The sequence below is a fragment of the Sinorhizobium mexicanum genome (genome assembly GCF_013488225.1).
GTDB classification, from domain to species: domain Bacteria; phylum Pseudomonadota; class Alphaproteobacteria; order Rhizobiales; family Rhizobiaceae; genus Sinorhizobium; species Sinorhizobium mexicanum.
On the sequence record NZ_CP041238.1, the window covers coordinates 2,014,807 to 2,071,618 of the forward strand.

The following is a 56,812-nucleotide window of genomic DNA, read 5'->3' on the forward strand; positions in this document are numbered from 1 at the left end:
TCCTTCATGCCGCGCTTGTAGGCGATGTAATCGCCCATCGGGTTTCCTTGAAGGAAGTCGCCGTTATCGACGAGGACGGAGTTCGTTGCCTCTGCACGGATCGCATCGATGATGGAGGCGGTGCGGGCAAGGCCCACCGTGTCGTTCGGCTTGTCGCCGTAATAGTCATAGGGAAAGACGTGCACGTGCAGATCCGTCGTCTCCATGATGCGCAGGTGTGCCTGGTTCGCCGCGGCGCGTGCGGAAAAAGGATGAAGCATCGCGAGGGCGGAGGAGGCGGCGAGCCCACCAAGCAGCGAACGGCGCGAAATGGGATGAGGGGCGGTGATCGACTGCATCACTGTCTCCATGTTGAAAAACTCTGCGCGGACGTGGCACAAGCCGGCAGTAAAGCATTGGAATGTAGGGGACTATGGCGGAAGGCGCCCGCAAGGCAAAGCGGCAGAATCTTGCCTATTCGACGCCTCAGTGCGGAATGGCATTGGACGCCGAAGACGCTCAAATGCCGACATTCGGCCGGTCGATGACCTCGCGAAGAGAGAAGCTAGAATTGATCTTCACCACATGCGGCAGGGCCGACAGCCAGTCGCGGTGAATTCGCTCGTAGTCCTCGAGGTCCTTGGCCGCGACGCGCAGGATGTAGTCGTATTCGCCAGACATCAGGTAACAGACCAGCACATTGGGACAGAGTTTTACGGCAGCCTCGAATTCCGTAAGCGTCTTGGCGAACTGGCCCGACAGCGAGATGTGCACGATGACCATGATCTTGTAGTCGAGCGCCTTGTGCGCGATGCGGGCGTGGTAGCCGCTGATCGTGCCCGATTTTTCGAGGATGTCGACGCGCCGGGAGCACGCAGACGGGGAAAGGCCGACTTTCGCGGCGAGATCCGCATTGGATATCCTGCCGTTCAGCTGAAGGATCCGCAGAATCGCATGATCAATGGTGTCGAGCTCGCTCATGCGTGATTTCCTTCATCATTTCGCTTAAGCACGCAATAATATTCGAAACCAATGCGCTGTCCGACATCTCTTTGCAAGGACATTCGCTAGACCATCTGTTTTGCTGGAAGCATCATCAATGCGGCGCAAAGCCCACAAAAGGAGAGGAACGCTCAGATGCGTGTCGGTTGCCCGAAGGAAATCAAAAACCATGAATACCGTGTTGGTCTGACCCCCGGTTCGGTACGGGAATACGTCGCCCATGGTCACGAGGTGATCGTCGAAACCAAGGCCGGGGCAGGGATCGGGGCAGACGACGATGCTTATCGCGCCGCAGGGGCGCGGATCGTTTCGGCGGCCAGGGAAGTGTTCGAAAAGTCGGACATGATCGTCAAGGTCAAGGAACCGCAGCCTTCCGAATGGACCCAACTGCGGGAAGGCCAAATTCTCTATACATATTTGCATCTTGCGCCGGATCCCGAGCAGACAAGGGGACTACTCAACTCGGGCGTCACGGCAGTCGCCTACGAAACGGTAACGGATGAGCGCGGTGGATTGCCGTTGCTTGCGCCGATGTCGGAAGTCGCCGGACGGCTTGCCATCCAGGCGGGCGCGACGTCGCTTCAGAAGGCGAACGGCGGCCGTGGTATCCTCCTTGGCGGTGTGCCGGGAGTGTTGCCCGCCAAGGTCGCCATCATCGGCGGTGGCGTTGTCGGGCTGCATGCCGCCAAGATGGCTGCCGGTCTCGGTGCGGACGTTTCGATCCTCGACCGCTCGATCCCGCGCCTGCGTCAGCTCGACGATATCTTCAACGGCCGAGTTCACACCCGCTTCTCGACGATCGATGCGCTTGAGGATGAAGTCTTTTCCGCCGATCTGGTGATCGGCGCCGTGCTCATCCCAGGGGCTGCCGCCCCCAAGCTCGTCACACGCGAAATGCTTTCCGGCATGAAAAAGGGCGCGGTTATCGTCGATGTTGCCATCGACCAGGGCGGTTGCTTCGAGACTTCGCACGCGACGACGCATTCCGATCCGACTTACGAGGTGGACGGCGTCGTGCACTATTGCGTCGCGAATATGCCGGGCGCGGTGCCGGTGACGTCGGCGCATGCGTTGAACAACGCCACGCTTTACTACGGCCTGCAACTCGCCGATCGCGGCCTCAAGGCGATCGCCGAGGACCGGCACCTGCGTGCCGGTCTGAACGTGCACAAAGGCCGGGTAACGAACGGGCCTGTGGCAGAGGCTCTCGGCTATGATGCCCACGCGCCCGAGGCTGTTCTCAACGTCGCCTGACACGCTTCCTTTGCGGGCCCGGCGTTCATGCCGGGCCTTTGTGCGTCTCATAGGACGCGCTTTAGTCTCAGCTAATCTCGATACGGCACTGATAGCAATTGTATTTGGCGGAACGCACGTGCACGTAGGCGACGTCCGCCCGAGCGAGCAGTTCTTCGGCGCGCTCCGTCAGGCTTTCCACGCCAACGACGCCACCGGTTCCGTAGACGATGCGATCGTCGCTACCATATCCCCGCAACAGATACTCCTTGCTGGATGCGAGGATGGGCGGCAGCGACTGCCCGTCGTGTGCCGGGCATTCGTCGGCATGCAGGAAGATCGGTCCGGTCTCCGCGTAAGCTTGCACTGACGTAAAGGGCCGATAAGCCAGGACAAGATAGGGTTTGCCGCGATCGACGTTGCTGAGACAATGCCGGCAGGGAACGCCGGCGCCATCCGAAATACGCTGCTCAGGGTGGTTCCCATAAGCATCAAGACCGCTACCACGCAGTCGTTCTGCGTCGTCGTCGGGCATCGGGATGTAGCGCAGGGCCATGGCGGTTCTCCTCGTCAAAAGCAATCTTGAGGAGATGGATGCGCCGTTTCTGGTCGTACCGACACCCGAAACTTGCCTATCGCATGTTTTCGATCGGAAGCCCGATTTATGGGGAACCGTGCTGGAATTTAGAGCGCTGCTGCGCTGCGCGCTGTGCCGTATCCGTCAGAGCTTTCTTGCCAAGGCCAGCAACTCGTCGTCACTCAACGGTTCGACAATTGCCTCCCGCGTCGCAACGGGCGAAAAACCGAACTGCTGGTAAAGCTGAAGGGCGCGCGGGTGGTCGAGATTGTTCGTCATCACCTTGACCTTGCTGGGGTTCATCGCCCAGGCCGCCAGCAACGTCTGCAGCAGGAACCATTTGCCCAGGCCGAGACCGAGCGCGTGTTCCATCAGGCCGAAATGGGTGAGTTCGATAACAGCGTCTTCGCGTTCGTGCAGTTCGAAGAAGCCAGCCGGCGCACCGTCGACATAGAGTACGGTGACCGTCGCTGCCTTGTTGTGGAGCACCTCCGCCAGGTCCTCGTCGCTCATCCGCAGGCGCTCCGTCCAATGCCAGCGCTTGCCGACGCGAAGGTAAAGGAAGCGGTAGTAGGCGAGCGGGATGTCCGGTACACGCAATACCGCCGTGTGGATATTGACGGGTATCGGCAGGCTTTGTTTGGGCGGTGACGTCATTTCGAGTTCGGTCACGTGCGCCGTGATCGCTGCAGGTTTCGATCCTGGCATGGCATTCACTCTCTGCCGGTCACGACCGGCGTGTCGGGTCGTCCGCCCCATTCCGACCAGGAGCCATCGTAGAGCGTATTGTCCGTGTGCCCCAACGATTGAAGGGCAAGAGTTATGATCGCCGCGGTGATGCCGGACCCGCAAGTGGTGACGACCGGCTGCGTCAGGTCGACGCCGGCATCACTAAAGGTTTGGCGCAAGGCGCCGAGGCTCTTGAGCTTGCCTCCTTGGGAAAAAACGCCGGATGGCAGGCTCCTGGCTCCAGGCATATGCCCCGAGCGCATGCCGGCTCGCGGCTCCGGTTCCTCGCCGGTGAAGCGGCCTGCGCCGCGCGCATCGGCAATCTGCGCGAGCCGGTTCTCGACAACTTCCTTCATGCGCTCGAAAGAGGTGACGACGGCCGCATCGAACGTAGCATTGAAGACACGCGGCGTCGGGTTCGGGACTTCCTTTGTCGTCGGTCGTCCCTCCGCCTTCCAGCCATCCATCCCGCCATCGAGAACGAAAACGTTCGTTGCACCCATGATCCGGAACATCCACCACACACGCGGCGCGGTGAAGATTCCCGGCCCGTCGTAAACGACGATCGTATCGTTCTCGCCGATGCCCATGGCGCCGACGGCCTGGGCGAAGGCTTGCGGCGAGGGGAGGGTATGCGGCAAACCGCTCGATTGATCGGCGATCTTATCCTGGTCGAAGAATATGGCACCTGGGATGTGCGCGGCCGCGTATTCCGATTTCGGATCCCGGTTCTGCGCCGGCAGGTACCAGGCAGCATCCAGGATCTTCACCGACGGTTCGCCAAGACGCTGCTGGAGCCAGTCCGCAGAGACGACAAAAGCACTCTTGTTCTCGTTCTTGTTATCCATTGTCGTCACTCCACCGACTCAGACGGCCGCACGTTCGTCCGGCGTTCCGAAGCGTATCCGAAAACGCCGATTCTCCTTACCCTTCTTTTCGATCTTGGCGATGTGAATCGCGCCCACCTCCTGGGTCTCGGAAACGTGCGTGCCACCGCAGGGCTGGCTGTCGACGGCGGAGTCTTTTCCGATGCAGACGAGGCTCACCCTGCCAAGCCCCATCGGCGGGCGGACATTCTTCGACTTGACGATGCCGGGGTTGGCGGCGAGCTCCTCATCCGTGATCCATTGCACGTAGACGGGGTGGTTCTCGTCAACGAGCTTCATGAGCGCGGCCGTCACCTGGTCCTTGTCGATCGTCTCGCTCATGTCGAAGTCGACACGGCTTTCGTCCTCCCCGACGGCGGCGCCGGTGATCGGGAAAGGGCAAACGACGGAAAGCAAGTGGCAGGCGGTATGCATGCGCATCAATCGGTACCGGCGCGGCCAGTCGATGTGGAGCACCAGCTTTTCGCCGATCGCCGGCGAAGCCTGACCTTCTGCCGGGGCGTGGATGATGACGTCTTTGGTGGCGCCGTGCCGGGTGCCTGTGATCGCGATTCGGCTTCCATCGCGACGCTCGAGAAAGCCGGTATCGCCCGGCTGCCCGCCGGAGGTGGCGTAGAAGCACGTCTGATCAAGCTCGATCCCCCCGTCCTCGAGAATTCCGGTCACGTTTGCCTCGCAGGTCGAGAGGTAGAAATCTTCACGGAAGAGGGCGGTAACGGTGTTGGTCATCGCAAATTTTATCCGACGGGTTCGTATGGCACGGTGACATTCGAAGTGGACTTCAGCCAGTTCGGTACTGGCAGGCCCTTGGAGGTCAGAAAGTCGGGGTTGAAGAGCTTCGACTGATAGCGGTTACCATAGTCGCAGAGAATCGTCACGATCGTGTGGCCGGGGCCGAGATCCTTGGCGAGCCGTACCGCACCGGCAATGTTGATGCCCGTCGAGCCCCCGACGCAGATCCCTTCCTTTTCGATCAGGTCGAAGACGTAGGGCACAGCTTCCGAATCGGGAATCTGGTAGGCGAAGTCTGGCGTGAAACCTTCGAGGTTGGCGGTGATGCGGCCCTGACCGATACCCTCCGTGATAGAGCTTCCGCTCGCCTTGAGCTCGCCATGTGCATAGTAGTTGTAAAGTGCGGCCCCTTCCGGATCGGCAATACCGATCTTGACGGCCGGATTCTTGGCCCGCAATCCTTGCGCCACGCCGGCGAGCGTGCCTCCAGAGCCCACCGCGCAGATGAAGCCGTCGACCTTGCCGTCGGTGTCACGCCAGATTTCCGGCGCTGTCGTTTCGACATGCGCGTCGCGGTTCGCGACATTGTCGAACTGGTTTGCCCAGATCGCGCCGTTCGGTTCTGTCTTGGCAAGTTCGGCGGCCAGTCGCCCCGAAATCTTCACGTAGTTGTTGGGATTTTTGTACGGCACTGCGGGAACTTCGACGAGTTCGGCACCCAGCAGGCGCAGCGCGTCCTTCTTTTCCTGACTCTGCGTTTCGGGAATGACGATGACCGTGCGATATCCGAGCGCGCTCGCGACGACCGCGAGACCGATTCCAGTGTTGCCGGCGGTGCCTTCCACGATGACGCCGCCGGGCTTCAACTGCCCGGATTTTTCCGCCTGGCGGATGATCCAGAGGGCGGCGCGGTCCTTGACCGATTGCCCCGGATTGAGAAATTCCGCTTTGCCGAGGATGGTGCAGCCGGTGGTTTCGGAAACGGCCTGGAGCCGGATCAACGGCGTGTTGCCGATCGCTTCGAGCACGGACGGAAGAACGGTCATTTTGCAAACCTCACGCTGGACGGAACGGACACCGGGTTTCAACCCAGCATAATCCCTGATGAACGACGATCCGATAAACATTTGGTTTACAGGCAAGATCGCCGAAATATTGGCGTGTTTTCGGCTCAGCCTGTGCACGAGGCAAGAAATAGCGTTTCGCAGCTAACCTGTCCCGGGCAAAATTCGTCTCGGTCGTGAAAAGATCGGTCGTACGAGGAAAATTTGGGAAGGCGCTGCCGTCGGAGAGGTATTGAGCCCGGGCCGGGGGAGACAGCCACGGGCTTTGGAAGGGAAAGCCCTTCCCGATGGACGCGAGGACGAAATGACGACAGCATTCACAGCCCGACCCGAGCATGGACTGGTCTGGATAACAGGGGCGAGTTCGGGCATCGGCCGCGCCGTGGCCCTCAGGCTGGTTGAGGAGGGCTACTCGGTGGTCGTCACGGCACGCAGCCACGAGAAGCTCGTGGCACTTCAGCATGAGGCTTCAGGACCGGGCAGGATCGTCGTTCTCGATGGCGACGTCACCGACCCGCGTGACATGGAGCGCTTGCTGGCCGCCATCGAATACGACCACGGGCGGGTGGCTTTGGCCGTGCTCAATGCGGGGGTCGCGATTCCGGTGCGCGGCGATGATCTTGGTCGGGAAGCCTTCGACAAGAGCTTCGCCGTCAATCTATATGGCGTCGTCAATTGCCTCGTGCCCGTTGTCGAGCACATGAAGACGAACGGTCATGGCCAGATCGCCGTCGTGTCATCGGTGGCGGGATACTGCGGCCTGCCGATGAGCGCCGCTTACGGAGCCACCAAGGCGGCACTCATCAATATGGCTGAGAGCTTGAAATTCGACCTCGATCGTCTCGGTATCCGCATGCAGTTGATCTGTCCGGGCTTTGTCGACACGGCCGCTTCGGCCAGAGGCAAGTTCCCGCGACCGGCTCTGGTGAGCGTCGATGAGGCGGCGGAGCGCATATGCCTCGGCTTGAAATCCGGGCGCTTCGAGATCACCTTCCCGAAACGCTTTACCTATGCCGTTAAGCTGGTGCGGTTCCTGCCTTATGGCGTCTACTTTGCGCTTCTCAACTGGCTAATCCCCCAGCGTGCACCCGCAGCCGCCATGAAAAAGGAGCAATCCCGTTCAAAGGGGCGGCCTCGTCAGGCAGTGTGAAGCACGAGTACCGCGCCGAAGACGAGCGACAAGCCGACCCAGCCGACAGGTTTCAGTTTCTGACCGAAGAAGAGGCGCCCGCAGATCGCTGTGCCGAAGATGCCGGTCGCGCCGAGCACTGCATAGGCGATGGCAAGTTCCATACCTTTGATCGCTTCGGCGAGCAGCGCGAATGCGGCAAGTACCAGGAGAATCGAAAGCACCCCCCAACCGCGCCGCGCGAAGCCGTTCGACTTCGTGGACGCCAGATTCGCTGCGACGTCGAGGATGCCCGCCATAACCGCGAAAGCGAAATAGAAGCCGTCTGCGCTCATCGGGCTGCTTCTCCCTCCGCTTCCTCTTCCGGCACCTCACCGGCGTTGACAAGCAGTATTCCGACGATAGCCATTGACAGGCCCAGCATCTCGCGACCGCTCAGCACATGGCCAAAGACGAACACGGAGACAAGCGTGATGAGGGCGACACCGGACCCTTCCCAGATGGCATAGGCGACGCCGACGGAGATCGTCTTCACGGCCTTGGCAAGGAACACGTATGAGAGCGCGATCGAGGCGTACATGATCGCATGCCCGACATAGGAGCCGGAGGCGGAAGCAGCCTTCATCGCGGTGAGACCGGCGACCTCTGTCGTGATTGCGAGAATCAGGAAAAGCCATGCAACACGCATGAGGAACCTTCAGAGACTATACCGACAAACGAAAAGAGCCATTCGGGCCTTCGCCGCGAATGGCTCTTTGAAACTGGCTCCCCGGGCCGGATTCGAACCGGCGACCTATCGATTAACAGTCGAGTGCTCTACCGCTGAGCTACCAGGGATCATCTGCGCCGCAGAAGTGAGGCTGCTAATACAAATGCTTTTTCGATTTGCCAAGCGGTTTTTCAAAAAAAATGACAACGTCGGTTGCGAGGCTGTGGAGAAGGCCCCAATTCTGGGGAGGAGTATGAAAGAGCAATAATGACGAACGACAGGAAAGAACGGCATTTCGGCATTGATCCGCAGACGCACGAACTCGTCCTCGGCAAATGGCGTATGAACTTGCCCGACTCGCCGGTGCTGCGGATTCTCTTTGGCACGCTCCTTGTCTTGGGCGGACTGCTGGGTTTTCTGCCGGTACTAGGCTTCTGGATGATTCCTCTGGGACTGCTCGTGCTTTCTCACGACATACCCGCAATCCGCCGCCGTCGCCGCAAGCTGGCGGTCTGGTGGGCGCGCTGGCGCGGCCAGCAAAATTCTTCCGACAAATCCTGAAAGGGCACATGCGGCAGCGGAGCGCCAGGGGCCGCATTGTCGGAACGCTGCGGAGAACGGGGATGACCTCGCGTCGTCCCACCCTTTTTCGGACCACTCCCCCTTGCACTCCTCATAGATTCGTTCTAAACGCCGGCCATCGCTTGATCGATCGGGCGTGTGAGGCCTCGTGGCGGAGTGGTGACGCAGAGGACTGCAAATCCTTGTACCCCGGTTCAATTCCGGGCGAGGCCTCCAAAGCTTTATTTCAAGAAAATCAATGACAAGTGCGTAGGCAGACGCTTTGTTGTTTGGCTGACGGCACAGTCGTTCGGCGCGCAAACGCGCTTCGCGGCGATCGGTGCTGTCATGAACGCGATCGGCGCCTAAGGCTGTAAAGGCCGTTCGCTTGGCCGCCCAAAGTTGCAGCGTGATTTTCTACTGCATGTCTTTGTCCTTGAGTCGACCTCGACTTAAGGACAAAGACATGCAGCAATTCAGTGCTACAGCGACCGTTGCGGTGCGATAAGACGCAGGGCTCTGTAGGCGCCCGCTGGCCTGCGCAAGTCGGATCGCGGTGCCCGACTTTTGCCGGGCAATAGCCCGGCTCAATTAGTGATAGCGGCGAATAAGGCCGACGAGCTTGCCTTGGATCTTGACGCGGTCCGGCCCGAATATACGCGTTTCATAGGCCGGGTTGGCCGCTTCGAGCGCAATGGACGCGCCTTTTCTGCGGAACCGCTTGAGGGTTGCCTCTTCGTCATCCACAAGTGCAACGATGATGTCGCCGGGATTGGCCGTGCTCGTATTCCGAATGATCACGGTATCGCCGTCGAAGATGCCCGCCTCGATCATCGAGTCGCCCTTGATCTCGAGCGCGTAGTGTTCGCCACTGCCGATCATCTCCATCGGGACGGAAATATCGTGTGTGTTGTTCTGGATCGCGGAAATCGGGACACCGGCTGCGATTCGCCCCATGACCGGCACTGAAACCGATGCAGTATCGCTCGGCGACGCCGATTTGGCTGTGGCGGCAGGCGCGGCAGGTGGCTTGCCCAGGCTGCCTTCGATCACACTTGGCGAGAAGCCACGCCGAGGCTGCGGGTTCGCCGTGTAGGCCTCGGGCAGCTTGATGACTTCTAGTGCGCGCGCCCGATTGGGAAGACGGCGAATGAACCCGCGCTCTTCAAGCGCGGTGATCAACCGATGGATGCCCGACTTGGAGGCGAGGTCCAGTGCGTCTTTCATCTCGTCGAAGGACGGCGGCACCCCGGATTCCTTCATTCGTTCGTGAATGAACAGAAGCAATTCCTGCTGCTTGCGGGTTAGCATGGCGCGTCACTCCAGAATCGCGAAACAAATCAAGAACAGACACTATCTGTTCCATATGTGTTCCGCAAGTGCCTAAAATTCCGTGAATATCTGGCTATCGCGAATTCCTGTGGAGACGCGTCGACCGTTCCGCCGACTGCCTCGCCGTCCGCAAAAGGGCAGGGTCGCGCTTCCGGTCTTATATTTTCGTCAGCTTGGTAAGGGCGTCGGGGTTTGTGCGCGCCGCCGCCGTGATCTCCTGGATCAGGGCCTGGCTCGCGACCGGAATCGAGACGTCCGATCGGAAGATCAGCCCCACCTTTTGCGGTGGCACGAGCTCGTGGATGTCGAGCTGAGCGGATATGTCGATCTCGACCAACGAACCGGTCTCGAGCTCGATGCGCACGGCGTCCTGGCGCACAAGGCCGATGAACTCGCTCTTCTGAAGAATGTTCTTGACGAACATCGGAGAGCCGCTGCGCAATACCGATTTATTGAATTCGGTACCGACAAGCTTGCGGAGCGCGCCTTCGAGATCGCGGTTGCCGGTCAGTACCACCCAAGGATACTGCGTCAGTTCGCTGAGCTCGATCTGGTGGCCCTCGAGCATGGGGTGACCGGCGCGTACGACGAGGATCATGGAATCGAGATAGAGTTCGCTCTGTTCGACATCGGGCGGAAGATCCTCTGGCTCGAAGAGGGTGGCGATCAGGAAATCGAGATCCCCGAGAAGCAAGGGACGGATCAGGTCGCTGCGGGTACCATTGGCGATGTTGATGGTGAGGCGCCGCTCGTCAGTCACAAGTCTGAGGATCGCGAATGCCAGCGTGCGGCTGTCGGGGCCAAGCGGAGCGCCGACGTTGATCTCGCCCGAGCCGAGCGTGCGGAGCGCTTTGATATCGCTCTCCATCTTGCGCATCTCGGCCGCAATGCGCCGGGCGTGATCGAACACCGCTTCGCCGAAAGAGGTGAGCGTGATGCCGCGAGGCCCGCGGTCGAGCAGAGGGACGCCGAAAGCATATTCAAGCATCTGGATGCTTTTCGAAAGCGCCGGCTGGGAAAGATTGAGGCGTTGCGCGGCCTTGTTCAGGCTGCCCAATTCAGCGACTGCAAGGAATCGGTTGACCGAACGCAGATCCATATTTCACCTCCCCGAGAAACTGGATTTGACGATAGTCAGTTCTAACTTTTGGTTTGAACGATATCAAATCATTCTTCTTGATTTTAGAACTTCCCAACCGCAGACTTCGATCATTCCCGGCGGCCACAATCGATTTCCGCAAGGGAAGACCGAAGCGAGAAATCCTTCAGGACGGGGTTGTACGAAGCCGTGAGGAGACGGTGTCGCACAATCGAAGCGACGGTCGAGGAGGAGTATTTCCGGACAGTCCGGATTCAATCATCGCCTGATCATGGTCGGCCTTCAGGGAACGCGCCGCGCGTCCCAAGGGTCTCGGCTGGCTTTTCTACAGCACCGCGTCAGACGCGCAAACGGCTGTAGTACTTTGAATTAGTGCATGTTTTTATCCTTAAATCGGATCCGATTTAAGGAAACATGCAGTAGGCACGGGGAGGATTGCATGTCAGTAAGAGTTGGATTCGTGGGTGTCGGCGCAATGGGATTGGCCATGGCATCGCACGTGCTGAAGGCGGGCTTCGCCGTGGCTGCCTACGACCTTGATGCGGACTGTCTCGCCAAGGCTTCGGCGGCGGATATCATGGCCGCGAAAGACCTCGCCGATCTCGCGACGATGGCCGACGTCTTCATCGTCGTCGTCGCGACCGATGACCAGTCGCGTGCCGTAACCAGGGAGTTGGCGCCCCTCGCCAAAAAGGGCTCGGTCATTGCGATCGCCGCGACCAACAATCCGGGCACGATGCGCGAACTCAGCGATTACTGTGACGGCTATGGTGTCCGGTTCATCGACGCGCCGGTTGTCTACGGTCTGGAGGGAGCGCGCGAGGGTACGCTTCTTTCGCTCTGCGGTGGACGCGAGGCCGATGTCGAAATGGCGCGTCCGGTGTTGATGAGCTACAGCCGCGACGTCCTGCATGTCGGCGATGTCGGCTCCGGACAACTCGCCAAAGCCTGCAACAATCTGCTGCACTGGATCCATTGTGTCGGCAATTACGAAGCGCTGCTCCTTGCCAAGCGCTACGGCGTCGATGCGCAGCGCATGCGCGAGATTCTGCTGAAGAGCCCCGGCTACAACAATACGCTGGAGCGTTGGGACGGAACTCGGTTCACCTGGCACGAGAAGGATATGGACGTCGTTCTCGACCTTGCGCAGGCGGGCGGGCTGGTGCTGCCGCTGAGCGGCCAGACCGACCAGCTCATCAAACTGTTGACGCCTACCGACGTGCGCGACCTGCTCTACGGTCCCGAGGCCCACTATCTCGGCCGCCGCGTCGTTGCGATCAATGGCGAGGCCGCGACCACCTGAGGATTCTGCTCTGCCGACGTTTCGCGCAACGGGAGCTGAATCATGGAAATTGTCGCATTCGATGTCGAGCCGGTGGTCCTGAAGAAGGACGATCCGGAATGGAAGTTCGCGCTTGGTGCCAATCCGAACACGGAAGGTGTGATCCTGCGCATCGCAACCGCAGAGGCGGAGGGGTTCGGCTATGCCTCGGCCACCGCCCATATGGGCTCGATTAAGTCCACGCTCGTTGCCGAACTCGGTCATTTTCGTCCGTTGGTGGTCGGCAGCCGCGCCGACGAGATCGGCGCCATCATGCAGAGGCTCGACCGCAGGCTCCGCGGGGCTCCACAGGCCAAGGCCGCTGTCGACTGCGCGCTCCACGACCTTCTCGCACGGACGTTGAATGTCCCGCTCGCGACGCTGCTTGGCGGCAAACTGCGCAGCGAGGTGTCGATCCTGCGCATTCTCGCCATCAAGTCACCGGATGAGATGGCTGCGCAGGCAAGGCGCCTGGTCGACCAAGGATATCGTTACCTCAAAATCAAGGTGCACGGCGAAGTCGATGAGGACGTCGCGCGGGTCGCGGCCATCCGTGCCGAGGTCGGCCCAGACGTGCATCTGACGATCGATGCCAACCAGTCCTATTCGCCGAAGGATGCAATAACCGCGATCCTTAAAATGGCGGACCATGGCATCGAGCTCGTCGAGCAGCCGGTGCCAGCCGAGGATCTCGAAGGCTTGTCACTTGTGACGAGGATGGTCCCGATCGCCGTCGAGGCCGACGAGGCGGCGGGCTCTCTCGCAGAGGTCTATGACCTGGCAAAGCATCGACGTGTCGATGCGATCAGCCTGAAGATCCCGAAGCTCGGTGGTATCCGAAACACGCTCACGGCGGCCGCGCTCTGCGAGCAGGCGGGCATAAGGTACCGGATGGGTGCCGCCGTCGGCAGCCGGCTGCTCTCCTCCTTCGCCATTCATCTCGCCTGCGCACTTCCGGGGGCGGAATACGCCTGCGAGCTCGGCGAGTTCGAGCGACTACTCGGCGACCCCTTTGGTGGCTTGTCGGTCGAAGATGGGGTGCTCCGCCTACCGTCCGGCCCCGGAACGGGAGTGCAAAAGATCGATGCCAGCACGCAGGGCCTAGCGACCGAGAATTACGAAGCGTTCACGATGACGAAAGGATGATCGAGGTGGGAAAGCATGCATCTTCTGGAAAATACGCGATCGTTGGTCTCGGCGTCGTCGCCGGGCCGCAGCCGGACCGATCGGAACGAATGATCGCGGCAGAGGCGGCGAGGCTTGCGATCGCCGATGCCGGCCTGACAAGGGCCGATATCGGTGGTGCGATCGATCTTCGACGTACGGGCGGCGGCGGCGACCGCGCCAGTTATTCGGACGCCTTCACGCGTGTTCTCGGCATCAAGAACAATTTCTACTTCACCTGTGGGCGAGGCGGGGCACTGGCCGGTCTCGGCATGGCCGCCGCCATGTCATACCTCGACCGGGGCATCGCGGACTATGTCGTGCTGATGGGAGCGGTCACAGACTGGTCGCAATCGCAGGAGACCCGCAAGAAGGGGTTTCGCGGCATGGCGCATGCTGAAAAGCGAGGCTACTGGGGAAAGCCGCTCGGGGACTCCCGCGCTGTCAGCCACCACAGCTGGATGGCGGCCCGCCACATGGCCGTCTACGGCACGACCAGCGCCCAGCTCGGCGCCATTTCCGTCGCCCAACGGGAGTGGGCCTGCATGAACCCGGAAGCCAAGATGTATGGCCGTCCGATCACCATCGAGGATCACCAGAGCTCTCCGCTGGTCGCTGAACCCTATCATCTGCTCGACATGAGCCAGGTATCCGATGGCGGGATCGCCTTCATCCTCACCACGGCGGACCGCGCCAAAGATTGCGCCAAGCAGCCAGTCTACGTGCTCGGCCAGGGATTTGGCGAAGTCTCCGCCGACTTGTGGTGGGAGAAGAAGAATTTCACCCACATGGCCGTCGAGCCAGCCAAGAAGCAGGCTTTCGGCCAGGCCGATATCACGCTCGACGATGTTGACTGCGCCCAGCTCTACGACTGCTTCACGGCAGAGGTTCTGTTCCAACTCGAGGACTACGGCTGGTGCAAGAAAGGGGAGGGCGGCGCCTTCGTCGCTGACGGCAACATGGCGCCCGGTGGCTCGATCCCGGTCAACACCGGCGGCGGCCTGCTCTCCTGCTACCACCTCGGCGATTTGACCGGGCTTGCCGAGTCCGTCCGGCAGCTTCGCGGCGAAGCCGGCGAACGCCAGATCGAGGATTGCGACATCGTTCTGACCACCGGCCATGGCGGCGAGCTTGTCTCTCCCGGCATGTGCTCGATCCACACCTGCACGCTGCTCGGGAGGCACGCATGAACGTCAATCCGCAATCCTACACGGTCGATCTCGACTGGAAGAAGCCCTATCCCAGCATCGACCATGACAATGAAGCCTTCTGGGACGGGCTGAAAGAGCACAAGCTGCTCGTCTGGAAATGCAATCAATGCGGCGCGGTCTACTGGCCGAAGGCCTATTGCCAGAACCACGAGAACGAACCCTTCGCCGCCAACTGCGAATGGACGGAGGCGTCCGGGCGCGGCAAGATCTTCGCCTTCAACATCCATCACTGGGCTTTCCATCCCGGCTTCAAGGAAGAGGTGCCGTACGTCTACGCGCTGATCGAGCTCGACGAAGGGCCGTTGATCAGCTCGCAGCTCGTCGGCGGCGACCTGCCGACCGACATCCACAAGATCGGGCAGATTGTGGAGATCGTCTACGAGGACCATCCCGCCCAGGGCTTCACGCTCCCCAAGTTCCGTGTCGTGAGGGAATGAGGAACACATGACTGGCCAGATACATTCCCTTCTTGCCAGGAGCCTGCTTGCGCCTCGTTCCGTTGCCTTTGTCGGGGTATCCGCCAAGGGCGGCGCCGGCAACAAGATGCTGAATTCGGCGCTGCGCTCCGGGTTCGAAGGCAAGATCTGGCCGGTCAATGCCAACGCCTCGGAGATCGCCGGCGTGCCCTGCGTCCCCAGCCTCAACGCCTTGCCTGCCGTGCCGGATTGCATCGTGATATCGGTTCCGGCCGAAGGCGTGCTCGCCCTTGTCAAGGAGGCCGCATCGATTGGCGTTCGCGCCGCTCTCGTCGTGTCCGAGGGTTTTGCCGATGCCGGAACGCCCGAGGGCAGGGAGCGACAGGAGCGTCTTCAAGCCATCGCGAGGGCTTCGGGCATGGCGATCGCCGGACCCAATTGCATGGGTATCGCGACGCTCGCCCACCGGTTTGCCGCGACCATGGCCGACATTCCCGCAAAACTCGATGCCGGCGGCATTTCGCTCGTCTCGCAGAGCGGCGGCCTGCTCAATGCGGTTGCCGAACTCAGTGCCAATCGCGGCATCGGCATGAACTATCTGATCTCCATCGGTAACCAGGCAGTTCTCGATCTTGCGGACTATATCGATTTCCTTGCGGATGACCCGAAGACGAGCGTCATCGCCTGCATCATGGAGGGTGCAAAGGACGGGCGGCGGTTCCGCGCCGCGGTCGAGCGGGCATCGAGAGTCAAACCGTTGGTCATCCTGAAGCTCGGCCAGAGCACCGCCGGTCAGGCCGCCACCTTCGCCCACACCGGCACGCTTGCCGGCAGGCACGAGGCCTATGAGGCACTGTTTCGTGCCAATGGCGTCGCTGCCGCTTCAAGCCTCGATGAACTGGTGGAAACGGCAGCGCTGCTGGCAACGGCGCCCCTGCCTGCGGGTGATCGCGTCTGCCTGCTGACTGTCTCGGGCGGCGCCACATCGCTGATCGGCGATCTCGGCGAGCGGGCCGGCGTCACCTTCGGACGGATCGACGAGGAGACCAGCCGCCGGGTCGGCGAGGCGCTCGGCGTTTTGCGCGATTTCGGCAATCCGCTCGATACGGTCGGCATGCCACGCCTACGTCAGGAGGGCGCGATCGAAGGCGTCGTCGGCGCGCTTCTCGATACTGCCGAGATCGATGTCATCGGGCTCGTCCTTGGCATGCGCCTCGAAGGCGCCGAGAATCACGAAAGGCTCGTCGGGCGCATGGCGGAGATCGCCAGGACGGCAAGCAAGCCGCTGCTGGCACTCTCCTTCATCTCGAACAGTCTGACGGCGCATTGGCGCGGCTATGCGAGAGAGAAGGGGCTGCCGCTTGTGGAGGATATCGAACTCGGGTTGCGCGCGATCCGCCACTTGACCGATTACGCGGCCTTTCGGCACAACATGTCCACGCGCCGCGAGCCACCGCAGACGCGCCCCGCGCCCGGGAATGTCAGCGCCGCTGTTGCCCTCAGCGAGGCGGAAAGCAAGCGCATCGTCGGCCGCGCCGGCCTTCCGATAACGCGGGAATATCTTGCTGCGACGCCAAAGGAAGCAAAAGTCCTGGCCGAGAAGATCGGCGGCCGCGTCGCCCTGAAAATCCAATCCCGCGATATCCCGCACAAGTCGGATGTCGGCGGCGTCCATCTTGGCGCCACCGTCGACGATACCGAAATGATGTCGCAGAAGATTTTGACAAATGCCAAAACGGCCTGTCCGAAGGCTGCCATCGACGGTATCCTCGTCCAGGAAATGGTTGGTGAAGGCGCGGAATTCATTATTGGCATGACGTATGACGAACAATTCGGCCCGCTGGTTGTCGTGGGCGGCGGCGGCGTAATGGTCGAGGTGTTCAAGGATGCAAGTGTCGGTTTGGCTCCGCTGACCCGTCAGCAGGCCACCGAGATGGTCGCCCGGCTGAAGATTTCCGTTCAGCTCGACGGTTTCCGCGGCGCCCCCCCACTCGATAGAGAAGCCCTGATTGATTGTCTCGTCGCGTTCTCGAACTTCGTGGCGTCGACCGACGGCCAGTTTGCGGCCATCGATCTCAATCCGGTCTTCGTTCGCACCCAGGGGAGGGGTGTGAAGATAGCCGACGCCCTCATCATCACCAGCAGTCTTTGGGAGGAAGACAATGAACAGACGGAGCCGCATTACGCAGTCAGTTAGCATAGTCATGGCTTTCCCGCTTTTGGCGGGTCTCGGGACACCGGTGTTTGCGCAGAGTCAGGAGGAGATCCTGCATTACGCCGGTGCCGATAGAGAGAAGGTTCTCGCGGAAGGCGCCGCCAAGGAAGGTGAACTCGTTGTCTATTCGGCAATGATTGCCGATCAGGCCCTGCAGCCGCTCACCGACGCCTTCATGAAGAAATATCCATCGGTGACCGTGACCTTCTGGCGCGGCGACTCCGAGGATATCGCGCAGCGTGTGCTTGCCGAAGAGCGCGCCAACAATGTCGTCGTCGACGTCGTCGAAGGCACCAGCGTCAGCGAAAACCTGATCAAGGCCGAGGCGGTTCAGACTTTCACCTCGCCGATGCTCGATCAGTATCCGGATTCCTACCGCGATCCCAACCATCTGTGGGCGGCGACCCGGGTCAGCTATTACTGCATGGCCTATAACACCGACATGGTGAATGCGGCCGACGTCCCGAAGAGCTACGAGGACCTTCTCGACCCGAAATGGCAAGGCCAGATCGCTTGGCGCATCGGCAGCGAGAGCGGCACGCCACTGTTCATCACGAACCTTCGTTCTGCCTGGGGCGAGGAAAAGGCGGAAGAGTATCTCAAGAAGCTTTCGGCTCAGAAGATCGTGAATTTCGGCGCCGGCAGCGCGCGCACGCTCGTCGACCGGGTGATCGCCGGCGAATATGCGATGGCCCTCAATGTCTTCTGTCATCATCCGCTGATCAGTGCGGAAGACGGTGCGCCCGTCGCCTCACAGCTCATGAGCCCCGTCGCCTCGACGACGGCTACGCTGCTGATCCCGAAGAACATCCGGCATCCTTACGGCGCGGCGCTCTTTACCGATTTCCTCCTGTCGGAAGACGGTCAGAAGATCCTGCTCGGCGCCGACTATTTCCCGGCCCATCCGAAGGTGTTGCCATCGGAAATGCTTCAGAAGATCGTGCCGCATGAAGTCGGCTACGAGGAAAACCTCGTCCGTCCGGAGGCGCTCGTCAACAATGGCAAGAAGTCGGACGAACTGTACCAGACGTACTTTCGATAATTGAAGCGAGGCCGCCGATCCGGCGGCCTCTCTGACCGGCAATAGACGAGAGAGTTCTAAGCGACATGAAAACGCTTCAATTATCCGCCGCAACGGTGCCGACAGTCAGGAAGATCAATTTTTCGCCCGTCGTGCTCATTCTGGCCGCCATCCTGCTGGTGCTCATCATTCCGCCGGCCGCCTATCTGGTCGCCTCGAGCCTTTACACGACGAATTTCGACGGTTCTTTCGACCAGTTCACCTTTCAGTTTTTTGCCGATCTCCTTCGCAATCCCTATTTCCTGCGAAGTCTCATGCACACGGCCGTCTATTCGCTCGGTTCCGCCTGCGTCGGGATCGTCCTTGGCACCGTGCTCGCCATCATCGTCGAACGAACCAACACGCCAGGCCGCAAATATGCCTTCCTCGGTGCCGTCATCTCGCTTGCGATCCCGCACGTGCTCTACACCGTTGCCTGGCTAATGATTCTTGGCAAATCGGGCCCGTTCAACCAGATGCTGAAGGCGATCTTCGGGGCTTCCGCGCCGACGTTCGACGTCTATTCGCTGCCGGGCATGATTCTGATCGAAGGCGTCGGATTCGTGCCGCTGACCTTCCTGATGATGTCCGCGGTCCTGCGTTCGACGGATGCCGCTTTCGAGGAAGCATCGATGATGAGCGGGGCAGGGCCGATCGCGACCTTCTGGAAGATAACGCTCAGGATGGGCATGCCCGGCGTGCTGGCGCTGCTGCTGTTGAGCTTCATTCGCGCTTTCGAATCCTTCGAGGTTCCGGCAATCGTCGGCCTTGCAGGCAACATCGAAGTCCTGAGCACGAGCATCTACCAGAGTTCGCGTGCGACGACGCCGCCGAATTTCGGCCAGGCCGGCGCTTATTCCGTCTGTCTGCTCGCCTTCCTTGCCTGCCTGCTCTACTTCTACGGACGCCTTTCCCGGCACGCTCACCGCTACCAGACGATAACCGGCAAGGGATACCGTCCGCGTGTGATCGATCTCGGACGTGGCCGCTATGCCAGTATGCTGGTTCTCATCGCCATCCTGCTCTTCGTCATCGGACTGCCGCTGGCGATCATAGTCTTTGTATCCTTCAAACCCTTCTTCGGGAGTTTCAACGTCGCCAGCCTCTCGCGCTGGACGCTGAAGAATTATGCGACCGTGATCGGCCCAGGCTTTTTCCGCTCGACGCTCGTCAATACACTGGTGCTCGGGACAGTCACGGCAAGCATTGTCGTGCCCTTCACGGCCCTTTGCGCATGGCTTGCCGTTCGCCGCAAACCTGCAGCATGGGTGCTCGACCAGCTTGCTACCGCACCGTTGACCTTCCCGTCGATCGTCATGGGTGTCGCTTTCCTGCAGGTCTTCGTCAATCTGCCGTTCCCGTTCTATGGAACGCTGACCTCTGTGATCGTCGCCTCGGCCGTCGCCTATCTGCCCTACGGCATGCGCTACGCCTATGCCGGAGTGCTGCAGATCCACTCCGATCTCGAAGAAGCTTCGACAGCCTCGGGCGCGCCACAGATGCAGACCTTCATCAGGATCGTCCTGCCGTTGTTGTCGGCCTCGATGATCAGTTGCTGGCTGTTCGTCTTCCTGCTTGCGGTGCGGGCCATGTCGCTGCCGCTTCTTCTCGTCGGGCCCGGAAGCTCGCTGGTCGCCGTGAGCCTGTTCGATCTCTGGCAGAACGGGCAGGTCACCGAACTCGCCGCCATGGGCACGGTCTGGGTTGCCCTCATGACATGCGTTAGCGGATGCTTCTATCTGGTGGCGCGCCGTTACAGGATTCTCACCGCATAGTCGCGTTCCAGGGAGGTGGAATTTATGCTGAGAGTTGCCAATCTCGTAAAACAATACATCAACGAAGCAGGGGAACGAAAAGGCGGGGTGTCCGGCGTCAGCTTCGACGTCAAGGAGGGCGAGCTCTTCACGCTTCTTGGGCCTTCCGGTTGCGGCAAGACCACCACCTTGCGGTCGATTGCAGGCCTCGAACATCCCGATAGCGGTCTGATCCAGCTTGCCGGCCGCGACCTCTTCGACAGCCGTGCCGACGTACAGTTGCCGATGTACGAGCGCGACATCGGCATGGTCTTTCAATCCTATGCGATCTGGCCGCATATGAGCGTCTTCGAGAATGCGGCCTATCCCTTGCGCACCCGCCGCAACGGCCATCTTTCGCGCGAAGAGATCGAATCCCGCGTTATGCGCTCCCTCGAAATGGTCGGGCTTTCCGAATACCGCAACCGGTCCGCCACCAAACTTTCAGGCGGGCAGCAGCAGCGCCTGGCGCTGGCCCGAGCCCTGGTGCGCGAGCCGAAACTGCTTCTGCTCGACGAACCGCTCAGCAATCTCGACGCACTGCTTCGCGAGCAGATGCGCTCTGAAATCAAGCGCCTGCAGAGCGAATGGGGGGTCACGACGATCTACGTGACGCATGACCAGAGCGAGGCGATGGCGCTGTCCGACCGGGTGGCCGTGCTGAACAACGGCGTGATCGCGCAGATGGGAACGCCGATCGACATCTACGACAGGCCGAGATGCGAGTTCGTCGCCAACTTCATCGGCCGGACAAATCTTCTGCGCGGCAAGCTGGCAAGCCAGGTGAGGGCAGGTGATATCGCCGCCGTTCACACGTCGATCGGCACGATCAGATGCATGTTTTCCTCGAGCATGACTGCCGGCCACCAGATTTCATTTGTCATCCGGCCGGAGAACATCGAACTCCAGCCGCTCAACGGCATTCTGAGCGATGCGGCGCCGAACAGTGTCAACGGCCACATTCAGGGCAAGGTCTTCCTGGGAGAGGTCGCCGAATATACGATCGGCGTGGATGGCGATCAGAACCTGATTGCACGAACGCATCCCTCGATCGGCCTCAATCGTGGCGACCGCGTCCGCGCATCCTTCCCCGAGCATAAGGTGATCGCGATCTGCGACTGAGTTCATGCCTCTTATCGCTCCCCACTGCATGTCTCCTTAAATCGACCTCGATTTAAGGACAAAGACATGCAGCAATTCAAAGTGCTACAGCGACCTTTGCGCGTCTGATCAGACGCGCGGCGCTGTAGAGCAATTCCAGGAAAAGTGCGTAACGGTTTTCGGTCCGGAATCGCGCAGTTTCACAGAGTTAGATCATCCCACTGTGAAAACAATGGAATGATCTACACTGTGCGGATCATCTGCCAGATCTGGTCGGGGTCCCTGACGCCGCTCTGGTAAAGCTTGATGATCCTTTGGGCGACTTCTTCAGCCTCGTCACTGCCCATCGTCAGGTTGCGTTCTTCCAGCGCCTTGTGCAGGACGCCTTCCAGGATCGCGACTTCACCGGGAAGAATGGGATAATCTCGGAAGTTATTGAAAGGGTTCATGGCCGATCTCCTCTCTGGGCAAATCTGCCGGTCACGACAGTCTACGCGCTTTTTGAGAGGGTGCGAACGGGAAACAGTCGCGTATTATGAGAGGAGGTAGGGCTTGCCGGCGTTGCCTCGATCGCGTTTGGCGCGACTACAGCGCCGTCTGTAGGTGTGGTTTCAACGCGCAAGCGTCCACGCTGCGAAGCGAAAGGCCTCTCGCGTTCGCGAACGCTATCACTCCCACGCCACCTCCGCACTCGCTTTCGAGATAGCGCGGAGGCGTTTGGCGGGGGAATCTCAAAGCCCGCCTATGTCCAACGACCCTTATTTGCTCGACGCCGGATGAGGCAACATCTTCGGCATCTCTTCCAGCAAGGTATAGGGTCCTTCAGGACACTTGACGTCCGGATTTACCGGATGAAACAGGCCGAGCGGGTTCGGCTTGAAGATCCACGCATGCAGGTCGTAATGGTGGAGTTGCGCCGGCAGAAGCGGTTCATGCCCCTCCATGGGTCCGTCGAAGGGATGCCCGAAGAGCTCGGGATTCGGCTTGACGCCAGTGGCAAGCGGAATCAGCCATTCGACAGCGACGAGTTCCAGCTTGTCGCCACTTGGCTCATACACCAGCAAAGTCGGCTTCATTGGATCGGGCTCGGGACCGATCAGCGCGGGGTTCAGAAAGTGTACCCCCATCGTGCCCGACGAGTACGTGACGCATCCCAATGTCGAGAAATAGCCGTCGTGTACAGCAGCAACGGGGTCCTTGTACTTCTCAAGGGCTGATTTCAGCTTCTCCAACTCGGGCGGAAGTGGGTCGTTTGCACTCACCAGCGGTGCAGACATGAAAGAAGCGCCCGCTGCGAGACAAACTGTCTGCAGCAAACGCAGTACCGAAGACATACGCATGGCTTGTCCTCCCTCGCTCAACTCGCCTCCCGCGAGGAGCATGGCCGGCATGATACAGCGGACGAGATCGCTGTGCTATTCGCGAAAGGGGATTAGGGATGCGCGCATCGGAACAGGGGCGGGCGGGATGATCCGCGACCGCAATATACGTCCCCGGAACATGCGGCAATCCGCTTAAGACCTTTGGCGATATTGCGCCGGACTAAGGTCCCATAGATCGACGATCACGACACCCTAGGTTTTTGTGGGTTGTCGGCAATGCGCAGGTACAAGAACCTAATTATTTCAGAAGCGATTTAGGGCGGGGCCTGTCCGTAGAAGCATAGGCCCCCGCCTGTGTTCACTGCCGGCAAATATGCGTCAAGCAACAAAAAAGCCGGGTGGCCCCGACCTTTCGTCGTCACCCCATGTCGTTGCCAGTACATCCGTGGTCAACGGCACGGGGGACGTTCTGAAACTGAATGTAGGCGCCGATCATGACGGTGGCAAGTCGGGGTTTCTACACCCTGACAGATGCGCGCGGTCCGCGATCTCCGAAAGGCGACCGGTCTTGCGGATCTGATGTCACTGGACGCCTGACACTGCGCCGGCCGGTTGCCGTCTGCCGTTTCTCCGTCCGACGCTAAAGCGCGCAGCCGTTCATCGGAGGTTCAGGCTGGAAGGCTCAAGCTGATAGCCAGAGAGGAGGAGTTGACTATGAAAAAGCTCTCATCCGCCCTCACAGCCGCAATTCTGGCTGCGTCTTTCGCGTTACCGCTAAACGCCGCGCCGATGTTCGTGCCGCAACCCGACAAAGTACAGACCGGCGCCGTCGAACAGGTCAGACATTGGCGCTATCGTCATTGGCGCGCGGACCGCCACTGGAACCGGCGGTACGCTTGGCGTTCCTGCCGCTATTACGGCAGGTGCTACCCTCGCCAATACGGGTACTACGGTGATTATTACCGCTACCACAGGCGCCCTGGAGTCAGCCTCTATTTTAACTTCTAGCCGGTAGCACCCGCGAGGGTAGGGAAGGTCGCAATAATCACGGCTCAAGCGGTGAAACGCGTCACCCTCAACACGGCCGCCGCGCTCGAGCGCCCGGCGGCTCCGCCCCCTGATTCCGGCCATCTCCTATGAAGAGATCGCAAAAATGACAATGATTTCAACATGACTGGCGGAGGAGGTGGGATTCGAACCCACGGTACGCTTTCACGCACGCCGGTTTTCAAGACCGGTGCCTTAAACCGCTCGGCCACTCCTCCAGTCGATTGAAAAGGTTGAGAAGCCCAACGGTTGTTGATTCCATGAAAACGGCAACCGCTTGCTACTCGATCATTCGACGGCTGGCTTTTTAGCAGCTTTGATCGCCGCGTCAACGTGCTCCAGCACGATGCCGAGCCTCGACTGCCCCTCTGCCTGGGCAAGCTCGCCTCACTTGCTCCCCCCGTGTGAACGCGCGACGCGCGCCTGTCGCCGCCAGGCGCCAAGCGGCGCGGTTTGATCCGTCGGCTGGCCGTAAATTCTCTAGGTATGTTGGCGGGGATCGCTCTGGTATTCTGGCGCATCTGGGGGAGGGGAGGGTGTGCCATGCCAAATCCCAATGCGATCGTTTCGACCCGCATTGTTTTCGATCCCCCGCTCGACCGGCCCGTTGCCGAGCTGCTGCGCGCCGGGCTTTGGGTGGAGCTCGAAGGGGAGCGCCGCGTCCGGCTTGACCCGAGCGATGCCCGATCGAGCGGCTTCGTTCAGGTGCTTGACGGCCTCGCCAGGCTGAAGGCGCCGGTCTATCTGGAGATCGACCCCAGCAGCTCGGCAATCACTCGGCTGCTGATCCCGCATGTGACGCGCCCGATGAGCATGCGTCCTAGTGACCAGGGCTACGAGGTCACGCTCGAAAGGTCGCATGCGCGCCATGCATTGAGGCGTGACAATCCCGATTTTGCAACGATCGAGCCGGTGCTGCGCGCCGCCCTCGATTCGGGGCAGCGGCTCACCATCACCGAGGATGATGCGCACAACATCGTTGACGTACGTGGCTACACGCCGGGCCCCGATGACGCGCCGCTGCCGCCATGGCCCAAACCGGATCTGCCGCCGCTCATATGGCCGTGGTGGCGGCGTCTGCTCGACTGGATCTGGCGTTGGCCGATCTGGCCCTGGTGGTGGTTTCGCTGCGTTTCGAAAGCGACGGCCCAGCAGATCTTCGATGCGATGAGCGCCACAAGTTGCCCGCCGCTCACTGTGCCGGCCCCGTGCATCCCTTTTCTCTATCCCGATGACGGCTGCTGGGGCCGCGCGCACGAGATGTGTCGACTGATGATCAACATGGGCCGCAAGCCGCGCAAGGTGTGGATACAGGGGAACCTGCACGTCGCCACCAAGAATAATCCGAACTGCTTCGTGAACTGGGGCTGGCATGTCGCGCCGACGCTGTGCGTGCGCCGGGGCTGGTTCTGGACGCAGCAGATGGTGATCGATCCGTCGCTCTTCCCCACGCCCGTCTCGCAGGCGACATGGAAGGGCGTTCAGGGCGATCCCAACGCCATACTGACGCCGAGCGATGCCTCGATCTTTTATCTCTGGGGCAACGTGACCGACCCTACCTATGTCGAGACCAACCAGGTGCTCGCCTATTATCGTCTCCAGCTCCAGACCCGCGCGATCCAGCAAGGCCCGCCGCCTTATGCGAATTGCCCGTAACGGTGCACGAGCAGGAGAAGAGGCTGCAGGACCATGCGGTTGGGAAAATATCTCGTACCCCCGAAGAGGCAAAGGACCGCCACGAAAGGCTTCGCGGACCGATTTATACGATTTGTAAACCATAACGGAACATTTTTGGCGCGCTTCGGGCTTCCCGTTCGCAATTTTGCCGTCTTGCTGACATGATTAATCGACTGTCTCGTTTCGAGACGCCGAGCTTTCCGCGGGGGCTAGAGCGGAATGTTTTCGAAATACGGCTTTGCGAACGATATTGGGGACAGATGATATTCAGTAGAGATGCAGCACTTCTTTCGAGGGGTCTACGTGTTGCTGCGGTTCCGTTGCTTTGCGCGACGCTTGCCGCCTGTGGCTCAGCGTCGAGTGTCCAGACGAGCAAAGCGCGGAGCAAGGAATACTTTGCCGAGTCTGTCTATGGCGTCAAAGCGAGCCCGCGGGTCGCGACCGGGCGGAACATCCCGAAGGGCGGCGGGCGCTACCAGGTTGGCAATGCCTATCAGGTCAAGGGCAAGTGGTATCAGCCGAAGGAGGATTTCGGCTACAACAAGGTTGGCGTCGCTTCCTGGTACGGCTCGGCCTTTCACGGGCGACTGACGGCGAACGGCGAAGTCTACGACAAGTACCACTTGTCTGCCGCGCACCCGACCTTCCCGCTGCCGAGCTATGCCCGCGTCACCAATATGGAGAATGGCACATCGGTCATCGTCCGCGTGAACGACCGCGGCCCGTACGAATACGGCCGCATCATCGACGTCTCCTCGAAGACAGCGGATATGCTGGACATCAAGGGCAAGGGCAGCGCCAAGGTGCGTGTGCAATATGTCGGTCGCGCGCCGCTCGAAGGCAACGATATGCCCTACCTGATGGCCTCCTACGTCAAGAAGGGTGACCGCAGCCCCGGCGTGATGCCGGAAGGACAGATCGCGACCGGTGTCATGGTTGCGTCGAACGAGCCGTTCCGCAACCAGGTGCCGGATCTCGCCAATGTGCCGGTCCCTCAGAGATCGATGCTGGATACGGGCGTGCCGGTGACGGCGCTGGCCGAGCCGGCGCCGCAGGTCGCCATGCCGCAGTCTTTCGGCGAATTTGTCTCGCTCCCGGAGATCGGGCCGATCCCCACCGAGCGGCCGGAGCTGATCCCGATGCCTGACGGCAGCATGGCTTATGCCGCCGCCTATGTCGAAGTCCGCGTCAGCGACAAGGCTTCGCCCTTCGAGGCGATCATGGTCGATCCGAACCCGCTGACGGCCGATTCCATCGTCGCCTATGCAAAGCGCCAGAACAGGGATGGTGTTTAGCGCCAACTTCGGTTGAAGAGGCTTGTGCGCACTGCTATGCCCATGAAGAAGCCGGAGTTTCTCATGCGCATAAAGTTGCTTGCGGTCGTGGCCTTTCTTGCGGCGACCGTCTCGACAAATGCGGTCGCGCAGACGCCCGCATTCGATACCAAGGCGAAACAGATCTATCTCGTCGATGGGGAGACCGGCACAGTGCTCTTCGCGCGCGGCGAAGACGAACCCGTGCCGCCGGCATCGCTCGCCAAGCTGATGGCCATGGAAGTGGTCTTCGAAGCATTGGACAAGGGCGAACTGAGCCCCGAGACGACGTACGAGGTCTCCGAACACGCCTGGCGTACCGGGGGCGCACCGTCCGGCACCTCCACGATGTTTGCCGCCATCAAGTCGAGGATCCGCGTTGCGGATCTCATTCAAGGCGCTACCGTACAACTGGCAAACGATGCCTGTATCATTCTCGCGGAAGGCATGACCGGCAGCGAGGCTGCCTTTGCCAAGCGTATGACGGCGCGGGCGCGCGAACTCGGCATGCCCGTTGCCTCGTTCAACAACGCAACCGGTCTCCCGGATCCCGCCAACAAGGTGACGATGCGGGAATTGGTAACGCTGGCGCGGCACCTGCGCGAGGCTCACCCGAATTTCTACCGGCTCTATTCCCAAGCCGAGTTTGAATGGAACAAGATCCTTCAACGCAATCGCAACCCGCTGATTGCCGCCAATGTCGGCGTCGATGGGCTCGCTACGGGATTTGCAGAAGGTTTCGGCTTTTCGCTGGCCGCCTCGATGCAGCGCGGCGACCGACGCGTTTATGTCGCCATGGGCGGGCTCGAAACCGACAAGGAACGTACGGAAGAAAGCCGCAGGGTGCTCGATTGGGCGATGACGGCCTTCGAGAAACGGCGCATTTTTGCCAATGGGGAGACGATCGGCGAAGCAAGCGTCTATGGCGGCGCAGCATCGCATGTCGGCCTCATCGCGGCCGGGCCGATCGATGTGCTTCTCCCGGCCAACAATGCTGAACGGCTCACCGCGCGCATCGTTTACAAGTGGCCGCTCAGGGCGCCGGTCGCGGCCGGTCAGGAGGTCGGCGTCGTCAAGCTCTGGAACGGTGAGCGGCTGTTGGTAGAAGTGCCGCTGAAGACCGGCAGCGCTGTCGAGGTCGGTACGCTGACCAACCGCGCGGTCGATGCGCTTCAGGAGCTTCTTTTCTTCTGGCTGTAACAAATGCGCGCGCGACCGTTCCTTCCGGCGAACCAATCGGCTAAACAGGGCCGATAGCTGCAGCGCCGCGCGTCTCCTGAGACGCGTACCGGACGCTGTAGCGCTTTGAATTGCTGCATGTTTTTATCCCCAAATCGTCACCGATGCAGGGAACCATGCAGTCGGCCGATTTGGGAACGTATGGCGCTGACGAAGGGTTTGTTTGTAACGTTTGAGGGCGGAGAAGGGGCCGGCAAGTCGACCCAGATGCACCTGCTGGCCGATTCGCTGCGCGCGCGTGGTTACGACGTGCTGACCACGCGGGAGCCTGGCGGCTCCGTCGGCGCGGAGGCAGTGCGCCACGTGCTGCTTTCCGGGGCGGCCGAGTCTTTCGGCATTCGCATGGAGGCGATTCTCTTTGCGGCCGCGCGAAGCGATCACGTCGAAGAGGTGATCCGGCCGGCGCTCCAGAAGGGAACCATCGTCCTGTGTGATCGCTTCATGGACTCCGCGCGGGTTTACCAGGGAATCACCGGCAACCTCGAACCGGCATTCGTGGAAACGCTCGAACGCGTGGCCGTCAACGGTGTGATTCCGGACCGAACAATCATTTTCGATCTGCCTGCCACCGTCGGACTCGAACGCGCGCGTCGCCGAGCTGCCAGCAACAGCCCTGATCGTTTCGAGAAAGAGCAGCTTGAGACGCACGAGAAACGGCGCGAGGCCTTCCTCGACATCGCGGAGGCCGACCCTCGGCGCTGTCGTGTCGTCGATGCGGCACAGCCGCCGGACGTCATAGCCGCCGAGGTGCGCGAGATCATGGAGTCGTTGCTGTCGGAGGGTGACGAACCACGGTCGTCAAACGCGGAAGCTGCGTCATGACGGGGGAACGTCCCGGTGTGCTGGAAGGAGCCGTGGCCCCTGCTGAAAACAGCAAGCTGTTCGGCCATCCTCAGGCGGAAGAGTTTCTGGCCCAGAGCTACAAGTCCGGCAAAGGGCACCATGCGATCCTCATCGAGGGGCCGGAGGGCATCGGCAAAGCGACGCTTGCCTTCCGCTTCGCCAACCACATCCTGAACCATCCCGAGCCGACGACGGCGCCCGATCAACTCGCTGATCCGGATCCTGCTTCGATCGTCAGTCGGCAACTTGCTTCCGGCGCATCGCACAACCTGCTTCATCTCACGCGCCCCGTGGATGAGAAAACGGGCAGGGCAAAAGGGGCGATCACCGTGGACGAAGTGCGCCGCGTCGGAAAGTTCTTCGGCCAAACATCCGGCACGGGGAATTGGCGCATCGTCATCATCGACCCGGCGGACGATCTCAACCGCAACGCAGCCAATGCCATCCTCAAGATACTCGAGGAGCCGCCGCGCCGCTCGCTCTTCCTGGTGCTCACGCACGCACCTGGGAAACTCCTGCCGACCATCCGCTCGCGCTGCCTTCCGTTGCGATTGAAGCCCCTGGACCACGAGGCCATGCGCCAGGCGCTTGCGCATCTCGGCTTCGATATGACGGGGCCGAATGTCGAGCGGATTCTCGCCGCGGCAAACGGCAGTGTGTCCGAGGCGCTAAAGCTCATCAATTACGGCGGTCTCGATATCGCCGTCGCCTTCGAAGACATCCTGGTGGGAGACGGACCTGCGGTGCGGAGGCAGATGCACAAGCTCGCGGATATTCTGGCGGCAAGGGACAGTGAAACGATCTTCGATTTCTTCTCGTCCCTATTGACCGGGCGCGTCATGCAGCAGGCGCGTGACGCGGCGCTCGCCGGCGATATCGGCAGGGCCGAGCGCCTTGCAAGCCTCTCCAGTACTTTCGCGGAGCGTCTGACTGTGAGCGACGCCTACAATCTCGATCGAAAACAGACGATCCTGTCGCTGCTCGAAGATCTGAAGGACGCTTCTTAGGCGGGACGGGAGCCAAGGGACGCGGATTTCTCCGCAGCGCGCCGCATCAGTGGGCTTTTTATGCGCGCGGCGGTTTCCTACCTGAAGGCGATGCGCTAATAGCTGCCCTAGTCCAAGATCCGAGATATGTCGAAGCCCATCATGAGAGATACTTCCCCCTTCTACATCACCACCGCGATTTCCTATCCGAACGGCCGGCCGCATATCGGGCACGCCTATGAGTTGATCGCGACGGATGCGATGGCGCGCTATCAGCGACTGGACGGGCGCGAGGTCTTCTTCCTGACCGGCACCGACGAGCACGGCCAGAAGATGCAGCAGACGGCGAAGAAGGAAGGCATTTCCGCCCAGGAGCTCGCCGATCGCAACTCGGCGGAATTCCAGAAGATGGCCGTGCTTCTCAACGCCTCCAACGACGATTTCATCCGGACAACGGAGAAACGGCATCATGAGGCTTCGCAGGAAATCTGGACCCGCATGGGCGAGGCGGGCGATCTCTATAAGGATTCCTATGCCGGATGGTACTCCGTCCGCGACGAGGCCTATTATCAGGAAAACGAGACGGAGTTGCGTGACGACGGCGTGCGCTATGGGCCGCAGGGCACTCCGGTCGAGTGGGTGGAGGAGGAGAGCTATTTCTTCCGCCTCTCCGCCTATCAGGAAAAGCTCCTCAAGCACTATGAAGAGAACCCGGATTTCATCGGACCGGCCGAACGGCGCAACGAGGTCATTTCGTTCGTCAAGTCGGGGCTGAAGGATCTCTCGGTTTCACGCACGACCTTCGATTGGGGCATCAAGGTGCCGAACGATCCGGCCCACGTCATGTATGTCTGGGTGGACGCGCTGACGAACTACATCACCGCGACGGGCTATCTCACCGATCCGACCGGTCCGCGCGCAAAGTTCTGGCCGGCGAATATCCATGTCATCGGCAAGGACATCATCCGCTTCCACGCGGTTTACTGGCCGGCCTTCCTGATGTCCGCCGGTCTGCCGCTCCCGAAGCGCGTCTTCGCCCATGGCTTCCTGCTCAACAAGGGCGAGAAGATGTCGAAATCGCTCGGCAACGTCGTGGATCCATTCAATCTGGTCGAACACTTCGGGCTGGACCAGATTCGCTACTTCTTCCTGCGCGAGGTCTCTTTCGGCCAGGACGGCAGCTACAGCGAGGAGGGGATCGCGACACGCATCAATTCCGATCTTGCCAACGGCATCGGCAACCTCGCCAGCCGTTCGCTGTCGATGATCGTGAAGAACTGCGACGGCCAGATCCCAGTCTGCGGGCCGCTCTCAGATGAGGACAAGGCAATGCTGGCCTCTGCCGACGCCCTGCTCGAGGCGACGCGTGAGGACATGGGCAAACAGCTCATCCACCGCGCGCTCGCCGCGATCATCGCTGTCGTTTCCGAAACCGACCGCTATTTCGCCGGTCAGGAGCCCTGGGCCTTGAAGAAGACGGACCCGGAGCGGATGGCGACAGTGCTTTACGTCACCGCGGAAGTGGTCCGTCAGATCGCGATCCTGCTGCAGCCGTTCATGCCCGAATCGTCAGGCAAGCTCCTCGATCTCGTCGCCATACCGGCCGACAAGCGCGATTTTGCCCATCTTGGTGAAGCCGGACGTCTCGTTTCCGGAACGCCGCTCGAGGCGCCGAAACCGGTCTTCCCGCGCTACGTGGCGCCGGAAGTGTAAGAGAGTACGACGCATGCTGATCGACACCCATTGCCATCTGGACTTCCCGGACTTCGAGGCCGAGCGCGATGCGATCATCGAACGTGCTGCGGCGGCCGGCGTGGCGCAGATGGTGACGATTTCGACGCGCGTGAAGCGGTTCGACACGATCGTGGCGATCGCCGAAGCCTATCCGAATGTGTTTTGTTCCGTCGGTACCCATCCGCACAACGCGGACGAGGAACTCGACGTCACCACGGAAGATCTCGTTCGGCTCTCGTCGCATCCGAAAGTGGTTGCGATCGGCGAGGCGGGGCTCGATTATTTCTACGACAACGCACCGCGCGACGCGCAGGCGGAAGGGCTGCGCCGCCACATCGCGGCCGCGCGTGAGACAAGGCTGCCGCTCGTCATTCACAGCCGGTCGGCAGATGAAGACATGGCGGCGATCCTGACCGAGGAAAGCGGGAAGGGGGCCTTCCCTTTCCTGCTTCATTGCTTCTCCTCGGGTCCGGACCTCGCGCGTGTGGGCGTCGAACTCGGCGGCTACGTATCCTTTTCCGGCATTCTGACCTTCCCGAAGTCGCAGGAGATCCGGGATATCGCGAAGACGATCCCTCGCGATCGGATGATCGTCGAGACGGATGCACCTTACCTCGCGCCCAAACCGTTCCGTGGCAAGCGCAACGAGCCGGCCTTTGTCGTGCATACCGCTGAGGTGCTGGCCGAAACGATCGGCGTTTCAACCGAGGAAATTGCCGAGATCACGACGGACAACGCCTTCTGCGTCTTTTCGAAAATGCCGAGGCTCTGACGTGGCGTTTCGGCGGGTTTTCACCATTCTCGGATGCGGGTCCTCGCCTGGGGTACCGCGTATTACCGGCGATTGGGGGGCCTGCGATCCGTCAAATCCGTTGAACCGCCGTATGCGAGCGGCGCTGCTCGTCGAGCAGTTCGCGCCAGACGGCGGTAAGACGACCGTCGCTATCGACACCGGCCCGGATTTCCGCGCTCAGATGGTTGCCGCCGATGTTCGCCACATCGACGCCGTGCTTTACACGCACGCTCACGCCGATCATCTGCACGGAATTGATGATCTACGTGGCTTCGTGATCGAAAATCGCAGACGCGTGCCGATCTGGGCGGATGCATCCACGATGAGTGCAATCCGCGAAAGATTTCGTTATTGCGTGGAATCGCCGCCAGGAAGCGGCTATCCGCCAATCGTCGAGCCGCATCTTTTCACCGAAGATCTGTCGCCAGTCACCGTTCACGGTGACGGCGGGTCGATTTCGTTCACGCCGTTGATGCAATTTCACGGCAATACCCATTCGCTCGGTTTTCGAGTTGGTGACTTTGCCTATTGCAGCGACGTCAGCGATTTTCCGCCGGAGACCGTCGGAAAGTTGCTCGATCTCGATCTGATTGTCCTCGATACGCTGCAATACAAGTTCCATCCGAGCCATTTGTCCTTGGTGCAGTCGCTCGGCTGGATCGCGAGGCTTCGGCCGAAGCGTGCCGTGCTCACGCACATGCACGTGCCGTTGGACTATGAAACGGTGCAGAACGAGACGCCGGATCACGTCGAGCCGGCTTACGACATGATGCGTATCGAGTTCGAGATCGCCATGCCGTCCGCCGAAGAAGCATAACATCAGACCTTAGAATGCGGCTCCAAGCCATTGATTTCGCGCTAATCAGGCGAATGGGAGCCATGCAGGCAAGTTCCATAATCTATCTTATGCGATCTTCTGATGTAGTGGCATTTTAGAGATGCGACATATGAGCCGGTTAGAGATGCGACAGTCGTCGCCTCTCGGGATGCTGGTCAAACGTCAATGTTTGGAAGGAAGACTGGCGGCGTGAAGCGTGGGTTGAGACCATGAGCGTTCGGAGTCGTCATGTCTTGTTTGATCACCATGTCGCAGAAGGAATTGCATCGTCTTGAACTGATCCAGCGGATTCGCGGTGGCAGCCTGAGCGTCGTCGAGGCGGCCGCGTTGCTTCGTCTTAGCCGCAGCCAGGTCCATCGGCTGTTGCAGGCCTATGACCAAGCCGGCGCCGACGGTCTCGTCTCGAAGAAGCGCGGCCGGCCGAGCAACCGGCGCCACAGCGAGGACTTCCGCAATCTGGTGCTCGACCTGGTGCGTGAGCATTACGTGGATTTCGGACCGACGCTGGCCGCCGAGAAGCTCATCGAACGCCACCGGATTGCCGTCAGCAAGGAGACGCTGCGTCAGTGGATGATCGAAGCCGGCATCTGGACGTCACGCCGCGAACGCAAGAAGCGGGTCTTCCAGCCGCGCGGCCGGCGCGATTGCTTCGGCGAACTCGTCCAGATCGATGGCTCGCTGCATTGGTGGTTCGAGAGCCGCGGTCCCAAATGCGCCCTGCTGGTCTATATCGACGATGCCACCGGCAAGCTGTTGCACTTACGCTTTGCGACGTCAGAGAACACCTTCGACTATCTGCACGCGACGAAGGCCTACTTGCAGCAATAGGGCAAGCCGACCGCCTTCTACAGCGACAAGCATGGCATCTTCCGCACCACCCATGCTTCCAAGCAGGACAGAACCAGCGGCCTGACGCAGTTCGGGCGAGCGCTTTACGAGCTCAACATCGACATCATCTGCGCCAACACCCCGCAGGCCAAGGGGCGCGTCGAGCGCGCCAACCAGACGCTGCAGGATCGCCTGGTCAAGGAACTGCGGCTGCGCGGCATCGACACGATCGCGGCGGCCAATGCCTATGCGCCGGAGTTCATCGCCGACTTCAATCGTCGCTTTGGCAAGGAGCCGCGTAATCCGAAGGACATGCATCGGCCGTTTGCCGATCATGAGAATCTCGATGGTGCGATGTGCCGCAAGGAGGTTCGGAAGCTGTCGAATTCGCTGACGCTGCGCTATGACAAGGTGATGTTCCTCCTCGATCCAACCGACCTCGCCACGGCGCTGGCCGGCCAGAAGCTCATTGTCTGCGATTATCCCGACGGCCGCCTCGAGATCACCCACGAAGGGACGTCCCTGCCCTATAGAACCTTCGACACGCTGCGCTCGGTGCACCGCTCCGAGGTGGTTGAGAACAAGCGCCTCGATGACGTGCTGGCGCTGGTCGCCGAGATGCAGGCCGGACGAGAGCAACAGCGCAGCAAGGGCGGGCCGCGCCGCACCGGCCAGACGGACCATATGTTCGGCATTCGCGACGGCAGCCAACGCGGCACCAAGCCTGGCAGGAAGACGGATTTCACCAACGATCCCGTGGTCATCGCAAAGCGGCAGCAAGCCCTTGCGCAGCTGAAAGCGGCGGAGTGATGGGTGTCAAAGCTGAAGTTTATCTTGCAGCTGGAGCCATCCGCCGCCGACCGGGCTGCGCAACCCTGACCAGCTCCACCCGGCCGGCGGCTCGCGTCTTCGTACTTTGTAAATATAGAAACTTGCAAACACAGTAATAATGATTAGGATGATGTCGCGTTTCTAAGTTGACTACTTTGTCTAAGCTTTAAATAGCTGTGACATTGTATGTAGCCGGGTGGGTTCAAGGACGAATCGACTTGCCTACAAAATGATGGCTTCGCCCTGAAGAATCTTGGATGTCGATTTGTCAGTTTCACCTTCCCATCGCCGACGTTGCATCAGTTCATGGAACGCAAGGTCTCCGTTGGCTAGATCGGTCGGCGGCGCGATAGTCATCGATCTGCCGATCTATCTCGATCGGCGCCGATCTGCTCAAACCTGATCCGGCTGCTGTAGTACGCTGCCATTGACGATCAACGGCGTTATTGCGTTCCACAAACCATCGCGGCTTGTTGTGGAGCCAGGCATCGCGCAGATCTCCGATAAACTGGCGGTCCGTGTCTCGGCCGCTACCTCACGCGAGGTCCCCTTATTAGGTGCTGTCTCGTCTCAATTACCAACACGATACATCCAAGAGCTATACCGGGTTAATCTTGTCGAAGATGATCATCGCTGGAATCTGGGTTGCACGACCCAACCTATATTCATGCGCATTCGCAGTATCACGAAGTTATGATATCTGAGGATGTAGGTTAGTTTTTTACAACAAGTTATTGAAATAAAACTAATATTCGTATATGAGAATAATGAGATGTATTGATCTCGTGGCGGCGGGGCACTTACCGACGTCCGTGTTACGCCTATCCTTGATGACAAAGAAGCGGATGGAGGCCTGCGATGGTCAGGATCGTGTTTGTTGCGCTTTGTCTGACGCTATCGATTGCAGCGGGTGCCGCTCTCGGTGATGAACCTGTCGATACGGCGCAATCCGTAATCCGCGCTCAGATCAAGGCTTTCCTGGATGACGATGCGGACACGGCCTATTCTTTCGCCTCGCCGGCTATCAGGACAAAATTCCCGGACAAGATCATCTTTTTCGACATGGTCAAGCGCAGCTATCAGCACCTCTACCGCCCGGGTAACTTCGCCTTCGGCCGATCGAAGATAGTCGGCGAAGAGGTGTTTCAGGAGGTCCTGATTTCGGGGTCGGACGGCAAGGACTGGACAGCGATCTACGATCTCATCCACCAGCCGGATGGCAGTTACAAGATCAATGGCGTGATGATGCTGCAGACTGCGTCGGGCCCTCAGCTCTGAGGCCGGAAAGAGATCAGACGGGCGGCAAGTCACCGCGCTTCCAGTTTTCCTGGGTTTCCGCCATGAAATCGGCGTAACGCCCCTCCTCGATCGCCTTGCGGATGCCTGCCATCAGTTCCTGGTAATAGGCCAGGTTGTTCCAGCTGAGCAGCATGCCGCCGAGCGATTCATTCGAGCGGATCAGATGATGCAGGTAGGCGCGCGAATAGTCGCGCGTTGCCGGACAGGTCGATTGCTCGTCGAGCGGCCGCGTATCTTCGGCGTGGCGTGCGTTTCGGAGATTGATGCGGCCGTAGCGGGTGAAGGCCAGGCCATGGCGACCGGAACGGGTCGGCATGACGCAGTCGAACATGTCGATGCCGTGCGCGACGGATTTCAGGATGTCGTCCGGCGTGCCGACGCCCATCAGGTAGCGCGGCTTTTCGGCAGGCAGTGCCGGGCATGTGACGTCGAGCATGTCGAGCATGACTTCCTGCGGTTCACCAACGGCCAGGCCGCCGACGGCGTAGCCCTTGAGATCAAGATCTCTTAGAGCAAGGGCCGAGCGCTCGCGCAGTTTCGGGATGTCCCCGCCCTGCACGATACCGAACATGGCCTTGCCTGGCTGGTCCCCGAACGCCGCCTTGCAGCGTTCCGCCCAGCGCAGCGACATTTCCATCGCCCGCTCGATTTCGTTGGGTTCGGCAGGCAGCGCAACGCACTCGTCGAGCTGCATCTGGATATCGCTGTCGAGCAGCCCCTGGATCTCGATCGAACGTTCAGGCGACATGTGGTAGAGCGCGCCGTCCACATGGCTCTTGAAGGTCACGCCCTGCTCGTTGAGCTTGCGTAGGCTGGAGAGCGACATAACCTGGAAGCCGCCGCTGTCCGTCAGGATCGGCCGGTCCCAGCGAATGAAGTTGTGCAGTCCGCCGAGCCGCGCAACACGTTCGGCGCCGGGACGCAGCATCAAGTGATAGGTGTTGCCGAGGATGATGTCGGCGCCGAGTTCGCGCACCTGGTCGAGATACATGGCCTTGACCGTACCGACAGTTCCGACCGGCATGAATGCAGGCGTGCGGATCGTCCCGCGCGGCATCGAAACCTCGCCGCGGCGCGCCTTGCCGTCGGTTGCTAGCAGCTTGAATTGGAACGTCTCGGTCATCTAGTCTTTCCGGAAAAGCAGGCTGGAATCGCCATAGGAATAGAAGCGGTAGCCGGCGGCGATTGCGTGCGCATAGGCGGCGCGCATCGTGTCGAGCCCGGCGAAGGCCGAAACAAGCATGAAGAGCGTCGATTTCGGCAGATGGAAATTGGTCATCAGCATATCGACTGCACGGAAGCGGTAGCCGGGCGTGATGAAGATGCCGGTCGCCCCCGACCAGGGCCGGATTTCGCCTTCTTTCGTGGCCGCGCTTTCGATCAGTCGGAGCGACGTCGTGCCGACGCAGACGATGCGCCCGCCCCTCGCCCGCACTGCATTCAGGCTGTTTGCGGTCGCCGCGCTCACATGGCCGATTTCCTCGTGCATCAAGTGATCGTCGGTGTCATCCGTCTTGACCGGCAGAAAGGTCCCCGCACCCACGTGCAGCGTTACGAAATGGCGCTCGATGCCGACCTCGTCGAGCCTTGAGAAAAGGCGTTCGGTGAAATGCAGCCCTGCGGTTGGAGCCGCGACGGCCCCCTCTTCCCGCGCATAGACGGTCTGATAATCAGTTCGGTCCCGCGCGTCGTCCGGACGTTTGGATGCGATATAGGGAGGCAGCGGGATATGGCCCACGGCCATGATCGCTTCGTCGAGCGCCGGTCCGGAAAGGTCGAAGCGAAGCGTAACCTCGCCGGCGTCGGCCTTTTCCTCGACCGTGGCGTCGAGCGTGCCGAGCAGGCAACTGTTTCCGCTATGGCCAAACGAGATCCGGTCACCGGGCTTCAGCCGGCGCGCCGGTCGTGCGAAAGCCTTCCAACGGTCCTGGGCGACGCGCATATGCAACGTCAGCGAGACCTGTGTGACAACTTCTTCGCTACGCCTGCGAAGGCCTTCGAGCTGCGCCGGTATCACCTTGGTGTCGTTGAAGACCAGTGCGTCCCCGGGCCGCAGGAAGGACGGCAGGTCGAGAACGCCGTGATCGCTCAGGACAGGCTCGCCGTCTGGCCGTACGACAAGCATGCGGGCGCTGTCGCGCGGATTTGCGGGCCGCAGCGCAATGGAAGTTTCCGGCAGGTCGAAGTCGAACAGGTCTACGCGCATCGATGGTGTCAGACAAAAGCAAACCCGCCCCGGCGTCTTTGACGCGACAGGGGCGGGTCTGTGCATTAGCGCAAATCAGGCGTCGGCGGCAACCCGCATCGACACGATCGTATCGGGATCACGCACCGGCTCGCCGCGCTTGATCTTGTCGATGTTATCCATGCCTTCGATCACCTGGCCCCAGATCGAGTACTGCTTGTTGAGCCAAGGTGCATCGGTGAAGCAGATGAAGAACTGGGAGTTTGCCGAGTTCGGCATCTGGCTGCGGGCCATCGAGCACGTGCCACGCACGTGGCTCTTGTCGGAAAACTCAGCCTTCAGGTCGGGCTTGGAGGAGCCACCCATGCCGGCGCGGCCTGGATTGAATTGTTCGCTGCCGGTCTTTCCGTACTGCACGTCGCCGGTCTGCGCCATGAAGTCCTCGATCACGCGATGAAACACGACCCCATCATAGGCACCCTCGCGCGTCAGTTCCTTGATGCGAGCGACGTGACCCGGAGCGACGTCCGGCAGAAGCTCGATCACGACCTTGCCCTTCGTGGTCTCCATGATAATCGTGTTTTCCGGATCCTTGATCTCGGCCATGGTTCTTCTCCTTCTGTTTGACTTTACTTGCCGACCTTGACGCTGATCATCCGGTCTGGATCGGCGACGGCGCCGTTGTTGGCGTCATCCCCGAGCTTGATCTTGTCGACATTTTCCATGCCTTCGACGACCTTGCCGACGACCGTATATTGGCCGTTGAGGAAGTCGCCAGGCGCGAACATGATAAAGAACTGCGAGTTGGCGCTGTTCGGATCCTGCGAGCGCGCCATACCCACTGTACCACGCTCGAAGGGCACGTCGGAGAATTCCGCCGGCAGGTCGGGCTTGGAGGAGCCGCCCGTTCCAGCGAGTTCGGCCTGATAGCCGTCCTTTATGTCTCCATATTGCACGTCGCCGGTCTGGGCCATGAAGCCCTTGATCACGCGATGAAAGGCAACATTGTCGTATTCGCCTGCAGCAGCGAGATCCTTGATCTGCTGAACGTGCTTCGGCGCGATGTCCGGGCGCAGCTCGACAACGACCGGGCCGTCCTTCAGCTGGATCGTGATCACATTGTCGCTCGACTGCGCGAAAGCCGTCCCCGTCAGGGTGGCGAGCGCCAAGGCCCCTGCGAAAGCGAATTGGAGGATTTTCATGGTTTCTCCCTGAGTGGTGTGAGCTGTCCGCGCGTTCAGGCCTTACGCTTCGCCTGCAGCGCCTGATGGACCGCACGGGGCACGAACGCGCTTACGTCGCCGCCCATCGCCGCGATCTGGCGGACCAATGTGGCCGTAATGGGCCGCGATGCGGTACCCGCCGGTAAAAACAGTGTCTGGATGTCCGGAGCCATCTGCCGGTTCATGCCCGCCATCTGCATCTCGTAATCGAGGTCCGTACCGTCGCGAAGGCCCCGCACGAGCAGAGTCGCGCCGTGATGGCGGGCCGCGTCGACCACAAGATTATCGAACGAAACAACGGCGATATCGCCTGCCCTTTCGGGCAGAAACTCGCTCAGCGAGCGGCGGATGAGGTCGGCGCGCTCTTCGAAGGAAAAGAGCGGCGTCTTTCCCGGATGAATACCGATCGCCACGATGACCTTCTCCGCGACGTTCAGTGCTTGCACAAGCACATCGAGATGCCCGTTCGTCATCGGATCGAAGGAGCCGGGATAGAAAGCCGTGGTCATCGCACCTGTTTCCGTTTGGTGAAGCCTTTTGTCATGGACGGCGGCCGACCGCAAGGGCAGGGCGAGCCGCGTCTCGCCTGTTCCCTCGGAAACAGCACGCGGGAAAGAATGAATGCTAGATGAATACAGTGTTCAAGATGGTTTCACACCGGAAGTTGTACCGTGAGGCGAGAATGAACGGAACCTTTTTTGGAGACATGCCGTTTTAGGAACTGAAAGGATTACGGCCATGGCACTTGCTCTGTTTTCGATGACCATGTTTTTCACGATGTCCGTTGCCGCAATCCATGCGCTTCGCAACGAGGCGCGTGTCCGCAACGAGCAAGACCGCTGGTTTAATCTGTGAATGCCTCCAGGAACTTCTTGCCGGAAGTTTCGAAATAAGCGGCCTCATATCTTCCCCTGCTGAGGTCGCTCTTGTAAGCCGGACGGCCTCCCCTGCCCGTCCGGCTTTTCTTTTTACTCCGTAAGCACGGTGTATGTAGGGCGCGCCGGCTGGTTTAGGTCTTCCCACGAGACCTTGGTTCAAAAGGCCTTTGCTTGGATCGAGCGAAGCAGGCGGAAAAAACGCCAATTGAGCGACAGGGCCGCCGCGGCCAATCCGAGCACAAAGCCGAACCAGACGCCGACGCCGCCGAAGTTCAGCGGAAAGGCGAACACCCAGGCGCAGAAAAAGCCGATCGGCCAGTAGGAGATCATCGCCAGGATCATCGGTACCGTCGTGTCCTTGAGGCCGCGCAGCATGCCGGCGGCGATGGCCTGGAGACCATCGACAAGCTGGAAAGCCCCGGCGATGACGATCAACGGACCGGCAAAGGCGAGCACTTCCGCCGCATCGGGCCGGCTCGTATCAAGATAAAGGGCTGCAAGCTGGCGGGGGAAAAGCGCGAAGATCGTGCTGCCGACGGCGGCAAAGAGACAGCCGAGAACGAGGACGGCGATGGCGGCCCGTCTGACGCCCAATATATCGCCGCTTCCGTAGGCAAGACCGACACGCACTGTTCCAGCCTGCGCGAGACCGAGAGGGATCATGAAGGCGATCGAGGCGAATTGAAGCGCGATCCCGTGCGCAGCCAACTCCATCGTGCCGATATTGCCCATGAGCAGCGACGCGGCCGTAAACAGGCTGACTTCGGCAAGGATCGTCATGGAGATCGGAACGCCGAGATAGACAACCTCTCGGAACGCCGGCCAGTCCGGACGCCAGAAGCGCACGAAGAGTTCGTACTGGTTCAGTTCCGGCCGGCTGCCGATATAGGCGATCGTGAGGGCCGCACCGAGCAAGGCGACGCCGAGGGCCGCGAGGGCTGCGCCGAATATGCCAAGCGCCGGAAAGCCGAAATGTCCGTAGATCAGCACGTAGCAAAGCAGCGCATTGAGAACGAGCGTTGCAAGGGTCACGTAGAGAATGATACCTGCCCGCTCCAATCCGCTTAGGAAAGCCCTCAGCACCATGAACACGAGGCTCGGAAATATCGCCCATTGTGCGATATGCAGGTACCCCCCGGCGAGCTTCGCGACCTCGGGCTTTTGGCCCGCAAAGAGAAGAATAGGCTCGGCCATCCAAAGGAGCGGTGCTGTGAGTGCGCCGTAGAGCAGGACCACCCATATGCCCATCCTCACCGCGCGGCGGACGGAAACCTTGTCGCCGCGGCCCTGCGCCTGCGCGGCCATGGGTACCACGGCATTGGCGAATCCGCTGCCGAAAATGAAAACGGTGAAGAACGTCTGCGTCGCAAGGATGATCGCCGCCAGCTCGGTAGCTCCAAGCTTGCCGACCATCAGCACGTCGGTCGTATTGATCGCGAGTTGCGCCAGCTGTGCACCGATGAAGGGCACGCCGAGATAGAAGCTTGCACGAAAGTGGTTGCTCCACGAATTGTCGTTCTGCAGCTGCATTCGGCTCGTGTTCGTGGTCAGCATGGGAACCTGGCTCCAGATCACGTTCATGGCCTTGGACGCATCCAAAATCACAAACGTCATCAATTTCAAAAGGTTAGAGCGGGATGCGGGCGGAAAACCGCTCACATTTTTCTATATCCCGTTCTGTCGCGGCAGATCGGCTGCAAATCAACTCGGTGGAAGAACATCCGAGATAGAGCAGCGCCAATGAAAGTGCCAGCGCGAAAGGCCTGGCTGCTCAATTTTTCATCGAAGGATCAAAAAAATTGATCAATTTGAAGGCGTTGCCTCGCCCGGCATCAGGCCTGTCGTTGGTTTCGGCACGCTATCTTGAAACGCTTTGTCGGGTAGAGGTCGCACGCGAAGCAGGAAAACGGCAAGCCCCGCGACAATGAGGCAGCTCGCCAGGGCGTAGGGTGCGCCGGAAAACGAGAAGTGAGCGGCCGGGCTGGTGAAATGTCCGAAGATCTGCGTGAAGATCAGCGGCCCGATGATCGTCGTGATGCTCGAAATGCTGGTGAGCGCTCCCTGCAATTCGCCTTGGGCCGACGGCGGGACGTGTGCAGATGCGATGCTGCGCAACGGAGGGTCGGCCAGGCTTTCAAGTGCCGTCGCGACGATCACGGCATACACCATCCACCCTTGCCAGGCGGCGGCATAGCCGGCCATTCCGAGCGCGGTAAAGACGAGACCGAGCGCAGCCGTTCGCCGTTCTCCGAACCTCGTCACGACACGTGGCAGGACAACGGCCATGACAAACGCTCCGCCGATACCGAAGATCCCGAGCGACAGCCCGATCTGCCCCTCGCTCCAGCCGTAACGATAGAATGAGATGAACGACCAGACCGCCGGGTAGACCGCGTGGGCCAGCCAGTAGAGGAAGAAGACGAGGCCAATCCAGCCAATGCCCGGATAGTTGCGCATCTGTTTGAGCGCGCCGAGCGGATTGGCGCGCCACCACTCGAACCGCCGCTTGTTGGCGCGATCCAGGGTCTCGGGCAGGAAGAACAGACCGACCATGAAGTTGATGAAGGACAGCGCGGCGGCGCCGTAAAACGGCACCCTTGGGCCCAGCTCTCCGAGAAAGCCGCCGATGACGGGGCCGAGCGCGAAGCCGGTGCCGAAAGCGATGCCGATCAATCCGAAGTTCTTCGCGCGATTGCTGTCGTCGCTGATGTCGGCAATGTAGGCGGACGCCGTTCCGAAGCTTGCCCCGCTGATTCCGGCAAGGACACGCCCGGTGAAAAGCATCCAATAGCTCGTTGCAAGCGCACAGATCAGGTTGTCGATCGCGAAGGTGAGAACGGAGGCAAGCAGGATCGGCCGACGCCCGAAGCGATCGCTCAGGTTGCCGATCAGCGGCGCAAAGAGAAACTGCATCGCCGAATAGACGAGCAGCAGCCATCCGCCGTCGATAGCGGCCTCGCCAACGTCTGCGCCGGTCAGTTCCTTGAGAAAGGTCGGCAGCACCGGCACGATGATGGCGATGCCCATGATGTCGAGAAAGAGGATGAGAAAGACGAGAATCAGTCCGCGCCGCACGAATTTCTTGTCGAGCATGAAGCCCCTCCCCGCTGTGCATCGTCAGTGTGGAGACAGAACGTGAACGACGTCACCAAATAAGGTGTATCGCATTGTTAAAATCGAAACAATGCGTGAACATTTCAAAGTTTATGATCGAAACAATCGCGTCCGCTGATGCTTCCTGCTCGGGGGCTTACTGTTCCGAACGTCGTTGTTCCGCCTTCAGGAAGTCGACGAAGGCCCTGAGCGGGGCCGGCATATGACGACGGCTGGCATAGTACAGGAACGGTCCCGGGAAACTGGTTACCCACGCTTCGAGAATTGGCACAAGCCGCCCCGCTTTGATCTCCGGCGCCAGAAATTCCTCGAATGTTCGAATCACTCCGAGACCGTCGATCGCTGCTCTGACCTCGAGATCGATCACGTTGGCAAGGATGACCGCGGGCGGTGCGATTGTCAGAGCGGCCTCACCTTCTCCAAACTCCCACGTCAAGGCAACGCCGCTCTGGAAACGGTGGCGGATGGCGGTATGTTCGAGAAGGTCGCGCGGATGTTGCGGTATGCCATGTCGGGCAAGATAATCCGGCGCAGCGGCGGTGATGTAACGCTGTACGCGCGGGCCGATCGGGATGGCGATCATGTCTCGCTCAAGTCGCTCTTCGTAGCGCACGCCGGCGTCGAATCCTGCAGCGAGAACATCGATGAAGCCATCCTCTGCTGTCACCTCCAGCGTAACTGCCGGATTGGCCTTGAGGAACCGACCGGCAAGCGGCGGCAGGATTTCACGGGCGACGATTGTCGGCACATTCAGCCTCAACGTGCCCGCGGGGCTGTCGCGGAGGCTGCCCACCTGATCGAGCGCTCCGGCGATCTCCCCAAGCGCCGGCGACAGGCGTTCGAGCAACCGCGTTCCTGCCTCCGTCGGCGTGACGCTGCGGGTCGTGCGATTGAGCAGTCTCACGCCCAGCCGTGCCTCCAGTCGCCGCAGCGCCTCGCTGAGCGCAGAGGCCGAAACGCCGCGTTTGCGGGCAGCAGTACGGAAACTGCGTTCACGGGCAACGGCGGCAAAGACATCAAGATCTGCGAGCGGGAGGTCGTTCATTGTGCGGAATTATGGACAAGCTGTTTGGCTTGCAGAGGATTATCGCACACTGCCACCTGAAGTAAATACGGTGGCGAACGAAACGGCCGGACAAGGGCCTCATCGAAGGAGACGTGAGATGCAAAGGGTTTCGCTTGGAAAATACGGCCCGGAAGTTTCCGTGATCGGGCTTGGCTGCATGGGCATGTCTGGCATGTACGGCCCATCAGACCGCGCTGAAAGCATAGCCACGATTCATGCCGCGCTCGATGCGGGCATCACCTTGCTCGACACCGGTGATTTCTACGGGATGGGTCACAATGAGATGTTGATCGGAGAGGCGCTCAAGGGACGCGATCGCGATCAGGTGCAGTTGAGCGTCAAGTTCGGTGCATTGCGCGATGCCGCCGGTGCGTGGGCCGGTTACGACGGCCGGCCGAAGGCCGTGCGCAACTTCCTTGCCTATACGCTGCAGCGCCTGGGCGTCGACTATATCGACATCTACAGACCGGCGCGCCTCGATCCCGATGTCCCGATCGAGGATACCGTTGGCGCGATCGCCGATATGGTGAAGGCTGGTTATGTTCGCCACATCGGCCTCTCCGAGGTCGGCGCCGAGACGATCCGGCGCGCAGCCGTGGTCCATCCGATCGTCGATCTTCAGATCGAGTACTCGCTGATCTCCCGCGGGATCGAAGACGAAATCCTGCCGACATGCCGCGAGCTCGGTATCGGCATCACCGCCTATGGCGTTCTTTCGCGCGGCCTGATCAGCGGCCACTGGCAGAAAGGTGCGGCCAAGGGCGGCGATTTCCGCGCCATGAGCCCGCGCTTCCGGGAAGGCAATGTCGAGCAGAACCTGGCTCTCGTCGAGGCGCTCCGACGCGTCGCAGACGCGAAAGGCGTTACCGTCGCGCAGATCGCGATCGCCTGGGTCGCCGCGCAAGGTGCCGATATCGTGCCGCTTGTGGGTGCACGCCGCCGCGATCGGCTTGCCGAAGCGCTTGCTTCGCTGGCTGTTCGACTCGATGCGGACGACCTGACGGCGATCGAGCGTGCCGTTCCGAAGGACGCCGCCGCCGGTGGCCGCTATCCGGAAGCGCAACTCGCGCACATGGACAGCGAACGGCACGGCTGACCGGATCGGGCTCAAGCGCCCGGTCCGGACGATCCGATCAGACGGAACCGGAGAAGGTGTCGCAGGCCGACATCTGGCCGCTGTCGAAGCCGCGCTGGAACCATTTCATCCGCTGCTCCGAGGTGCCGTGGTTGAAGCTCTCCGGGACGACATAGCCTTGCATGCGCTTTTGCAGCGTATCGTCGCCGATCTGCGTGGCGGCATTCAGCGCCTCCTCCAGATCGCCGCGTTCCAAGAGCCCCTTCTGCTCCGTATATTTGCCCCAGATTCCGGCGAAACAATCGGCCTGCAGCTCGACGCGGATCGACATCTGGTTTGCGTCGACCTCGCTCATGCGCTGCCGCATCTGGTTGAATTTCGGCAAGACACCGATCAGGTTCTGCACGTGATGGCCAACCTCATGGGCAAGCACATAGGCCTGGGCGAAGTCACCGGCGGCATCGAATTTTTGAGCGAGTTCGTCGAAGAAGCTCATGTCGAGATAGACCTTGCGGTCGCCGGGGCAATAAAACGGGCCCGAGGCGGCGGAGGCAAAGCCGCAGGCCGAACGGACGGAACCATTGAACAACACAAGCTTCGGTTCCTCATACTGCTCGCCGCTGGCCTGGAAGATGCCGTTCCAGGTGTCTTCCGTTTCAGCGAGTACCGTCGCCATGAAGGCTTTCATCTCTTCCTCTTCGGCCGAGCCCTGGGGCACCTGTGAGCCGTCGCTCTGCTCAAAGCCAGGCATGCTCCCGGGTCCGCCGCCCTCGAGGACCTGGAGCATGTCGATGCCCATGGCCCGCAGCACGAAGTAGAGAATGACGAGAAAGATAATGGTGCCGAAGCTTAATCCCCCACCGGCGCGGCGCATGCCGCCTCCCCCGCCCGGCAGGCGGAAGCCACCGCCACGGCCGAACGGGTTGCCTCCGTCTCCGGGGCTCGCCCCGCGCTGATCTTCAATGTTTCCGGATTGGCGGCGGCCCTTCCATTCCATGATCAGTCCTCCAGGCGTCGCATCGGCTTAATGCATTGAATGATTTATATGCCCGAGCGGCAATCCTTGTAAAACGCTATCGCCGCCTTGCCGTTTCATCCGGCCGTTCTTCTTTGGCTCGGCGACCGTCCTACCCTACCCGGAATTCTTCGAACTTTTCCGTCTTCCTGCGGCCATTCCATGGGTGTGGAGTGAGCGCCGCAAATATCCTTGCTTTATTGTCGATTCCGAAATTTTCGGGGTTTCGTTTGCAGAAACATTTGCCTATAAGCCGCTTCTAGCCTGAAAAGACCATAAATGCGCGCCCGGCCGGTGACCTCCCACCCTGGCCGGTTTTTCGCGCAGCTAGAAACGGATGAGAGCCATGCCGAAGCGCCAAGATATCAAATCGATCCTCATCATCGGCGCGGGGCCGATCGTCATCGGTCAGGCATGCGAATTCGACTACTCCGGCACGCAGGCCTGCAAGGCGCTGAAAGAGGAAGGCTACCGCGTCATCCTGGTCAACTCCAACCCTGCCACGATCATGACCGACCCGGGGCTGGCGGATGCGACCTACGTCGAGCCGATTACGCCCGAAGTCGTCGCCAAGATCATCGCCAAGGAACGTCCCGACGCGCTGCTGCCGACCATGGGCGGCCAGACGGCGCTCAACACTGCGCTCTCTCTGCGCCGGATGGGCGTGCTCGACCGCTACAATGTCGAGATGATCGGCGCCAAGCCGGAGGCGATCGACAAGGCCGAGGATCGTGCCCTCTTCCGCGAGGCCATGGCGAAGATCGGTCTCGAAACACCAAAATCGCGGCTTGCGAACGCGACCGACATCAAGGATCTGGATCGCAAGGCGCATGAGGCGGAACGGGCGGAGCTGAAAGCTCGGCTGACCGGCGCCGAACTCGACAAGGCGCTCGACGAGCTGGAAAACCAGTGGAATCTCGGCGAAGGCGACCGCAAGCAGCGCTACCTCAATCACGCCATGGCGATTGCTGCGCAGGCGCTCGACGACGTCGGCCTGCCCGCGATCATCCGCCCCTCCTTCACGCTCGGCGGCACCGGCGGCGGCATCGCCTACAACCGTTCCGAGTTCTTCGAGATCGTCGGCAGCGGTCTCGATGCGTCGCCGACGACGGAAGTGCTGATCGAGGAGTCGGTCCTCGGCTGGAAGGAATATGAGATGGAGGTCGTCCGCGATAAGGCGGATAACTGCATCATCATCTGCTCGATCGAGAACATCGACCCGATGGGCGTCCACACGGGTGACTCTATCACGGTCGCGCCGGCCCTGACCCTGACCGACAAGGAATACCAGATCATGCGCAACGCCTCGATCGCGGTGCTGCGCGAGATCGGCGTCGAGACCGGCGGATCGAACGTGCAGTTTGCCGTCAACCCGGAGAACGGCCGCCTGGTCGTCATCGAGATGAACCCGCGTGTGTCGCGCTCCTCGGCGCTCGCATCCAAGGCAACCGGCTTCCCGATTGCCAAGATCGCGGCAAAGCTCGCCGTGGGCTACACGCTCGACGAGCTGGAGAACGATATCACCGGTGGCGCGACGCCGGCGTCCTTCGAGCCGTCGATCGACTATGTCGTCACCAAGATCCCGCGTTTCGCCTTCGAAAAGTTCCCCGGTGCCGAACCGACGCTGACGACTGCGATGAAGTCGGTCGGCGAGGTCATGGCGATCGGTCGCACCTTCGCCGAATCGCTGCAGAAGGCGCTGCGCGGTCTCGAAACGGGATTGACCGGCCTTGACGAGATTGACATCCCGGACTTCGACGAGAATGGCGACGGCCGCAATGCCATCCGCGCGGCGATCGGCACGCCGACGCCGGACCGCCTGCGCATGGTCGCCCAGGCGCTCCGTCTCGGCATGAGCGAGGCGGAAGTGCACGAGGCCTGCAAGATCGATCCGTGGTTCATCGCCCAGTTCAAGGCGATCGTCGACATGGAGGCACGCATTCGCGAGCACGGCTTGCCGGAGGATGCGGAAAATCTGCGCATGCTGAAAGCCATGGGCTTCTCGGACGCCCGCCTTGCGACGCTCACCGGCAAGCGTCCGAAGGAAGTGGCCGAACGGCGCAATGCGCTCAACGTCCGCCCGGTCTACAAGCGCATCGACACCTGCGCGGCCGAGTTCGCCTCGCCGACCGCATACATGTATTCGACCTATGAAACGCCCTTCGTCGGCGCCGCGCGCTCGGAAGCTCAGGTTTCCGATCGCAAGAAGGTCGTCATCCTCGGCGGTGGGCCGAACCGGATTGGCCAGGGCATCGAGTTCGACTACTGCTGCTGCCACGCGGCTTTCGCGCTGAAGGACGCGGGCTATGAAGCGATCATGGTCAACTGCAATCCGGAGACGGTTTCGACAGACTACGATACGTCCGACCGGCTGTATTTCGAGCCGCTGACGGCGGAAGATGTAATCGAGATCATGCGGGCCGAACAGGAAAACGGCACGCTGCATGGCGTCATCGTGCAGTTTGGCGGCCAGACGCCGCTGAAGCTTGCCGAAGCGCTGGAAAAGAACGGCATTCCGATCCTCGGCACGGCTCCCGACGCAATCGACCTCGCCGAGGACCGCGATCGCTTCCAGAAGCTCTTGATGAAGCTCGATCTTAACCAGCCGAACAACGGCATCGCCTATTCGGTGGAGCAGGCCCGCCTCGTCGCCGCGGAGATCGGCTTTCCGCTGGTCGTGCGTCCGTCCTATGTTCTCGGCGGCCGCGCGATGCAGATCATCCACTCGGAAAGCATGCTGCAGACCTACCTGCTGGACACCGTTCCGGGGCTGGTGCCGGAGGACATCAAGCAGCGTTATCCCAACGACAAGACCGGTCAGATCAACACGCTGCTCGGCAAGAACCCGCTGCTTTTCGACAGCTACCTGACGAATGCGACTGAAGTGGACGTCGACTGCCTGTGTGACGGCAAGGACGTTTTCGTCTCGGGCATCATGGAGCACATCGAGGAAGCCGGCATCCATTCCGGTGACTCCGCCTGCTCGCTGCCGGTTCACACGCTCGACAAAGAGCTTGTCGACGAGCTTGAGCGCCAGACGACAGCACTCGCCAAGGCGCTCAACGTTGGCGGCCTGATGAACGTGCAGTTCGCCATCAAGGACGGCACGATCTACGTGCTCGAGGTGAACCCGCGGGCGTCGCGCACGGTCCCCTTCGTGGCGAAAACCATCGGTGCGCCGATTGCGAAGATCGCCGCGCGTGTGATGGCGGGCGAAGCGCTGGAGACGGCGATTGCCGCTTACGGCCCGAAACCGGATCCGCGCAATCTGAAGCACATAGCGGTCAAGGAAGCAGTCTTCCCATTCGCCCGGTTCCCCGGCGTCGACACGCTGCTCGGGCCGGAAATGCGCTCGACCGGCGAAGTGATCGGCCTCGACACGGACTACGCACTTGCCTTCGCCAAGTCGCAGCTCGGGGCGGGCGTCGATCTGCCGCGTGACGGAACAGTTTTCGTGTCCGTTCGCGACGAGGATAAGGCGCGCGTGCTGCCGGCAATCCGCATCCTCGCGGAAATCGGCTTCAAGGTGATGGCGACCGGTGGTACAGCCCGCTTCCTCGGCGAGCAAGGCATTGCCGCCACCAAGATCAACAAGGTGCTCGAAGGTCGGCCGCATGTCGAGGATGCGATCCGCAACCGACAGGTCCAGCTCGTCATCAATACGACGGACGGCAACAAGGCGATCTCCGACTCGAAATCGCTGCGTCGTGCGACACTGATGCAGAAGGTGCCGTATTACACCACGATGGCCGGTGCCGAAGCGGCGGCGCTTGCGATCAAGGCCCTGAAGGCAGGAAACCTCGAGGTCCGTCCGCTGCAGAGCTATTTCAACTAGGCCCGCAGCCGCTCCTGCATGTTTCCTGAAATCGTACCCGATTCAGGGACAAAAAAATATGCAGCAATTCAAAGGGCTACAGCGCTTTGCGCGTCTGATAAGGCGCGCGGCGCTGTAGGAAACCCGTGCCGGCGATGACGAGGCGGATCATCGGTTGGACGGCTTCCTCGCGCCTGCCGCCTCTCGTACGTCGGTTGCTGGCGTCGCCGACCGGCGACCCTTAGCCGATTGAAAAATCTGGCAATGGCAATTGGCTTTCTGCTATAAGTGCGGTTCGGATGTTTCGGACGGTTCCGACGCTTACGCGCCGGAGACCGTTTTCTTTTGCGTTGGCGCCGCCGAAAGGTGGCGCTGCGTGTTTGATGAAGGATGATGAAATGGTCGACAAAGTGCCGATGACACAGGGTGGATTCGCCAATCTGCAGGAGGAGCTGCGCTGGCGCCAGCAGGGAGAACGCCCGCGAATCATCGAAGCGATCGCCGAGGCCCGCGCCCATGGCGACTTGTCGGAAAACGCTGAATATCATGCTGCTAAGGAAGCGCAGAGCCACAACGAGGGGCGGATCACCGAGCTCGAGGATTTGATCGCGCGCGCCGAGGTTATCGATCTTTCGAAGATGTCCGGGTCGAAGATCAAGTTCGGCGCCAAGGTGAAGCTCGTCGACGAGGACACCGACGAGGAGAAGACCTACCAGATCGTCGGTGATCAGGAAGCCGATGTCAAAGCGGGTCGCATTTCGATTTCCTCCCCTATTGCTCGCGCCCTGATCGGCAAGGAAGTCGGCGACTCGATCGAGGTCAACGCGCCGGGCGGTTCCAAGGCCTACGAAATCCTCGCCATCCACTGGGGCTGACCGGCTCCGACGTCACGACAAGTTCGGGTTGAGACAACCCAAACGTGACCCGATGTTACCAAAGCGGGGTGCGCTCATCCCGCTTAAGGGACGTGAGGTTCCTTCCGTCCCCTTCCCTTTGCAAATATGATTGTCGCATGCGCGAGGAGAGCGCTCACGTGGCCGATATCCGGGACATTGAGGTCATAGCGCCCAATTTCAAACAACGCCTCTCCGGCGTCACTTCGACGATCATTCAGCTCGTTCCGGTCCAGCGCGCGCTCGGCCAGAAGATTGCGGTCCTTGGCCCTGGACTTCCGGCGACATTGCCGTCCATCCGGTTTCGGGATTTGATCCACCTGTGGAAGACACCGGCGGGCCGGCCTTGCCGCGTCTGGCACGCGCGCCGCAACGTTGAAATGCTACCGGCGATCATCCTGCGCGATCTGCTGCGCATGAAAATCAGGATCGTCTTCACTTCCGCCTCGCAACGGCGGCATACGGGATGGAGCAAGTTCCTCATCGGCAGGATGGACGCGGTGATTGCGACGAGCGGCAAGACGGCCGCCTATCTGCAAGTGCCGAACACCGTGATTCTGCACGGCATAGACACCAAACGCTTTCGCCCGGCGACCGACAAAGCGGAAGCAAAACGTGCACTCGGGCTGGATCCAACTAAGAAGATTGCCGGCTGTTTCGGACGCGTTCGCCGTCAAAAGGGCACGGATCTTTTCGTAGACAGCATGATTGCGCTCCTGCCCAGCCGGCCCGATTGGTGCGCGGTCGTTGCGGGGCGCGCGACAGGACAGCATCTCGCCTTCGAGGCGGAACTGAAGCAACAGGTCGCCAAGGCGGGCCTTGCAGATCGCATCCTCTTTGTCGGCGAGCACACCAACATCCCCGATTGGTACCGGGCGCTCGACCTGTTCATCGCGCCGCAACGCTGGGAGGGCTTCGGTCTGACACCATTGGAGGCCATGGCAAGCGGCGTCCCCGTGGTGGCTACCGACGTCGGCGCTTTCTCGGAACTGATTGCCGGCGGCGTCGAGGAAACGGGCGTCGTCATTCCAGCCGACGATGTGAACGCGATGGTCGACGGCGCCACCGCCTTCATGGATGACCTGCCGAGATTGGCGGTCGCTGGTGCCAATGGCCTGTCGCGGACCTCGGAGAGGTTCGCTATCGAAGGCGAAGCGCGGGCGATAGGCGCCATCTACGAAAAGCTTATGCGCTGAGGAACAGGAAAAAACTACCGCTTCGACGCGAAGAGCTTCAGATAGGCGTCGGTGATGGCCTCTTTGGAAAATTGACTCATCAGTGTCTGGTGCCCGCGCTCGGCAAGGTCTGCCCGCAGGGCATCGTCGTTAGCAATGCGCTCGACCGCACGCGCGAAACCGTCCGCATCGCCGACGTCGACCATCAGGCCGTTTTCGCCATCGCGCATGAACCATTGAGGTCCCTCCGAGCGGCTTGAGACAACCGGTGTTCCCTGCGCCCATGCTTCCAGAATGACATTGCCGAGTGGCTCGTGGCTCGAAGCCATCACGAATATGTCGGCTGCCGCGAGGAAGGGCCTCGTGTCCTTCTGCCATCCGGCGAAGCGCACCCGGGCGGCGACGCCAAGATCGGTTGCAAGCTTGCGAAGGTTGTCGCCCTCCTCACCATCACCGAGCAGCCAGAGGTAAGCGCCCGGCACCTTGGCGATCGCTTGGATCAACGTGTGGAACCCCTTGCGTTCGACAAAGCGGCCCATCGACATGACGACCGGGGCTTCCTCCGGTGTGTCGAGCCTTGCCCGGGCGACCGGATCGACGCGCTCGGTGCTGGTGAAATTCGAGATGATCTCGATATCCCGCCTCCAGCCGAGTTTGCGAACATGCTCGGCAATACCCGGCGTATTGCAGACGAGGCAGTCGGTGTTGCGGAAATAGTCGAGGCGTGGCGGGTAATCGCCGAGCCGGGAGATCTTGATGCATCCTTTGTAGGCCGGCATCAACTCGCTGGCACGCGGTGCCCAGGCCATTAGGGCGTTCGGCCTGTCGCGCCGCGCCATGTGCATCACCCTGTGCGGCAGGAGCAGGCGATCCAGCGACAGGTTCCGGAAGTGGCTTTCTACGATCTTGGTCGCGCCTTCGATTTCCGGGCGCCAAAGACGGCGCGGCCGGATGACGGACGTCTGCTCCACACCGCGTTCGGCAAGCGCGTTGACGAGATGCACGAAGAAACGCTCGGCGCCGCCATCCTTGCCGAAATGGAAGTGCATGACCTTCATCGCTGCGCCGCACCTCTCGAGAAGAGTTCGAGATAGGCATCGGTGATCGCCTGCTCGGAAAAGCGCGTGCGCAATGTTTCGCGACCGCCGGCACTCAATCTTTCCCGAAGCTCCGGGTCGTCGCGTAGCCGGCGGATTGCATTTGCCAGACCCTCGTCGTCGCCACAGTCCACCATGAGCGCGTCGACTTCGTCCGTCATCACCCAGGATGGACCCTCCGCGCGGGCGGAGATCGTCGCCTTCCCCGCGCCCCAGCCTTCGAAGCACACGTTGCCGAGTGGCTCATGCGAAGAATTGATGACGAAAACGTCACCGGCCGCGAGATAGCCGTAGGCATTGGTCTGCCAGCCTGCAAAACGGACGCGATCGCGCAGCCCCAACTCGTCCGTCAGAGCTTCGAGCCGCTCGCGCTCCGGTCCGTCGCCTACGAGCCAAAGATGGGCGCCGTCGACCTTGTTGACCGCGCGGATGAGCCCGTCGAAGCCCTTGCGCTTGACGAACCGCCCCATGCCGACGACCACGAATGCGTCGGCCGGCGTCTGCATCTCCTTGCGCGCGATCGCAGCGACCGGTATCGCACGGGTGAAATTCGCGATGACTTCAATGCCGCGTTTCCATCCGAGTTCGCGAACCTTCGCGGCCATGTCCGGGGTGATGCAAACCAGCGTCTCGACATTGGTGTAGTAGCCGAGATGCTCCGGATAGTCGCCGAGGCGAGAGATGCGCATGGCGTCCATGTATGCCGGCATGAAACGGCTCGCCCGCAACTGCCACGCCATGATGACGTCAGGCCGGAAATCGCGAAGGATGCGCCGCATCCGCCACTGCAGAAGGAACCGCGAAAGCGATATCCTGCGGAAGACACCTTCGTAGACTGTCGCGCTGCCTTCGATATCCTTGCGCCAACTGCGGTCGGGCCGGATGAGCACCCTTTGTTCGACGCCCCTGTCATGCAGGGCATTGACGAGGTTGACGAAGAATCGTTCTGCGCCGCCTTCCTTCCCGAAGTGAATATGCATGACCTTCATGGATTACCTTTCGAGGCTTCGGTCACGCTTCCCGGACTTAACTAGTGGGAAAGCGCGTCGTCGGTATTCGGCCGTGCCTTGAGAGCGTGCCTTTGATAGATCTTGGCCGCCGTCAGAAAAGCGTAGACCGCTCCGGTCATCGCCTCGATGAATCCCGGCAGGCCACAGCGCCAAAGGCCGTTGCGAAAATAGAGGCGATAAAAGTAGAGCGGCGGACCGAAGATGAGCTTGTAGGACCTGGGCGGCTTGCCGGCCTCGAACTGTTGGTCGGCTTTCAGGCTCGAATACTTGTTTTCCTTGAGGATCTGCTCGTCCATCATCAGAGGGCGGAAATGAAGAAGGCTGCCGGAGCGGGCATTGTCAACCTTGCCATCCGGTACGATGCCCTCATGTACCTTCTGGCTGAGATCGTATCGCCCCCTGCCCCGGCGGATCAGGCGCAGGTTCCGCCGCTCATGCACCTGCACCGGCGTGTATCCATAGCCAATCAGATAGGGGCGACGCGCGACGCGCCAGCCCACCGTATCGGCGGGGGCTTGGAGAAGATCCGGCAGCAATTTGCGTAGCGGCGCATCCAGCCGTTCGTCCGCATCGATGTTGAAGCACCAGGGCTGGCTGCATTGCTCCAGCGCGAACTGTTTCTGTCCCGCATAGCCATGCCACGGCTCATACATGAAGCGGATCGGCCAACCTTTGTCGATGTAGGACTGCACCAGGGTCGCCGTGCCGTCGGTCGAGCCGGAATCGACGATGACGATCTCGGCGCATTGATCCAGGCTTTCGATACAATTGCCCAGATAGCCCTCTTCATTGAGGCAGATGATGAAAGCGGAAAGCGGAAGCTTGGAGGTCACGCCGCTGCCTTTTCAAGCTGTTTGCGAAATGATCCGGCTCGGCCTACGAAACATTCCGGCACTTTCCCCAAGCGGGAGCGTGTTTTCACGAGTACTTTTCCTACAGGGGCCGCAAGCTCAATGCGGCGAGTGCCGGCCGCGCGGCTAGATTTCCACTTGGCACGCGTCCTTCACTTGGCGGATCGTCAGCATCGTGCGCACCGTATCGACATTGTCGGTTGCCGTTAGCTCCTCAATAACGAAATCCTGGAAGCTCGCAAGGTTCTCGGCCACGCACTGCAGCAGAAAGTCGGATTCGCCCGAGACCATCCATGCCTCACGGACGAGCGGCCATGAAGCGGTGCGGGCGGCGAATGCCTTCAGGTTCGCGTCCGATTGATGCTTGAGCCCGACCATGCAGAAGGCAACGAGGTCGTAGCCCAGCGCCGACGCATTGAGAAGTGCGCGGTAGCCTCGAATGACACCGGCTTCCTCAAGCTTGCGGACGCGACGCAGACAAGGGGGCGCCGAAATGCCCACGCGCTCGGCGAGCTCGACATTCGTCATCCGGCCGTTGCTCTGCAGTTCGCGCAGTATTTTCATATCGATGGCATCGAGCTCGACGCGTATGACCATTGCCTAGCATCCCCATTTCTTCATCGGCCTTGGCGAAGAGGCCTTATTTGCCCGCCAGCAGGATCGTAGACAGGACGAGGCAGCCTTGCTGCAACTGTCCTGGCGAAATGTTGCGCCAATCGCCACCTCAAATCCGCAAGAGGACGATAGCGCCGTCGCCACGAATGCGACAGGTCTGCCATTCCTGCAAGCGGCTAATTTCGTTTCCGTGAGTAGCATGCAACCTGACGCCAAAACGAGAGCACTCACTGCCGCATGCACAAAAACCTTCGCATGGCGCCCTTGAGGAAACCGAGCGAAAACAATCGTGGTTTCCAGGGCGGTCGCGCAGTCGCCGCGTTGGAATCTCCTCCGGGATGGAGGCCGTGTAAATGAACGGGTTACCGTTGCGGCGGAATCGCACACCGTGGACGGCCGAAACGTTGAAAACGATGCAAAAATGCCCGATCTGGTGCCAAAACGCTGCCTATGGCCCAAGCACTTGTGTGTATTGGCGGCCGCACTCTTGAAAGTACGAGCGGTGAATACCTAAAGTAAGGCAATATTTTGCCAGTAACCACGGAACCGGATGATGCTGACTCGGCTCTCCGGCCTTTTAAGGACACGTTCATGACCGCCCGCCATACCAAAGTGCTGATCATCGGCTCCGGCCCTGCTGGCTACACTGCGGCGATCTATACGGCACGCGCCATGCTTTCGCCGGTGCTGATTGCGGGCATGGAACAGGGCGGTCAATTGATGATCACCACCGACGT

Annotated in this window: 52 protein-coding genes, 3 tRNA genes and 1 pseudogene (2 of these 56 running past the window's edge); 28 read left to right on the plus strand and 28 right to left on the minus strand. The window is 60.7% G+C overall.

The annotated features are described in order from the left end of the window. Together FKV68_RS09540 and FKV68_RS09545 are read right to left on the minus strand one after the other, a co-directional pair. Nucleotides 1-329 carry the 5' portion of a bifunctional 2',3'-cyclic-nucleotide 2'-phosphodiesterase/3'-nucleotidase gene (locus FKV68_RS09540; protein WP_180941456.1) on the minus strand. The gene continues 1,645 nt to the left of window position 1, outside the view, so only the first 329 of its 1,974 coding nucleotides appear in the window; its start codon is at nt 327-329; its stop codon lies off the left edge, out of view. 169 nt (nt 330-498) lie between these two features. Then, complete coding sequence (locus tag FKV68_RS09545) at nt 499-960, minus strand: Lrp/AsnC family transcriptional regulator (protein WP_180941240.1); 462 nt, start codon at nt 958-960, stop codon at nt 499-501. A 156-nt stretch (nt 961-1,116) separates the two neighbouring features. Between FKV68_RS09545 and ald the strand changes: the two genes are divergently transcribed. After that, nucleotides 1,117-2,235, plus strand: coding sequence for an alanine dehydrogenase (ald, locus tag FKV68_RS09550; protein WP_180941241.1), 1,119 nt, complete (start codon nt 1,117-1,119; stop codon nt 2,233-2,235). 67 nt (nt 2,236-2,302) lie between these two features. Here the strand turns inward: ald and FKV68_RS09555 are convergent, their stop codons facing one another. From FKV68_RS09555 to FKV68_RS09575, 5 genes are all read right to left on the minus strand, one after another. After that, entirely contained in the window at nt 2,303-2,770 is a 468-nt protein-coding gene (locus FKV68_RS09555) for a DUF1203 domain-containing protein (RefSeq protein WP_180941242.1), read from the minus strand. A gap of 165 nt (nt 2,771-2,935) precedes the next feature. Further along, complete coding sequence (locus FKV68_RS09560; protein WP_180941243.1) at nt 2,936-3,499, minus strand: GNAT family N-acetyltransferase; 564 nt, start codon at nt 3,497-3,499, stop codon at nt 2,936-2,938. 5 nt (nt 3,500-3,504) lie between these two features. After that, the gene (sseA, locus tag FKV68_RS09565; protein ID WP_180941244.1) at nt 3,505-4,368 is read right to left on the minus strand and encodes a 3-mercaptopyruvate sulfurtransferase; all 864 of its coding nucleotides are present in this window, start codon (nt 4,366-4,368) and stop codon (nt 3,505-3,507) included. Between the two features lie 18 nt (nt 4,369-4,386). After that, nucleotides 4,387-5,136 carry an alanyl-tRNA editing protein gene (locus tag FKV68_RS09570; RefSeq protein WP_180941245.1) on the minus strand — a complete coding sequence of 250 codons (750 nt, stop codon included), beginning with the start codon at nt 5,134-5,136 and terminating at the stop codon, nt 4,387-4,389. A gap of 8 nt (nt 5,137-5,144) precedes the next feature. Then, on the minus strand, nt 5,145-6,185 hold the full coding sequence (locus tag FKV68_RS09575) for a cysteine synthase A (protein ID WP_180941246.1): 1,041 nt from the start codon (nt 6,183-6,185) through the stop codon (nt 5,145-5,147). A 322-nt stretch (nt 6,186-6,507) separates the two neighbouring features. Here FKV68_RS09575 and FKV68_RS09580 point away from each other — a divergent pair, with 322 nt between their 5' ends. Beyond that, nucleotides 6,508-7,353, plus strand: a complete 846-nt coding sequence (locus tag FKV68_RS09580; RefSeq protein ID WP_180941247.1) for an SDR family NAD(P)-dependent oxidoreductase — start codon at nt 6,508-6,510, stop codon at nt 7,351-7,353. Here FKV68_RS09580 and FKV68_RS09585 read toward each other — a convergent pair. The 3 genes from FKV68_RS09585 to FKV68_RS09595 all read right to left on the minus strand — a co-directional run bounded on the left by FKV68_RS09585 (nt 7,341) and on the right by FKV68_RS09595 (nt 8,169). Further along, nucleotides 7,341-7,667, minus strand: a complete 327-nt coding sequence (locus FKV68_RS09585) for an SMR family transporter (protein ID WP_180941248.1) — start codon at nt 7,665-7,667, stop codon at nt 7,341-7,343. The two genes, FKV68_RS09580 and FKV68_RS09585, sit on opposite strands and share 13 nt — an antisense overlap. Further along, nucleotides 7,664-8,020: an SMR family transporter gene (locus tag FKV68_RS09590; RefSeq protein WP_180941249.1), complete on the minus strand. Its 357-nt coding sequence runs from the start codon at nt 8,018-8,020 to the stop codon at nt 7,664-7,666. Before FKV68_RS09590 ends, FKV68_RS09585 begins: the two co-directional genes overlap by 4 nt. Nucleotides 8,021-8,094: 74 nt before the next feature. After that, nucleotides 8,095-8,169, minus strand: a tRNA-Asn gene (locus tag FKV68_RS09595). A 139-nt stretch (nt 8,170-8,308) separates the two neighbouring features. Between FKV68_RS09595 and FKV68_RS09600 the strand changes: the two genes are divergently transcribed. Beyond that, nucleotides 8,309-8,602: a hypothetical protein gene (locus tag FKV68_RS09600; protein ID WP_180941250.1), complete on the plus strand. Its 294-nt coding sequence runs from the start codon at nt 8,309-8,311 to the stop codon at nt 8,600-8,602. Nucleotides 8,603-8,765: 163 nt separating this feature from the next. Beyond that, a tRNA-Cys gene (locus tag FKV68_RS09605) sits at nt 8,766-8,839 on the plus strand. 354 nt (nt 8,840-9,193) lie between these two features. Here FKV68_RS09605 and lexA read toward each other — a convergent pair. Beyond that, nucleotides 9,194-9,913, minus strand: coding sequence for a transcriptional repressor LexA (gene lexA / locus FKV68_RS09610; protein WP_180941251.1), 720 nt, complete (start codon nt 9,911-9,913; stop codon nt 9,194-9,196). Nucleotides 9,914-10,091: 178 nt separating this feature from the next. Continuing rightward, nucleotides 10,092-11,033 (minus strand): LysR family transcriptional regulator, encoded by a 942-nt coding sequence (locus FKV68_RS09615; protein WP_180941252.1) that lies wholly within the window; start codon nt 11,031-11,033, stop codon nt 10,092-10,094. Between the two features lie 376 nt (nt 11,034-11,409). Here FKV68_RS09615 and FKV68_RS09620 point away from each other — a divergent pair, with 376 nt between their 5' ends. From FKV68_RS09620 to FKV68_RS09655, 8 genes are all read left to right on the plus strand, one after another. Continuing rightward, nucleotides 11,410-12,336, plus strand: coding sequence for an NAD(P)-dependent oxidoreductase (locus FKV68_RS09620; protein ID WP_180941253.1), 927 nt, complete (start codon nt 11,410-11,412; stop codon nt 12,334-12,336). A gap of 42 nt (nt 12,337-12,378) precedes the next feature. After that, a complete protein-coding gene (locus FKV68_RS09625) occupies nt 12,379-13,500 on the plus strand; it encodes a mandelate racemase/muconate lactonizing enzyme family protein (protein WP_180941254.1) in 1,122 nt (373 codons plus the stop codon). A gap of 5 nt (nt 13,501-13,505) precedes the next feature. Beyond that, nucleotides 13,506-14,708 carry a thiolase family protein gene (locus tag FKV68_RS09630; RefSeq protein WP_180941255.1) on the plus strand — a complete coding sequence of 401 codons (1,203 nt, stop codon included), beginning with the start codon at nt 13,506-13,508 and terminating at the stop codon, nt 14,706-14,708. Further along, nucleotides 14,705-15,166 (plus strand): Zn-ribbon domain-containing OB-fold protein, encoded by a 462-nt coding sequence (locus tag FKV68_RS09635; protein ID WP_180941256.1) that lies wholly within the window; start codon nt 14,705-14,707, stop codon nt 15,164-15,166. The genes FKV68_RS09630 and FKV68_RS09635 overlap by 4 nt, the downstream gene beginning before the upstream one ends. 7 nt (nt 15,167-15,173) lie before the next feature. Then, nucleotides 15,174-17,342, plus strand: coding sequence for an acetate--CoA ligase family protein (locus tag FKV68_RS09640; RefSeq protein ID WP_180941257.1), 2,169 nt, complete (start codon nt 15,174-15,176; stop codon nt 17,340-17,342). Beyond that, the gene (locus tag FKV68_RS09645) at nt 17,308-18,402 is read left to right on the plus strand and encodes an ABC transporter substrate-binding protein (protein WP_180941258.1); all 1,095 of its coding nucleotides are present in this window, start codon (nt 17,308-17,310) and stop codon (nt 18,400-18,402) included. The genes FKV68_RS09640 and FKV68_RS09645 overlap by 35 nt, the downstream gene beginning before the upstream one ends. A 65-nt stretch (nt 18,403-18,467) precedes the next feature. Next, complete coding sequence (locus tag FKV68_RS09650; RefSeq protein WP_180941259.1) at nt 18,468-20,195, plus strand: ABC transporter permease; 1,728 nt, start codon at nt 18,468-18,470, stop codon at nt 20,193-20,195. A gap of 24 nt (nt 20,196-20,219) precedes the next feature. Beyond that, nucleotides 20,220-21,335 (plus strand): ABC transporter ATP-binding protein, encoded by a 1,116-nt coding sequence (locus tag FKV68_RS09655; RefSeq protein ID WP_180941260.1) that lies wholly within the window; start codon nt 20,220-20,222, stop codon nt 21,333-21,335. A gap of 221 nt (nt 21,336-21,556) precedes the next feature. On the opposite strand, the gene FKV68_RS09660 is transcribed toward FKV68_RS09655, so the two are convergent. Together FKV68_RS09660 and FKV68_RS09665 are read right to left on the minus strand one after the other, a co-directional pair. After that, complete coding sequence (locus FKV68_RS09660; protein WP_180941261.1) at nt 21,557-21,763, minus strand: hypothetical protein; 207 nt, start codon at nt 21,761-21,763, stop codon at nt 21,557-21,559. 309 nt (nt 21,764-22,072) lie between these two features. After that, nucleotides 22,073-22,654, minus strand: coding sequence for a hypothetical protein (locus FKV68_RS09665; protein WP_180941262.1), 582 nt, complete (start codon nt 22,652-22,654; stop codon nt 22,073-22,075). Nucleotides 22,655-23,350: 696 nt separating this feature from the next. Between FKV68_RS09665 and FKV68_RS33015 the strand changes: the two genes are divergently transcribed. After that, nucleotides 23,351-23,644 (plus strand): hypothetical protein, encoded by a 294-nt coding sequence (locus FKV68_RS33015; RefSeq protein WP_245181176.1) that lies wholly within the window; start codon nt 23,351-23,353, stop codon nt 23,642-23,644. Between the two features lie 167 nt (nt 23,645-23,811). Here FKV68_RS33015 and FKV68_RS09670 read toward each other — a convergent pair. Then, nucleotides 23,812-23,901 (minus strand) — tRNA-Ser (locus FKV68_RS09670). A gap of 325 nt (nt 23,902-24,226) precedes the next feature. On the opposite strand from FKV68_RS09670, the gene FKV68_RS09675 reads away from it, so the two are divergent. From FKV68_RS09675 to FKV68_RS09720, 10 genes and pseudogenes are all read left to right on the plus strand, one after another. Next, a complete protein-coding gene (locus FKV68_RS09675; RefSeq protein ID WP_180941263.1) occupies nt 24,227-25,339 on the plus strand; it encodes a protein-glutamine glutaminase family protein in 1,113 nt (370 codons plus the stop codon). Nucleotides 25,340-25,620: 281 nt separating this feature from the next. After that, nucleotides 25,621-26,655: a septal ring lytic transglycosylase RlpA family protein gene (locus tag FKV68_RS09680; protein WP_180941264.1), complete on the plus strand. Its 1,035-nt coding sequence runs from the start codon at nt 25,621-25,623 to the stop codon at nt 26,653-26,655. A gap of 63 nt (nt 26,656-26,718) precedes the next feature. Continuing rightward, a complete protein-coding gene (locus FKV68_RS09685) occupies nt 26,719-27,873 on the plus strand; it encodes a D-alanyl-D-alanine carboxypeptidase family protein (RefSeq protein WP_180941265.1) in 1,155 nt (384 codons plus the stop codon). A gap of 180 nt (nt 27,874-28,053) precedes the next feature. Continuing rightward, the gene (tmk, locus tag FKV68_RS09690; protein WP_180941266.1) at nt 28,054-28,734 is read left to right on the plus strand and encodes a dTMP kinase; all 681 of its coding nucleotides are present in this window, start codon (nt 28,054-28,056) and stop codon (nt 28,732-28,734) included. Further along, a complete protein-coding gene (locus tag FKV68_RS09695) occupies nt 28,731-29,762 on the plus strand; it encodes a DNA polymerase III subunit delta' (RefSeq protein ID WP_180941267.1) in 1,032 nt (343 codons plus the stop codon). Before tmk ends, FKV68_RS09695 begins: the two co-directional genes overlap by 4 nt. A 141-nt stretch (nt 29,763-29,903) precedes the next feature. Continuing rightward, nucleotides 29,904-31,454, plus strand: a complete 1,551-nt coding sequence (metG, locus tag FKV68_RS09700; protein WP_180941268.1) for a methionine--tRNA ligase — start codon at nt 29,904-29,906, stop codon at nt 31,452-31,454. Between the two features lie 13 nt (nt 31,455-31,467). Then, on the plus strand, nt 31,468-32,247 hold the full coding sequence (locus tag FKV68_RS09705; RefSeq protein WP_180941269.1) for a TatD family hydrolase: 780 nt from the start codon (nt 31,468-31,470) through the stop codon (nt 32,245-32,247). A 1-nt stretch (nt 32,248) separates the two neighbouring features. After that, entirely contained in the window at nt 32,249-33,085 is an 837-nt protein-coding gene (locus tag FKV68_RS09710) for an MBL fold metallo-hydrolase (protein WP_180941270.1), read from the plus strand. Between the two features lie 249 nt (nt 33,086-33,334). Continuing rightward, nucleotides 33,335-34,744: pseudogene (locus FKV68_RS09715) on the plus strand (ISNCY family transposase). Nucleotides 34,745-35,623: 879 nt separating this feature from the next. After that, on the plus strand, nt 35,624-36,043 hold the full coding sequence (locus tag FKV68_RS09720) for a DUF4864 domain-containing protein (RefSeq protein WP_180941271.1): 420 nt from the start codon (nt 35,624-35,626) through the stop codon (nt 36,041-36,043). Between the two features lie 13 nt (nt 36,044-36,056). On the opposite strand, the gene tgt is transcribed toward FKV68_RS09720, so the two are convergent. The 8 genes from tgt to FKV68_RS09760 form a co-directional block, all read right to left on the minus strand. Continuing rightward, on the minus strand, nt 36,057-37,187 hold the full coding sequence (tgt, locus tag FKV68_RS09725) for a tRNA guanosine(34) transglycosylase Tgt (protein WP_180941272.1): 1,131 nt from the start codon (nt 37,185-37,187) through the stop codon (nt 36,057-36,059). Then, entirely contained in the window at nt 37,188-38,270 is a 1,083-nt protein-coding gene (gene queA / locus FKV68_RS09730; protein WP_180941273.1) for a tRNA preQ1(34) S-adenosylmethionine ribosyltransferase-isomerase QueA, read from the minus strand. Nucleotides 38,271-38,345: 75 nt separating this feature from the next. Beyond that, nucleotides 38,346-38,855, minus strand: a complete 510-nt coding sequence (locus FKV68_RS09735; RefSeq protein ID WP_180941274.1) for a peptidylprolyl isomerase — start codon at nt 38,853-38,855, stop codon at nt 38,346-38,348. A 23-nt stretch (nt 38,856-38,878) separates the two neighbouring features. Further along, a complete protein-coding gene (locus tag FKV68_RS09740) occupies nt 38,879-39,451 on the minus strand; it encodes a peptidylprolyl isomerase (RefSeq protein ID WP_180941275.1) in 573 nt (190 codons plus the stop codon). Nucleotides 39,452-39,486: 35 nt separating this feature from the next. Further along, nucleotides 39,487-39,981, minus strand: a complete 495-nt coding sequence (gene coaD, locus FKV68_RS09745) for a pantetheine-phosphate adenylyltransferase (RefSeq protein ID WP_180941276.1) — start codon at nt 39,979-39,981, stop codon at nt 39,487-39,489. A gap of 525 nt (nt 39,982-40,506) precedes the next feature. Beyond that, nucleotides 40,507-41,904 (minus strand): MATE family efflux transporter, encoded by a 1,398-nt coding sequence (locus FKV68_RS09750; RefSeq protein ID WP_180941277.1) that lies wholly within the window; start codon nt 41,902-41,904, stop codon nt 40,507-40,509. A 249-nt stretch (nt 41,905-42,153) separates the two neighbouring features. After that, a complete protein-coding gene (locus tag FKV68_RS09755) occupies nt 42,154-43,443 on the minus strand; it encodes a TCR/Tet family MFS transporter (RefSeq protein ID WP_180941278.1) in 1,290 nt (429 codons plus the stop codon). Between the two features lie 157 nt (nt 43,444-43,600). After that, complete coding sequence (locus tag FKV68_RS09760) at nt 43,601-44,509, minus strand: LysR family transcriptional regulator (RefSeq protein WP_180941279.1); 909 nt, start codon at nt 44,507-44,509, stop codon at nt 43,601-43,603. Nucleotides 44,510-44,627: 118 nt separating this feature from the next. Between FKV68_RS09760 and FKV68_RS09765 the strand changes: the two genes are divergently transcribed. Next, complete coding sequence (locus tag FKV68_RS09765; protein ID WP_180941280.1) at nt 44,628-45,626, plus strand: aldo/keto reductase; 999 nt, start codon at nt 44,628-44,630, stop codon at nt 45,624-45,626. A 37-nt stretch (nt 45,627-45,663) separates the two neighbouring features. On the opposite strand, the gene ypfJ is transcribed toward FKV68_RS09765, so the two are convergent. Next, complete coding sequence (ypfJ, locus tag FKV68_RS09770) at nt 45,664-46,602, minus strand: KPN_02809 family neutral zinc metallopeptidase (protein WP_180941281.1); 939 nt, start codon at nt 46,600-46,602, stop codon at nt 45,664-45,666. A 364-nt stretch (nt 46,603-46,966) separates the two neighbouring features. On the opposite strand from ypfJ, the gene carB reads away from it, so the two are divergent. From carB to FKV68_RS09785, 3 genes are all read left to right on the plus strand, one after another. Beyond that, a complete protein-coding gene (carB, locus tag FKV68_RS09775) occupies nt 46,967-50,455 on the plus strand; it encodes a carbamoyl-phosphate synthase large subunit (protein ID WP_180941282.1) in 3,489 nt (1,162 codons plus the stop codon). 377 nt (nt 50,456-50,832) lie between these two features. Then, entirely contained in the window at nt 50,833-51,309 is a 477-nt protein-coding gene (gene greA / locus FKV68_RS09780) for a transcription elongation factor GreA (RefSeq protein ID WP_180941283.1), read from the plus strand. 158 nt (nt 51,310-51,467) lie between these two features. Next, a complete protein-coding gene (locus tag FKV68_RS09785; protein ID WP_180941284.1) occupies nt 51,468-52,523 on the plus strand; it encodes a glycosyltransferase family 4 protein in 1,056 nt (351 codons plus the stop codon). A gap of 14 nt (nt 52,524-52,537) precedes the next feature. Here FKV68_RS09785 and FKV68_RS09790 read toward each other — a convergent pair whose 3' ends face one another. The 4 genes from FKV68_RS09790 to FKV68_RS09805 form a co-directional block, all read right to left on the minus strand. Further along, nucleotides 52,538-53,560, minus strand: a complete 1,023-nt coding sequence (locus FKV68_RS09790) for a glycosyltransferase (protein WP_180941285.1) — start codon at nt 53,558-53,560, stop codon at nt 52,538-52,540. Further along, complete coding sequence (locus FKV68_RS09795) at nt 53,557-54,588, minus strand: glycosyltransferase (protein ID WP_180941286.1); 1,032 nt, start codon at nt 54,586-54,588, stop codon at nt 53,557-53,559. The genes FKV68_RS09790 and FKV68_RS09795 overlap by 4 nt, the downstream gene beginning before the upstream one ends. 41 nt (nt 54,589-54,629) lie before the next feature. Beyond that, nucleotides 54,630-55,442 carry a glycosyltransferase family 2 protein gene (locus FKV68_RS09800; protein ID WP_180941287.1) on the minus strand — a complete coding sequence of 271 codons (813 nt, stop codon included), beginning with the start codon at nt 55,440-55,442 and terminating at the stop codon, nt 54,630-54,632. Nucleotides 55,443-55,586: 144 nt separating this feature from the next. Then, a complete protein-coding gene (locus FKV68_RS09805; protein ID WP_173512992.1) occupies nt 55,587-56,057 on the minus strand; it encodes an Lrp/AsnC family transcriptional regulator in 471 nt (156 codons plus the stop codon). A gap of 609 nt (nt 56,058-56,666) precedes the next feature. Between FKV68_RS09805 and trxB the strand changes: the two genes are divergently transcribed. Continuing rightward, a protein-coding gene (trxB, locus tag FKV68_RS09810; protein WP_180941288.1) for a thioredoxin-disulfide reductase crosses the window boundary here: on the plus strand, nt 56,667-56,812 show its start. 829 nt of this gene lie beyond the right edge of the window; 146 of the gene's 975 nt are visible here — the first part of the coding sequence; the start codon lies at nt 56,667-56,669; its stop codon lies beyond the right edge, outside the window.

Bases quoted from the DNA above. Each gene is read 5' to 3' on its own strand.
- FKV68_RS09545 (WP_180941240.1), bottom strand. From the start codon at position 960: ATGAGCGAGCTCGACACCATTGATCATGCGATTCTGCGGATCCTTCAG.
- ald (WP_180941241.1), top strand. From the start codon at position 1,117: ATGCGTGTCGGTTGCCCGAAGGAAATCAAAAACCATGAATACCGTGTT.
- FKV68_RS09555 (WP_180941242.1), bottom strand. From the start codon at position 2,770: ATGGCCCTGCGCTACATCCCGATGCCCGACGACGACGCAGAACGACTG.
- FKV68_RS09560 (WP_180941243.1), bottom strand. From the start codon at position 3,499: ATGCCAGGATCGAAACCTGCAGCGATCACGGCGCACGTGACCGAACTC.
- sseA (WP_180941244.1), bottom strand. From the start codon at position 4,368: ATGGATAACAAGAACGAGAACAAGAGTGCTTTTGTCGTCTCTGCGGAC.
- FKV68_RS09570 (WP_180941245.1), bottom strand. From the start codon at position 5,136: ATGACCAACACCGTTACCGCCCTCTTCCGTGAAGATTTCTACCTCTCG.
- FKV68_RS09575 (WP_180941246.1), bottom strand. From the start codon at position 6,185: ATGACCGTTCTTCCGTCCGTGCTCGAAGCGATCGGCAACACGCCGTTG.
- FKV68_RS09580 (WP_180941247.1), top strand. From the start codon at position 6,508: ATGACGACAGCATTCACAGCCCGACCCGAGCATGGACTGGTCTGGATA.
- FKV68_RS09585 (WP_180941248.1), bottom strand. From the start codon at position 7,667: ATGAGCGCAGACGGCTTCTATTTCGCTTTCGCGGTTATGGCGGGCATC.
- FKV68_RS09590 (WP_180941249.1), bottom strand. From the start codon at position 8,020: ATGCGTGTTGCATGGCTTTTCCTGATTCTCGCAATCACGACAGAGGTC.
- FKV68_RS09600 (WP_180941250.1), top strand. From the start codon at position 8,309: ATGACGAACGACAGGAAAGAACGGCATTTCGGCATTGATCCGCAGACG.
- lexA (WP_180941251.1), bottom strand. From the start codon at position 9,913: ATGCTAACCCGCAAGCAGCAGGAATTGCTTCTGTTCATTCACGAACGA.
- FKV68_RS09615 (WP_180941252.1), bottom strand. From the start codon at position 11,033: ATGGATCTGCGTTCGGTCAACCGATTCCTTGCAGTCGCTGAATTGGGC.
- FKV68_RS09620 (WP_180941253.1), top strand. From the start codon at position 11,410: ATGTTTTTATCCTTAAATCGGATCCGATTTAAGGAAACATGCAGTAGG.
- FKV68_RS09625 (WP_180941254.1), top strand. From the start codon at position 12,379: ATGGAAATTGTCGCATTCGATGTCGAGCCGGTGGTCCTGAAGAAGGAC.
- FKV68_RS09635 (WP_180941256.1), top strand. From the start codon at position 14,705: ATGAACGTCAATCCGCAATCCTACACGGTCGATCTCGACTGGAAGAAG.
- FKV68_RS09640 (WP_180941257.1), top strand. From the start codon at position 15,174: ATGACTGGCCAGATACATTCCCTTCTTGCCAGGAGCCTGCTTGCGCCT.
- FKV68_RS09645 (WP_180941258.1), top strand. From the start codon at position 17,308: ATGAACAGACGGAGCCGCATTACGCAGTCAGTTAGCATAGTCATGGCT.
- FKV68_RS09650 (WP_180941259.1), top strand. From the start codon at position 18,468: ATGAAAACGCTTCAATTATCCGCCGCAACGGTGCCGACAGTCAGGAAG.
- FKV68_RS09655 (WP_180941260.1), top strand. From the start codon at position 20,220: ATGCTGAGAGTTGCCAATCTCGTAAAACAATACATCAACGAAGCAGGG.
- FKV68_RS09660 (WP_180941261.1), bottom strand. From the start codon at position 21,763: ATGAACCCTTTCAATAACTTCCGAGATTATCCCATTCTTCCCGGTGAA.
- FKV68_RS09665 (WP_180941262.1), bottom strand. From the start codon at position 22,654: ATGCGTATGTCTTCGGTACTGCGTTTGCTGCAGACAGTTTGTCTCGCA.
- FKV68_RS33015 (WP_245181176.1), top strand. From the start codon at position 23,351: ATGAAAAAGCTCTCATCCGCCCTCACAGCCGCAATTCTGGCTGCGTCT.
- FKV68_RS09675 (WP_180941263.1), top strand. From the start codon at position 24,227: ATGCCAAATCCCAATGCGATCGTTTCGACCCGCATTGTTTTCGATCCC.
- FKV68_RS09680 (WP_180941264.1), top strand. From the start codon at position 25,621: ATGATATTCAGTAGAGATGCAGCACTTCTTTCGAGGGGTCTACGTGTT.
- FKV68_RS09685 (WP_180941265.1), top strand. From the start codon at position 26,719: ATGCGCATAAAGTTGCTTGCGGTCGTGGCCTTTCTTGCGGCGACCGTC.
- tmk (WP_180941266.1), top strand. From the start codon at position 28,054: ATGGCGCTGACGAAGGGTTTGTTTGTAACGTTTGAGGGCGGAGAAGGG.
- FKV68_RS09695 (WP_180941267.1), top strand. From the start codon at position 28,731: ATGACGGGGGAACGTCCCGGTGTGCTGGAAGGAGCCGTGGCCCCTGCT.
- metG (WP_180941268.1), top strand. From the start codon at position 29,904: ATGAGAGATACTTCCCCCTTCTACATCACCACCGCGATTTCCTATCCG.
- FKV68_RS09705 (WP_180941269.1), top strand. From the start codon at position 31,468: ATGCTGATCGACACCCATTGCCATCTGGACTTCCCGGACTTCGAGGCC.
- FKV68_RS09720 (WP_180941271.1), top strand. From the start codon at position 35,624: ATGGTCAGGATCGTGTTTGTTGCGCTTTGTCTGACGCTATCGATTGCA.
- tgt (WP_180941272.1), bottom strand. From the start codon at position 37,187: ATGACCGAGACGTTCCAATTCAAGCTGCTAGCAACCGACGGCAAGGCG.
- queA (WP_180941273.1), bottom strand. From the start codon at position 38,270: ATGCGCGTAGACCTGTTCGACTTCGACCTGCCGGAAACTTCCATTGCG.
- FKV68_RS09735 (WP_180941274.1), bottom strand. From the start codon at position 38,855: ATGGCCGAGATCAAGGATCCGGAAAACACGATTATCATGGAGACCACG.
- FKV68_RS09740 (WP_180941275.1), bottom strand. From the start codon at position 39,451: ATGAAAATCCTCCAATTCGCTTTCGCAGGGGCCTTGGCGCTCGCCACC.
- coaD (WP_180941276.1), bottom strand. From the start codon at position 39,981: ATGACCACGGCTTTCTATCCCGGCTCCTTCGATCCGATGACGAACGGG.
- FKV68_RS09750 (WP_180941277.1), bottom strand. From the start codon at position 41,904: ATGCTGACCACGAACACGAGCCGAATGCAGCTGCAGAACGACAATTCG.
- FKV68_RS09755 (WP_180941278.1), bottom strand. From the start codon at position 43,443: ATGCTCGACAAGAAATTCGTGCGGCGCGGACTGATTCTCGTCTTTCTC.
- FKV68_RS09760 (WP_180941279.1), bottom strand. From the start codon at position 44,509: ATGAACGACCTCCCGCTCGCAGATCTTGATGTCTTTGCCGCCGTTGCC.
- FKV68_RS09765 (WP_180941280.1), top strand. From the start codon at position 44,628: ATGCAAAGGGTTTCGCTTGGAAAATACGGCCCGGAAGTTTCCGTGATC.
- ypfJ (WP_180941281.1), bottom strand. From the start codon at position 46,602: ATGGAATGGAAGGGCCGCCGCCAATCCGGAAACATTGAAGATCAGCGC.
- carB (WP_180941282.1), top strand. From the start codon at position 46,967: ATGCCGAAGCGCCAAGATATCAAATCGATCCTCATCATCGGCGCGGGG.
- greA (WP_180941283.1), top strand. From the start codon at position 50,833: ATGGTCGACAAAGTGCCGATGACACAGGGTGGATTCGCCAATCTGCAG.
- FKV68_RS09790 (WP_180941285.1), bottom strand. From the start codon at position 53,560: ATGAAGGTCATGCACTTCCATTTCGGCAAGGATGGCGGCGCCGAGCGT.
- FKV68_RS09795 (WP_180941286.1), bottom strand. From the start codon at position 54,588: ATGAAGGTCATGCATATTCACTTCGGGAAGGAAGGCGGCGCAGAACGA.
- FKV68_RS09805 (WP_173512992.1), bottom strand. From the start codon at position 56,057: ATGGTCATACGCGTCGAGCTCGATGCCATCGATATGAAAATACTGCGC.